This is a genomic window from Mesoaciditoga sp. (assembly GCF_054006115.1).
The window spans coordinates 1-54,870 of the sequence record NZ_JBPNHS010000012.1 but is presented as its reverse complement, the minus strand read 5'-3'; the positions used below and the strand labels follow the sequence as shown (position 1 = coordinate 54,870).

The following is a 54,870-nucleotide window of genomic DNA, read 5'->3' as shown; positions in this document are numbered from 1 at the left end:
GTATCGTACACAAACAAAGTGGTATGAGTTGCTTTGTGTCCAGCAGCATCTTCAACAGTCGCGGCGTATGTATACGTAGCGTTAGAAGATGGGAATGTGTACGTCCACGAAGCTGAGTATGAAGGCTCTGTTTGTTTTCCAACAAATGTTGCGTAGGTGGCACTTGAAGTGTTTCCATTGAATGTCAACGTCGCGCTGACGTCTCCTTCGTTGGCAACAAAGCTAACTGTTTGCGTTGCCTTGTTTGTGAATACCAACGTCGCCGATGGAGTAAATATCACCTTTGGAGCGCCTTCACTATCATTTATCACCGTTTTGGTTATTGACGCTTCATTTCCAACTCCATCTTTTGCGATGAGCTTTATCTGATAACTTCCATCCAACAAAGTCTGAAGGTTGTACCACGTGAACGTCGCTTCCTTAAGATCGTTTCCAGAAGTGCTGTCTATTGTTACCCATGTTGAATTTGGATCTTTGTATTGCAATTCAAAATATGCCACTCCAGATTCTGTATCCGTAGCGTTCACCGTGAATTTAGGAGAACCACTTACCACCAAATTTGTTGTGCTATTAACCGTGATTTTCAAGCTACTTGGTGCGGTGGAATCGATTTTCACCACGTATTTGTTTCCATCCGTTACGGTGGCGTTCACGGTATCTTTAACGACAACGTAGTACGTTCCAGTTCCACTGAAATGAGTTGGACCAAAGTAATACGTCGCGGAACCTGGCGTAGCTGGAATGGTAGCAGCAGTGGCTGAACCCTTGATCAAGTAAATATCACTAATGGCGTAAACCCAATCAGGGTTGATGTTGACCGTGATCGTCGCGGATTTAACGAATCCATTCACGGACGCCGCTGGCGTGGTTTCAAGAGAAGTCGTAAACACTTTTTCGGTTGGCGCGTAAACATGGATTTTAGAAGGAACAACGCTTGCAGTTGCTTCATTAAGCGCCAAGTCGGTGGCGATTATGCTTGCCTTGTAATCTCCTGGCAGAACATTCTTATCTGCCAAATTGATGGTTGCACTCCAAAGTCCCGTGGAAACTCGAGTCAATGGGAACACATAACGAGGTCCATCAAGCACAAACGCAACGCTCTTGATATTCTTATCGCTTACGCTGGCTTCAACGGTTATCGTGCCAGTTTTGCTGATGGAATCCGGAACATTGTTGTACGTTGCCAATCCAGTTACCGTTGCGGCACCCATAGATGGCGGAACTAAGTCTCTGATCACCTTTATTTCCAAAGTTGACTTATGACCTGCGTAGTCCTCAGCCCAGGCTGTGAACGTCGCAGTGTCTCCATCGCTTGGGGCAATTTTATCCACGTAAACAGTTGCCGTTGCGCCATTTGAAAGGGTAACGCCCAATTTTTGAGACGCATTTGTCAACGTCGCTTTTGCTGACTCAAGGTTGGCATCATTTACGTACACGTCAAAGTAATTTGGAGAAATCCCAACGTAGAATTTCTCTCCGTTTGTAGCTGTTTCGCCCTTGTAAGAAACTTTCAAGGTCGGTGGCGTGTTATCAATTATGTAATTAGCTGTGGCTTCGGTGGCGTTTCCATCTACAGATATATCTTTGAACACGAATGCGGCTGGCCCATCCGTCATGGACGCCGTGTTGATGTTAAAGACGTAGCGCTCTTTAACAACCTTTGTGGCCGTCATTGCATTGAGAATATTGGTTGATGAATAATCAACCAACACTGTAGATGTTTTTCCGTTTACAAGGAGAGCTTCGTACTTAGACGTGTAGTCCGTTGCGGTAGCCACAAGGCTAATTTTTCCCGTTAAATACTTTCCGTTTTTCACCAGTGTTGCGCCGCCAATTTCTACTTTTTGCGCACTTGGATAAACTATGTAGAACCACTGTGTTTGGCCTGTGATGTTTGTTCCATTTTTAAGATGGAACACGGCGTAATAAGAGTGTGGACCAACTGTAGTTTCATTTATAGGATAGAGAAAATCAAAGTTATTCTGTGTTGATGTGGCTGCGCCACTTGCTCTCACCGAATTTGTGGTTGGAGAAGAAATTTCCGTTTTGTCAACGTAAAAACTCACACTCTTTACCAAATTGGCTCCCGAGGTGATGTTAACGTTAAACAAAATCGAACCCATTTCTTGGGGACCTCTTGGATACAAGTAAATTCCATTGGTATTGCTTTGAGAGATTGAATATTTAAGAGGTCCGGTTTGCGTGGATGGCCACACCTGCACCGAAACGTAAGAAGTTGCCATATTATTCTTTTTATCCCACGCGTAAATGGTAAGCGTTATCGTTGTTGCCTGTGTGGCGGCTGGGGCAACAAACTTAAAATCTGCCGGGCTTTCCGTCGCTGTGGCAACTTGGTTCATAAACACGGCTTTGATGAGTTTTATGCCAGACGGATCTGTGGCTGTAACTTTAACGTCAAAAGTCTGCCCTGAAGTTGTTGGAATGACAGATACAACACTCACCGTCGGTGGTGTTTTATCGCTCGATTGAGGTAAAAAACACCCCGATAGAAGGACAGCCACTATTGCCACGGCTAAAAGCAGTAAACTCAGTTTCCCTTTTGTCATGGGCATTCCTGGTCCCTAATAGGAGCACCAGGACACACCTCCTTTCTGAAATATCTTTTCTCCCCCCCTGCGGGCGAATACAGAGGTTAAATCAATTTTAGATTATACGCCATAAGCCCTTTTCGTGTCAACCGTTCTGAAAAAACTGTCAAATTTTTATTAAGCTTTGTAAAAGGTCAAAAGCTTTGCATCGTTACATAACAAAGGCGTATTTACAAAAGCATTCACAAAAATCGTTCTCAAATTCAAAAGGAAACATTTAAGACAATAAAATTTAAAAATATTTTTTTAGAGTAACCGAATTATTTTTTTGTATTGACATTTCTTTTTTGATGATCAATAATATAACTAATCTTTTAGTGAAGGAGGAAACAAAATGGGAAGCATTTACGAGTCAGCGCTTGAGAAATTCGGCAAAGCCGCGGATCTGATGAATTTAGATCCCGGAATAAGAAAAATTTTGGAGCATCCAAAAAGACAGCTTATAGTTGAATTTCCAGTAGAAATGGAAGACGGAAGTGTAGAAGTATTCACTGGCTACAGAGTTCAACACAACATAGCGTTGGGCCCAGCGAAGGGCGGTGTAAGATACCACCCAAATGTATCTCTGGATGAAGTGAAAAGTTTGGCATTTTGGATGACTTTCAAGTGCGCTGTTATGGGTCTTCCCTACGGTGGCGCGAAAGGCGGTGTGAAAATCGATCCCAAAAAGTACTCTAAAAAGGAGATCGAAAGGGTTTCAAGAAGGTTCTTCGCAGAGATTTCAATAATTGTGGGTCCCGATAGGGATATCCCGGCTCCCGATGTGAACACAACGTCGGACATTATGGCATGGTTTATGGATACTTATTCAATGACGATGGGATATTCCACAATGGGGGTTGTAACCGGTAAGCCCGTCGGTTTGGGTGGTTCGCAAGGAAGAACCGAAGCAACTGGAAGAGGCGTGTCCGCCGTGGCCGCGTTGGGAGCAAAGGCAAAAGGCATGGACATTTCCAAAGCGACAGTCGCAGTTGAAGGTTTTGGAAATGTTGGACAGTATGCGGCTTTGCTTCTTTCAACAGAAAAAGGCGCGAAGATTGTAGCGGTAAGTGATAGTAAAGGCGCAATATACAATTCGAACGGCTTTGATGTAAAAGAACTCATGGAGTACAAAACGGAACACGGAACCATATCCGATTATCCAAAAGCCGAGACTAAAATGAGCAACGAAGAATTGAAAAAACTCGATGTGGATATTCTCATACCAGCAGCTTTAGAAAATTCAATAACACCCGAACTGGCAAAAGAGGTAAGGGCAAAAATCGTTGTGGAAGGAGCTAATGGACCGCTGGCTGAAGGCGCGGACGATGTTTTAAATGAAAAAGGTGTGCTAATAGTTCCGGATATATTGGCAAACGCCGGTGGAGTTACGGTGTCTTACTTTGAATGGGTGCAGGATCTCCAATCTTTCTTCTGGAAACACCAACAGGTGAACGAGGCTCTCGAAGAAATGATGGCAAACGCGTTTAACGAAGTTTGGAAGACAAAGGAAGAGTATTCAACTGATATGCGAACGGCGGCTTACATCGTCGCGACGAATCGTGTGGCGTTTGCCACCAAAAAGCGCGGAATATATCCATGATTCAAATATAAAAATTCATGTGCAAACAAAAATGGATGGCCTTCGTGTCATCCATTTTTCATTTTATCATTTGACCTACGTGTGAATTTTATAATGTAAAGAGGCTTTTTTTAATCGCTTTCTCAATCATCACACATGACTTCATTCAATTTGAATTGGGCAAATTGAGCGATATTTTTGAACGCTTTGCAACATTAACACACAATAGGACTTAGGTTCTTCAACCTTTAACGCATCACTTTTTGTTAATAGTCACGAGGAAAAGTTAGGGTTAATTTATGGCTTTTTCGTTTTGCAAAAGTGAGAAGAACTCTTCGTTTGACTTCGTTTCTTTGAGTTTAGAAATCATGAGGTTTAGCGCTTCTTCAGCTGACATTGAACTCATGAATCTTCTCAGAACCCACGCGTCTTTAAGCTCTTTTTCACTTAACAACAATTCTTCTTTCCGAGTTCCAGAAAGGTTCAAATCTATTGCAGGGAATATTCTCTTGTTCGCCAATTGTCTGGACAACACGAGCTCCATGTTTCCAGTTCCTTTGAATTCTTCAAAGATGACGTCATCCATTTTTGAACCGGTTTCTATGAGAGCGGTCGCTATTATGGTTAAACTACCACCTTCTTCGGTGTTTCTCGCTGCGCCAAAAAAGTGTTTTGGCTTGTAAAGGGCTGACGCGTCAACACCACCTGAAAGTAGTTTTCCAGAAGGCGGAAGGTAAAGGTTGTACGCTCGCGCAAGACGTGTTATGCTGTCAAGGAGTATAACGACATCGTAATGATACTCCACCAATCTTTTTGCCTTTTCAAGGGTTAGTTCAGCTATCCTTATCTGCTTATCGGCTGGCATGTCAAACGGAGCGGCTATGACTTCCGCATCAACCGATCTTTTCATATCGGTGACTTCTTCAGGGCGTTCATCGATAAGAAGCACTATTCTCTTTGTTTCTGGATGATTTTTCGCTATCCCGTTTGCCACATGTTTCAGTATAGTGGTCTTTCCCGCCTTTGGCGGGGAAACTATCAGTCCCCTTTGTCCTTTTCCTATTGGAGAAAATATGTCTATCAAGCGAGTGTCCAAAATTTCCGGAGTGGTTTCAAGGATAAATCTTTCTTGTGGATAAAGTGGCGTTAAATTTTCAAAGTAAACTCTTTCATTGGATTCTTCTATTGGTTTGTAATTTATCGCTTCGATTCTTAAAAGTGCAAAGTATTTTTCTCCTTCTTTTGGAGGTCTTGTTTGACCCGAAACGACATCTCCATTTAAAAGACCAAATCTCTTTATCTGTGAAGGAGATACGTAAATGTCGTTTGGACCGGAAAGGTAGTTGTCTACCCTTAAAAGACCATATCCCCCCTCTTGAATTTCCAACACGCCTTCTCTAAACTTGTAGCCATTGGATTCGGTTTGAGCTTTCAATATCTCAAAGATGAGATCGTCTTTTCTGTATTGGCTAAAACGTTGGATTCCAAAGCTTTTTGCCATGGAATAAAGCTCTTTAATCTTCATCTCCTGCAATTTCTTTATGTCCAATTCTATTTGATATATTTTATCTTGCGTTTTTTCTCCAGAATTTGAAGAAGAGGCATCCGTTTTTTTACCGTTTTCCACTAAAAATTCTCCTTTCCACGTTAAGAAAGCCTTTTTTCGTATTCCTTCCAATCTTGCAAAAATCTTTCTATTCCCTTGTCCGTTAAAGGATGATTGAACATCATGCTAAGAACCTTAAAGGGTATAGTTGCTATATGAGCGCCCAACAAAGCGGCTTGCCTTACGTGCTCAGGGTGCCTTATACTCGCGGCTATGATTTCACTTTTGATACCGTAATTTCTAAATATCTCTAAAATATCACTTAAAATGGCCATTCCATCGTTGCCTATATCATCGAGTCTCCCGATAAATGGGCTAACAAAAGTTGCTCCCGCTTTTGCGGCTATAAGCGCCTGATTTGCGCTGAAAATGAGGGTAACGTTTGTTTTTATTCCTTTTTTTGAAAGCGTTGAAACCGCTTTTATCCCATCTTTTGTCATTGGAATTTTCACCGTAACGTTTTCGGCAATTTTAGCCAGCTCAACCGCTTCTCTTACCATACCATCGTAATCGGTTGAAACGACTTCAGCGCTTACAGGTCCTTTTACAACTTCACATATCTCCCTTATACGCTCTTTAAAATCAATTTTTCCTTCTTTGGAAACTAACGTTGGATTCGTTGTAACTCCATCAAGTATTCCCCACGATGCGGCTTGCCTTATCTCATCTATATTCGCAGTGTCTAAAAAAAATTTCATAAAATTCACCTCCAATTCGTTCGCGTTTTTAATGTGCAAATATTTGCCTTCTTTAAACAAATGAAGAAGGGAATTGCAAAAATCTCTCAGCTTTAAGAATTTAACTGAAATAAATGGCTAATTTGTAAAGCAGGATGTAAACACCTATGTTCTCTATCAAAGCTATAATCACTACCGTGTTTTTAAATGTTTTGAGTTTGAATAACTTTGAAGCTAGAAGGATGCCTACTGCCCCTCCAAAGAAAGCGTAGAGTATTTTGTTAAAACTACTTATTTTAACGCTTGTTTTTTTCGAATCAATAAATATCATGCTTGTAGAGAGAAAATTTACGACTACAAAGAAAATTATCGTTTGCCACATATCATTAAAAGGCTATCCCTGCAAGGGGATAGCCTACTCTTTATACCTCACTCTTCTTTTATGAGTTGAAAGATGGCCAATTCGGCTCCATCTCCACGTCTTTTACGAAGTTTTAAGATGCGCGTGTATCCGCCCTTTCTTCCCTCATATCTTGGTGCAATTTCATCCACAACTTTGTTGGTTAACCTGTGATCGTTTAAGAAAGCGTTAACGTACCTTCTGGCTGAAAGGTCCTTCTTCATCGCATGGGTTATGATCTTTTCCGCCAACTGTGATGCCGCTTTGGCTTTCTGAGTGGTGGTAACTATGGTCTCGTGGATGAAGAGTTCTCTTACAAGGCTTCTCATAAGCGCTTTTCTTTGATCGCTTGGTCTACCTAACTTTTTCAATTTAACTCTGTGTCTCATAACATCAAACTCCTCTCCATCATTCAGCTTTGAGTTTTAGACCGAATGCTTTCAATTTCTCATTCACTTCTCTAAGAGATTTATTTCCGAAATTGCGAATACGCAGGAGATCCTTTTCGCTTCTCCTTAAAAGGTCCCCCACCGTTTCTATTTTATCACGTTTTAAACAATTCAAAGATCTTACAGACAACTCAAGCTCGTCTATTTTCATTTTATCGTATATCGAATAAACATTCTCTTCTTCGTTTTTTTCGCTTTCTTTATTTTCTTCACTTTCCTGTGGCTCTTCTTCTTTATCGCTTTGTTCCTTTTCGCCCTCATTCTTTCTTTCGGTGAGCTCAACTGTATTAAGTTCTACGGGGAAATTCTTTTCAAGAAAATCGTAGTGTTCTATCATTATTTCAATTGCCTTTTTAAGGGCTTCATCTGGAGTTATGGATTTCTTGGTCCATACTTCAAGTATGAGCTTATCGTAGTCTGTTTTCTTTCCAACTCTAACATCTTCTGTCCTGAAATTAACCTTTACCACAGGACTGAATATACCATCGATTGGTAAAATCTGAATGTCGTTGCCAAGCTCCATTTCAGAAATTGGAAGGTAGCCTTTTCCAACTTCGGCGAACATTTCAATGTAAACGTCCGCGTCTTCATTCAAAGTGGCTATCTTCAACTCAGGATTGGCTATCTTTACTTCCATTGGGCATGTGATATCCTTTGCCGTCAAAATCCCCGGCCCACTCTTTTGAGCGATCAGAACCACGGGCTCTTCTTTTATCGGAGAAACGGCCTTTATCTGAAGCTGCTTTATGTTCAGAAGTATTTGCAACACATCTTCCTTCACGCCAACCAGGGTGTCGTACTCATGATAAACGTCTTTCATCTTAACCTTCGTAACTGCAACAGATGGTATCGAAGATAAAAGTACTCTTCTCAAAGAATTTCCCAACATTATGGAGTATCCACGTTCTAAGGGTTGAACAGCATATCTAGCGTACAGGTACCCTCTGTCTTCCTTTTCTTCTTCAATGATAAACCTTTCAGGTTTAACGTAATTAAGCATTTAACCACCTCGCGCGAAAGACGTACATCATTTTGAGTAAAGTTCAACGATGTCTTGCACGTCTATCGTGAGATCTACTTCTTCTCTTTCCGGTAAGCGCACAAATGTTCCTTCGAATTCATCGTAATTAACTTCAAGCCAGGGCAAAGTGTTTCGCGATGATGCGGCTTCTATTGCTTGCTTAACATCTGTGTTGGAACGCACTTTTTCCTCAAGCTTTATAGTATCACCTGGCTTAAGAAGATAAGAAGGAATATTTACCCTTCTTCCGTTCACCAAAACGTGCCCATGCGTAACGAGTTGTCTCGCATGAGAACGAGAAAGTGCAAAACCCAATCTGTAAACTGTGTTGTCCAATCGAGATTCAACGAGTTGAACAAGCACCGTACCTGTAACGCCTTTGGATCTCATAGCTTTATCAAAGTATTTTCTGAATTGTTTTTCAAAGATGCCATATGTTCTCTTCATTGCCTGTTTAGATCTTAACTGCTTGGCATAATGAGTCATTTTCATTCTATCTCTTCCATGCTGTCCAGGAGCGTAAGGTCTTTTTTCAAAAGGGCATTTACTTGAATAACACTTGTCGCCCTTCAAAAACAACTTCATTCCTTCTCTTCTGCATAGCCTACAAACTGAGCCGGTGTATCTAGCCATATCGTTAGAACCTCCTTACATCCTTCGTCTTTTCTTTGGACGACAACCGTTGTGGGGAACTGGCGTTATATCTTTGATATTTTGAACATCCAATCCTGCGGCTTGAAGCCCTCTCACTGCCGATTCACGCCCCGGCCCTGGTCCTTTAACCATCACGTCTATTTTTTTCATGCCCATGTTCAAAGCATCTTTTGCCACCTTATCAGCGGCCAACTGAGCGGCGTATGGAGTTGATTTTTTTGAGCCAGAAAAGCCTATGTCTCCACCACTCGACCAGGTTAGAACGTTACCATCTTTATCGGAAATAGTTATAATTGTGTTGTTGAAAGTGGAGTAAACATGAGCTACTCCATAATCCACATGAATTTTTTTCTTGCTACTTTTTCTCGTCTTTGCTTTACCTTTACTCTTAGCCATTCAAAACCTCTCCCTTATCTTCCTTTAATACCATGCGAAGGTCCTTTTCTAGTCCTCGCATTTGTTTTCGTCCTTTGTCCCCTGACGGGCAACCCTTGTCTATGTCTAATACCTCTGTAAGAACCTATTTCTATAAGCCTTTTAACGTTTCTTTGTATTTCCTGTTTAAGTTCGCCTTCAACTTTGTAGTGGGAATTTATGTATTGTGTAATACTCCTAATTTCATTGTCATCAAGATCTTTTATCTTTTTATTGAAGGGAATACCGGTTGCTTCGAGTATTTCCTTTGCCCTCGTTCTTCCTATACCGAAAAGGTACGTTAAACCTATGAAGGCATGCTTCTCATTTGGCAAGTCTACACCAAGAACACGAGCCATATTCTCTTAGATCCCTCCTTTAACCTTGTCTCTGGTTGTGCTTGGGATTCTTTGAACATATAACCCTTACCACACCATTTCTTCTAACGATTTTGCATGCGTCGCAGCGTTTCTTGACAGATGCTCTAACTTTCATAGTCAAAACCTCCTTTAATTTCTTTTTCTATATACTATACGCCCTTTTTTTAAATCGTAAGGTGATAACTCAACTACAACTCTGTCTCCGGGTACAATTTTTATGAAATTTTGTCTCATCTTCCCTGAAATATGGGCCAGTATTTCGAGCCCATTGTCCAACCTAACTTTAAACATCGTGCTTGGAAGAGAATCCAGTACCTTCCCCTCTATCCTTATGACATCCTTTTCAGACATTCAATCCCTCCGGCATGGTTAAAATTTCCACTTCTCCGTTATGAAGGACTACGGTATTTTCGTAATGAGCGCTGGGAGAATTGTCAAGCGTTACCACTCCCCATCCATCGTCTAAAACTCTGACCTTCCACGTTCCCATGCTTACCATCGGTTCAATGGCTATCACAAGACCATTTCTCAACGGTATGCCCGTTCCGGCTTTTCCGAAATTCGGAACTTGAGGATCTTCATGAAGATTTCTGCCTATACCATGACCAACGTAATCTCTTATGACGGAAAATCCATGGGCTTCAACCGTGGCTTGAATGGCATGTGAAACATCTCCCAACCTGTTTCCAACTTTTAACATCTTTATTCCTTCAAAAAAAGAATCCTTGGTCACTCTAACCAATTCTTGGCGCTTTTCATCCACTTCGCCAACTATGTAAGTTCGAGCTCCATCACCATACCATCCGTTGTGAATGGTACCGACATCAATGGAAACGAGATCGCCATCTTTTACCACAACTTTTTTTGAAGGAATACCGTGTACTACCATTTCATTCAAGCTTATGCAGGCTGCCGCGGGAAATCCTGCATAGCCTTTAAAAGCGGGAATGACATTTCGCTTCTTAAAGTACTCTTCTATCAATCTATTCAAATCGTATGTTGTAACTCCATCTACGACGTACTCTTTTATGTACGCCAATACCTCGCCCACGATGGCATTTGGATACCTCATTTCTTCTATTTCATGCTCACTTTTAAGCCGTAGCATCAAATGCCACCTACCATATTCAACAACATTTCTTTGACTTTTTCTACGTTAAGGGTACCATCGACTGTAAAAAGTATGTTCCTTTTTCGATAATAATCTATTACGGGCGTTGTTTGTTCCATATACACTTCGTAACGCTTTTTCACGGTTTCTGGTTTATCATCGTCTCTCGTAATAAGCTTAACACCGCACACATCACACGTTTCGTCATGTTTGGGTGGATTGGATATCATGTTGTATATACGGCCACACTTAGGGCAAACTCGCCTAGCGGAAAGCCTTTCAACTACAACATTTTCCGGCACTTCTACATACACTGAATACTCGATGGCTTTTTCCATGGATTTCAGCAATTCATCCAAGGCTTCAGCTTGTGAAAGTGTGCGGGGGAAGCCGTCTAATATAAAGCCTTTCCCAACATCTTTACGAGAAAGCCTTTCTCTTATGATGTCAATCATCAACTTATCTTCCACGAGTTTACCGCTTTTTATGATTTCTTCGACTTTTTTACCAAGTGGAGAACCCGCGGCAATCTCTTCTCTTAACATATCACCAGTTGAAATATGTGGAATAGAAAATTCCTGTGATAAAAATTTCGCTTGTGTGCCCTTTCCAGCGCCCGGAGGTCCCAACATGACGATATTCATCATGGCTATCACATTCGTCCTTTCAATCTTCCCTTTTTGATGAAACCTTCGTAATGTCTCATTATCAAATGGGCTTCCATTTGCTGGACAACATCAAGAGCGACCCCAACGGCGATCATCATTCCAACACCGCCAACAACGTACTGAGCACTCGCAACACCGACAACAGCCGACGTTAAATTCGGCAAAAGCGCGATGGCAACCAGTGCCAAGGCTCCAACGAAGGTAACTCTCGTCAAAACTTTGGAAAGGTAATTCTCCGTTGGTCTTCCAGGCCTTATGCCAGGAATGAATCCACCGTATTCTTTGATGTTATCCGAAACTTCGTGAACATCAAATGTAAGGGCACTGTAAAAATACGTGAAGAAAAAGACCAACAAGGCATACGTAACTATGTACAAAACCGAATTAAATCCAAATATCTCTTGAAGGGTGTAATTTTTCATGAATTGCGCTATCATCGCTGGTATCATAACGATTGCAACTGCGAATATTATAGGAATAACACCACCCTGGTTCACTTTTATCGGAATGTAAGTCGATTGACCACCGTACATTTTTCTTCCTACGACTCTCTTGGCGTATTGAACAGTTATTCTTCTTTCACCCTGCATGACGTATATCAAACCCACAACCGTTGCAACGAATATTATCGCAAAAAGCGTCCACGCCACTATTCCTATGTTAGAAATGACCATTTGTCCTATGTAGTAAGGATAGGTTGCAACGACTCCAGCGAATATCAAAACGGATATGCCATTTCCAATTCCTTTGTCCGTTATTCTTTCACCAAGCCAAAGTAAAAACATGCTTCCGGCTATCATGCTGGTGGTGGAAAGAATAATAAAGGTGATCCTGTTCATTCCAGGCGTAATGAAAGCTGGATTTCCCACAGCTATAAAAATTGACATGATCAACCCTTGCAACACGGCAAGCACAAGCGTGAGCTGTCGGGTATACTTTTCTATCTTTTGCCTTCCATGTTCGCCTTCTTTTGCCAGCTCTTTTAATGATGGCATAACGGCCATTAGAAGCTGAAGTATGATCGACGCATTTATGTAAGGAGTTACACTCATCGTGAAAATGGACATTTTCCTCACAGCGCCACCCGCAAATGCGTTGAAAAGTGTGAAAAGCCCTCCACCGCTTCCGCGTGTTATTCCTTCAAAAAAATTAGACCATTGATGAAGGTTTATTCCAGGAACGGGAATATATATTCCCAATCTGAAGACGGCTAACATGGCAAAAGTGAAAAGGATCCTACTTCTTAATTCTGGAATTTTGAAGGAATTCTTGAGTGCGTTCCACACTTTTAAATCACCTCTATCTTTCCACCCGCCGCCTCTATCTTTTCTTTCGCCATTGCACTAAAGGCATGCGCTTTAACGACAAGTGGCTTTGTAATAGTCCCGTCCCCAAGTATTTTTACCCCATCCTCTAATTTTTTCACAATTCCTTTTTTAATCAAAGCTTCTGGAGAAACTTCTTCATTTTCATTGAAAAGATCGTTCAATCTTCCCACGTTCACGGCAACGTAAATTTTTTGATTGAAGTTCTTGAAACCGCGTTTTGGCAAACGTCTGTATATTGGCATTTGCCCACCTTCAAAGCCCGGTCTCACGTTTCCACTCTTTCTGGAACCCTGACCCTTTGTACCACGCGTGGAGGTTTTTCCGTGTCCGGAGCTTCTACCCCTTCCAAGAACTTTCTTCTTCTTTCTTGAACCTGGCGTTGGTATTATCTCATTTAGATTCATAGGAAATCCTCCTTACTTGCACTCTTCGACTTTGAGCAAATGTGAAATCTTGAATATCATACCGCGAATCTGCGGTGTGTCTTCAACTTCAACTACGCTATGCATTTTTTTCAGTCCCAAAGCTTTGACAGTTCTTCTCTGATCGTATTTAAAACCTATAGGACTCTTCACAAGCTCTATTCTTAATTTCATTCTTTCTCAACTCCTTCTAAAACGTCTCCATGAAAGAGTTGCTTCAAAGTTATACCCCTAAGTTTTGCGTAATATTCCGGTGGCTTAATCTCGTTAAAGGCTTTAAATACAGCTCTTAACATGGTTAAGGAGTTAGCGGAACCGAGCGATTTGCAAAGCACGTTCTTTATACCTGCTAGTTCTAAAGCGGGTCTCACTGTCGTGCTGGAAATTATTCCAGTACCAGGTGCAGCCGGCTTTATAAGCATCTTTGCCGCATCGTATTTTACCAAAATTTCATGAGGTATGGTATCGTTGACAACAGAAACATCCACCAAGTTGCGCCTTGCCAAATTTGAAGCTTTTCTTATGGCAGGCACGACTTCTCTAGCGCTTGCCACACCAAGTCCAACTTTTCCCTTTCTGTTTCCAACAACAACTATGGCTCTAAAGCTTAGATTCTTTCCTCCTTTAACGACTTTTACAACTCTTCTAATTTCAACAACGCTTTCTTCAAATTCATCTTGAACTTGAGGCTGACGTGGCTGCCTTTTAAAGTTTTTTTTCTGATTGTTGAATTTATTCTGTTCTTGTTTGTTAACATCTTTGTTTTCTGGCATTGACTTACCTCCTTAGAATTTCAGACCGCTCTCGCGAGCGCCATCGGCTATTTCTTTTACTCTTCCATGATAGAGAAATCCTCCTCTATCAAAAACAACCTTCGTTATACCAATTTCAAGAGCACGCTTTCCTATTTCTTTACCGATGTGACGAGCTGCCGCTTTGTTCCAGGTTTTACCCTTCAGTGCTTCCTTTATTTCTTTTTCGGTTGTGGAAGCGCTCACGAGCGTTCTGGAATGTTCGTCGTCTATGATCTGAGCGTAAGCATGTTTTCCGCTCACAAACACCGCCAATCTTGGCGCTGTGGCTGTGCCGGATATTCTTCTTCTAATAGCCAAATGTCTTTTCAATCTTTTGGCTTTTCTATCAAAAGGCTTGAGCACGACTCTTACCTCCCTTAAGCTTTCTTAACTTCTTTAGTTATAACGTGTTCGCCAACATACCTGACACCTTTACCCCTTGCAAATGGCATTGGTTCACGCGTTTTCCTTATGTTGGCCGCAACTTGACCAACAAGCTCTTTGCTGGCTCCCTTCACCACAATCGATGAAGGCCTTGGAACTTCTATCGTGATGCCTTTAGGAGGTTCAATCTTTATAGGATGAGAGTACCCCAAGGTTAAAACAAGGGTGTTGCCCTGCATCTGCGCTCTGTATCCGACCCCCTGAATTTCGAGTTCCTTTTTGAAACCTTCTGAAACGCCCACGATCATGTTGTGCAACAAAGACCATCGAGTTCCCAAAAAAGCCTTTGCTTTCTTCATCAACCTAGGTGGAAGATTCACATCTTTGTTCTCTTCTACCCATATCTGATTTCCTTCCATTCTGAACTTCACATAAGTGTAATCCATGGAAAACTCGCCCAACGGCCCTTTAACGGTCACTTTGTTGGGTTCTATCTTAACATCAACACCGTTTGGTACGACAATCGGTTTCTTCACAAGACGAGACATTCACTGCACCTCCACTTACCAAACGTACGCTATGAGCTCTCCGCCAATACCTAGAGCCCTCGCTTCTTTGTCGGTTACAACTGGTTTCTTCGGATTGGACGTCGTCAATATGGCAATTCCCAATCCACTATTCACGGTCGGGATCTTATCTTTTGAAACGTATACGCGTCTCCCAGCATGGGAAACCCTCACAATTGAATTTATAGTTCTAACTTTTTCCCTCTTCTTTCCATGATACTTCATGTAAATTCTCAAAATTCCCTGCTTTCCATCTTCTATGTACCTGTAATCTTTTATAAATCCCTCTTTTTTCAATATATCAAGTATGTCCTTTTTCAGCTTAGAAGCCGGCACGTCTACTTCTTCCTTAAAAGCTAAATTGGCGTTTCTTATCCTGGTTAGCATATCAGCTATGGTATCACTGTACATCTTATTTCACCACCTCACCAACTGGCTTTTTTAACGCCAGGTAGTTTGCCTTGAAGAGCCATTTCTCTCAGGCAAACTCTGCAAATTCCAAATTCATTGTAAACAGAATGCGGTCTTCCGCATATTTTACATCTCGTGTACTTTCTTGTTTTGTATTTTGGTTCCTTTTTACTTTTATTTATAAGCGCTTTACGTGCCATCTCATCACTCCCTTTAAGCATTTCTGCGGAAAGGCATGCCTAATTTTTCCAAAAGTGCCCTCGCTTCTCGATCGGTTTTGGCGCTTGTCACTATGATTATATCCATTCCCTGCGTTCTTGTAACGTCTTCAGGTGAAATCTCTGAAAATATGAGTTGTTCTGTTACACCCAACGCGTAGTTTCCTCTTCCATCAAAAGCGTTGGGATTCGTCCCCCTAAAGTCACGAACTTTCGGAAGAGAAATGTTGAATAACTTGTAAAGAAAATTGTACATTCTTTCCCCACGCAAAGTTACCTTTGCACCAACAGGCATTCCTTTTCTTATTTTAAAATTAGATATGCTCTTCTTTGCACGCGTAACAACCGCTCTTTGACCAGCTATCATGGTGAGCTCCTGGGCGTGTTTTTCTATAATGGCCGCATTTCTTGCCTCGGCTCCAATTCCCATATTTATAACTACTTTCAGGAGTCTGGGAACGGCTAACTTGTTTTTGTAACCGAACTCTTTCATGAGTGCTGGAACGACTTCACGTTCGTAGATTTCTTTAAGAGCTACGGACATTCAAAACCTTCCTCCTTTCGCCGAGATCATTCTTTGTCTATGATCTCGTTGCATTTCTTACAATATCTGACTATTTTGCCGCCCTCGACGACTCTATGGCCAATTCTGGTTGGATTTCCACAATTTGGACATATTACCTGTACTTTCGAAGCGTATATCGGTGCTTCTCTTTCTATTATTCCACCTTCTCTAACCGTCGCAGTTGGCCTTTGGTGTTTTTTCATCATGTGAACGTTCTGGACAACGACTTTGTTCTCGTTTGGAAGCACTCTCAAAACTTTTCCGCGTTTTCCTTTATCTTTACCACTTAAAATTATAACCGTATCGTCTTTTCTCACATTCAAAGCATGTTTTCTTTTATTCACAACTCTCACCTCACAGCACTTCAGGAGCTAAAGAAATGATCTTCATGTAGCCCTTTTCTCTAAGCTCCCTCGCAACCGGTCCAAAAATTCTGGTACCGCGTGGTTCGTTATCTTTTGTTATGAGAACAGCAGCATTGTCATCAAATCTCACATAGGAACCATCTTTTCTTCTTATTTCTTTTTTCGTTCTAACTATAACGGCTCTAACTATTTCGCTTTTTTTAACTTCCGCTCGCGGAATGGCTTCTTTAACTGTACCTATTACAACGTCTCCTACCCTACCAAATTTTCTCTTTGAACCACCCATTACTCTTATAACAAGGATCTTCTTGGCTCCGGAGTTATCAGCTACTGTTAAAACGCTTTCCTGCTGAATCATTCTGGAACACCTTCTCCCTTGCTTACTTCTTCTTCTTCAGATGTTAGAATGTTTTTCTTCAATATTTCAACGAGCTTCCAGCTTTTTTCTTTGCTAATGGGTCTTGTTTCTTCAATCTTTACTATATCTCCTTCATGGCATTCGTTATTTTCATCGTGAACCTTGTATTTTGAGGTCCTTATTATGGTTTTTCCAAATCTTCTATCACGAATAGTGTTTTCCACAGCAACAACAATTGTTTTATCCATCTTATCGCTAACAACTTTTCCAACAAGTCGCTTTTTCATTTTCACCTCTCCTTTCAATCAGAGGTGGCTCTGCTGCCGTTTTTTCTGTTTTCCAGGCCGAGCTCTTTCTCTCTTATTAAAGTTTTTATTCTTGCTATATCTCTTTTAACCTCTTTTATTTGAGATGTGTTATCCAATTGTGACAACTCAAGCTGAAATCTCAATTTGTAAAGTTTTTCCTTTTGTTCTAAAACAAGGTCTTTCAACTCCTCAGCCGTCATGTCACGAAGATCCTTCGCCTTCACAGTGATTCACCTCCGAATGACGGTCGTGAAACTATTCTGGTCTTTATGGGGAGCTTAGCCGCAGCCAATCTCAAAGCTTCTAACGCTAAATCTTTGTTAACTCCTCCAACTTCAAACATGATCTTACCAGGTTTAACAACCGCCACCCATTTTTCAGGGGCTCCTTTACCTTTTCCCATTCTGCTGTCAGCAGGATGCTTTGTTATAGGCTTATCCGGAAAGATCCTTATCCAGATCATGCCGTTCCTTTTAAGTTTTCTCGTTATGGCAACACGGCATGCTTCTATTTGCCTGTTGTTTATCCATGCCGGTTCCAATGCTTTAAGCCCCCATTCACCGAAATTCATTTCGGTGCCGCCTTTCGCAAGGCCACGCATTCTTCCACGTTGTTGTTTTCTATATTTAACCCTCTTAGGGATCAGCATCTTCAAACCTCCTTATCAACGAGTCAAGCGGATTTTGCCTTATCCTTATTTTGTTGCTCACCGGTAAAAATCCAAACTTTAACTCCAAGAACTCCGTACTTGGTCTTTGCAACTGCAAAACCATAATCCACTTTGGCTCTTAACGTTTGTAGCGGAACCCTTCCTTCTCTGTACCATTCAGTTCTCGCTATTTCAGCGCCATTTATTCTTCCACTAACCATTATTTTTATTCCCTTTGCGCCTTTCTTTTGAGCCATCTGAATGCTTCGCTTCATGGTTCTTTTGTAAGACGCCCTTTTCTCGATTCTTGATGCCACGAATTCTGCGGTAAGTTGTGCATCTAATTCGGGCGTTTTGACTTCTTCAATGGTAATATTCACATCTCTATCTTGTGGAACCACAGAACGTATTAAATCCCTTATGTTCTTTATTTCAGCACCTTTTTTACCTATGAGTATTCCAGGCCTTCCAGTTACAATCGTAACGGTTGCTCTCTTACCGGAACGAGAGATTTTTATTTCTGATATTCCGGCATGGTAATAAGCTTTTTTAACAATTTTCCTGATCTTCTCGTCTTCTATAAGATAATCAGCATAATTCTTTTCATTGAACCACGTGGCTTGCCAGTCCGTGGAAATTCCCAATCTAAAACCTCTTGGATGTACCTTTTGACCCACTTCATTGCACCTCGCTCTCGTCAGAAGTCTTTTCTTCTTTTAAAACGTTTTCTTTTGATCTATCGCGAACCACGATGGTTATGTGCGATTGTCTTTTTAAAATGAGCGAAGCGCGCCCTCGAGCCATTGGATTCATCCTTTTGAGCCTTGGACCATCATCCGCCGTGCATTTTGCCACGTAAAGTGAATCCACATCAAGATTAAAGTTATTTTCAGCGTTGGCTATTGCTGAATTCAATACCTTTTCAACCATTTTGGCACCTTTTTTGGTAGAAAATTCCAATATCTGGAGAGCCTCGCTAACGTCCTTACCTCTTATTGCATTTAAAACAGGTCTTACCTTGTAAGGACTCACCTGTAAATATCTTCCAACAGCTTTTGCCTCTATGGGAGGCTGTTTGGAGGCTTTCCTCATTCTGTGAAAAATTGAACGTTTTGGCCTTTTACCATTTTCTGGCATTCAGATCATCCTCCTCATTTCTTCACTTCTCCCTTAGAGGCTTTTTTGTCGGCATGACCACCAAAACGCCTCGTTGGTGAAAATTCACCGAGTCTATGTCCAACCATCGCCTCCGTTATGTAAACGGGAATATGTTTTCGCCCGTTGTGAACTGCTATCGTATGACCTATCATATCGGGAACGATCATCGACGCTCTAGACCATGTCTTGATGACCTTCTTTTGTCCTGTCTCGTTAAGAGCCTGCACTTTTTTTAAGAGTTTCAAATCAACGTAAGGCCCTTTTTTGGTCGAGCGACTCACATTTATTTCCTCCTTTCAATTACTTGCCCGCGTTTCTGCGTCTGACTATGAACTTATCTGATGGTCTCTTTCCCCTGCGCGTCTTGTAACCCTTGGCAGGTACTCCCCATGGGCTTTGAGGAATCTTTCCACTCTTCGTTTTTCCTTCTCCTCCACCCATTGGGTGATCCACAGGATTCATAGTCATTCCTCTGACCGTTGGTCTTATTCCAAGCCATCTCTTTCTTCCAGCTTTACCATATGATTCGTTAGAATGCTGCTCATTTCCAACGACTCCAATGGTAGCCATACAAGTTTCTCTTACCTTTCTTAACTCACCGGATGGCATCTTAAGCAAAGCGTATCCGCCTTCTCTTGCCATAAGCTGAACTGAATTTCCGGCACTTCTGGCTATTTTGCCCCCCAAGCCGGGTTTTAGTTCAACATTGTGAACAAAAGTACCCACGGGTATATGAGTCAAAGGTAGAGCGTTTCCAACCTTTATCTCAGAATTTGGCCCTGCTGTCACAACGTCTCCAACTTTCAAACCCTTTGGGGCTAAAATGTATCTCTTCTCTCCATCAACGTAATGGAGCAAAGCAATACGCGCACTTCTGTTCGGATCGTACTCTATAGAAAAGACTTTCGCAGGAACGTCAAATTTGTCTCTTCTGAAATCAATTATTCTGTACTTTCTTTTATTTCCACCGCCCTGGTGCCTTACGGTAATTCTTCCATACGAATTTCTCCCAGCCTTTGACTTCAAAGCCCTTGTGAGGGACTTTTCAGGTTTTGAGCGAGTGATTTCGGAGAAATCGGATGAAATCATATGTCTTCTACCAGGACTCGTGGGTTTATATTTCTTAAGACCCATATGGAGATTCTCCTTTCAGCAATTCGTTTGTCAAATTAAGCCTTCAAATTCTTGGATTTTGAATCCTTCTCTTAACTTAACAATCGCCTTTTTAAAAGAACGTGTGTAGCCTTCTGAACGTCCATATCTCTTTGGTTTTCCTTTGTAATTCATTATTCTAACATCTTCCACTTCAACATTGTAAAGTTTTTCTATGGCATCTCTGACTTGATACTTGTTAACTCTTGAATCAACTTCAAAGGTGTAAGTGGAATCGGCAAAGTTGAGAGTGGATTTTTCGGTGATGATAGGTCTAATTATAACATCGTATGGTGTGAGATCATTTGCCATTGTTATACACCTCCACTATTTTGTCTACGGTACCTTTTGTTAAAACGAGCCATTCATGCTTCATTATATCGTAGACATTCAGGCCATCAACGTTTTTCTTTTCTTTTCCGGCATTATCAGCAACTATAACTTTAACATGTGGTATGTTATTTGCCGCCCTTTTAACGTTAACCTGTTCATCTACCATTGTATCCAAAACGCATAACGCATTCAGTTCAGGAACTATCTTTTTGGCGATGGATATGAATTCCTTGGTTTTAGGCGCGCTCATTTCCATCTTATCAACAACTAAAAGTTTGTTCTCTCTGAATTTAACAGAAAGAGCTGATTTTATGGCAGCAACTTTCATCTTTTTGTTGAGTTTTTCAGAATAGTCTCTCGGCTTTGGAGGAAATGTAACTCCACCGTGCCTCCAAAGTGGCGATCTATTCGAACCGGCTCTCGCTCGCCCCGTATGCTTTTGAGCCCAAGGCTTTCTACCGCCACCAGAAACTTCCGCTTTCGTTTTGGCAGATGCGCTGCCCTGTCTTCTATCTGCCAGCTGTTTGTGTATGTATCGAAATAACAAATCGTGATTTGGTTCTATGTTAAAAATTGATTCCGGTAGATCGATCTTGCCAACTTTTTGTCCTTCGATGTTAAGAATGTCCACTTCTGCCATAGCCATCACTTTCCTCCTCGCACGGCGCTTCTAACATACACAACAGAATTTTTAGCGCCGGGTAAAGCTCCCTTTAAAACCAACAAAGAGTTATCTTTATCAACTTTTACAACCTCAAGGTTAAGAATCGTTCTATTAACGTTTCCCATATGCCCGGCCATCTTTGTACCTTTTAAAACTTTTCCAGGATAGGTATGCATACCCGTTGAACCATGCCTTGGATACTTAGTGCCATGAGTTTTGTCATGGCCACCAAAATTCCATCTTTTCACGGTACCCTGATAACCTTTTCCTTTTGTCTTACCAGATACGTCTACCATTTCTCCTTCTTCAAAGATAGACACATCTAAAATCTGTCCAATCTCATATTCATCCACATTATCAACTCTAACTTCCTTGAGATACCTTGTCGGCTTCACGCCGGCTTTTTTAAAGTGCCCTTGCATAGGTTTGTTGACGTGCTTTTCTTTCACCTCTTCAAATCCTATTTGGATGGCATTGTAGCCGTCGTTTTCCAGAGTTTTCTTTTGAACAACAACGCACGGCCCCGCTTTTACAACGGTAACAGGCACGGCTACTCCCTCTTTGTATATCATAGTCATTCCTATCTTTTTTCCAATTAAAGCTTTCATTTAAAGCACCTCCAGCCGTTTTGTCAAAGCTTTAATTCCACTTCCACGCCGGCCGGGAGATCCATTTTCATCAACGATTCTACTGTCTGAGGCTGCGTTTCAAGAATATCAATTAATCTCTTATGAACGATCTTCTCAAAATGTTCCCTCGAATCCTTGTTAACATGAGGAGACCTCAAGACACAGTAAACGGTTCTCTCCGTTGGAAGGGGTATAGGTCCTGATACTTTGGCATTCGTCTTCTTTACAGTTTCAACGATCTTTCTCGCCGATTGATCTAACAATTCATGATCGTACGCTTTCAATTTTATTCGAATCTTGGATTTTGCCATTCAAATAAACCTCCTTCAAAAGAGCGAGGGGGGATTTTCCCCCTCACTTGTCACTCAATTATCTTTGAAACAACACCTGCGCCAACCGTTCTTCCGCCTTCACGGATGGCGAATCTCATTCCCTCTTCAAGGGCAACAGGTTTGATGAGTTCCACTTTCATGACGGTGTTGTCGCCAGGCATGACCATTTCGACTCCTTCGGGAAGTCCGGCAATCGTTCCAGTGACGTCAGCCGTCCTAATGAAGAATTGCGGTCTGTAACCAACGACAAATGCTGTGTGCCTTCCACCCTCTTCTTTTTTCAAAACGTAAACGTTAGCTTCGAATTTCGTGTGTGGAGTGATAGAACCTGGTTTTGCCAAAACCTGTCCTCTTTCCACTTCTTCCTTCTTAACTCCTCTGAGCAAACAACCAATGTTGTCACCAGCTATTCCTTCGTCAAGAAGCTTTCTAAACATTTCAACTCCAGTAACAACCGTCTTCCTCGTTTCTCTCAATCCAACGATTTCCACTTCGTCGTTCACGTGGATCTTTCCACGCTCGACTCTACCGGTAACAACCGTTCCACGTCCTGTAATGGTAAAGATGTCTTCTATAGGCATTAAGAATGGTTTGTCAACGTCTCTAACAGGATCTGGAATGTAGTTATCAACGGCATCCATGAGTTCTAAAATCTTCTTTGCCCATTCATTATCAATACTGTCAGCTTCCAAAGCCTTCAAAGCGCTTCCACGGATAATCGGCACTTCATCACCTGGATATTCGTACTTGGAAAGAAGTTCTCTAACTTCCATCTCAACCAGATCGATGAGTTCGGGATCGTCAACCATGTCAACTTTGTTTATGAAAACGACCATTGCCGGAACGTTAACCTGTCTTGCAAGCAGTATGTGTTCCCTTGTCTGTGGCATGGGACCATCTGTCGCCGCAACAACCAGGATAGCACCGTCCATCTGAGCGGCACCGGTGATCATGTTCTTTATGTAGTCAGCGTGTCCTGGGCAGTCGATATGAGCGTAATGTCTCTTATCGGTCTCGTATTCAACGTGTGCGGTGTTTATAGTTATACCTCTCGCTTTTTCTTCTGGAGCTTTATCGATTTCTTCAAAAGGAATGAATTCGGCTTCACCTTTGATTGCCAATATCTTTGTGATAGCCGCTGTCAAAGTGGTCTTACCGTGGTCAATATGTCCTATCGTTCCAATATTGAGATGTGGTTTACTTCTTACGAATTTCTCTTTCGCCATTGAAATTCAACCTCCTTAAATGTTTTAAAGGTTTTTCACCTGTTTAATACCTTTTCCGCGAAATTCTCAGGCACTTCATCATAATGAGAGAACTTCATCATGTAAATAGCCCTTCCCTGGCTTAACGATCTTAAAACCGTCGCAAAGCCGAAGAGCATACCTAATGGGGCATGGGCTTTTATTATACGCGCATTTCCTCTCGTATCAAAGCCCAATATTTGCGCTCTTTTTGAATTCAAATCAGCAACAATGTCTCCCATGTACTCTTCCGGTGTTGTGATTTCCAATTCCATTATGGGTTCCATAAGTTTAGGCTTTCCCTTGCTAAGAGCTTCTTTCACAGCCATCGATGCCGCTATTTTAAAAGCCATTTCCGATGAGTCAACTTCATGGTAAGAACCATCGTACAAGGTGGCTTTGACATCGACAACTGGATAACCGCCAAGCGTTCCAACCATCAATCCTTCTCTTACACCAGCTTCAACAGCAGGAATGTACTCTTTGGGAACCACTCCACCAATGATCTTGTTTTCAAAAATTATACCTTTTCCTCTTTCAAGAGGTTCAAATCTTATTCTAACATGACCATACTGGCCACGCCCACCACTTTGCCTTATGTATTTTCCTTCAGCATCCACCGGAACGCTAATAGTTTCCCTGTAAGCAACTTGAGGGCGCCCCACTCTTGTTTGAACGTTGAATTCTCTCTTTAACCTATCTATTATTATTTCAAGATGAAGCTCTCCCATTCCAGATAATATCGTTTCGCCACTTTCTTTATCGGTAGAAACCCTAAAGGTGGGATCTTCATCCATCAGTTTGGTAAGCGCGGCTTCCAGCTTTGATTCTTCATTTTTGGTTTCAGGCTCTACTGCTATGGAAATAACTGGCTCCGGAAACTCTATAGATTCCAGAATTATGGGCGCATCATCTGATGAAAGCGTATCTCCCGTTCTTGTTGATCTTAATCCAATTCCGGCAACAATGTCACCGGCTGTAACGTAATCAACATCTTGGCGTTTATCCGCAAACATGAACATCAACCTTGCCACTCTTTCTTTAACTCCTCTAGATGTGTTGTACACGTAACTTCCCTTCGTCATTTTTCCAGAGTAAACTCTAAAATAAGTTAATTTTCCAACATACGGATCGGACATTATCTTGAAAGCCAAAGCACAGAACGGCTCGTCTGGCGAAGGATGTCTCTCCGTTTCTTCACCATCTGGCGTTTTACCTTTTACAGGCGGCATGTCCAGAGGAGACGGAAGATAATCAACTATGGCATCCATCAACGGTTGAACACCTTTGTTCTTAAATGCAGACCCGCAGAAAACGGGAACGAATTTTGATTCAATAGTGCCTCTCCTTATTACCTCTTTTATTTTGCTTATCGGTACATCTTCTCCATCAAGGTAAAGTTGGAGTATTTCATCGTCTATATCCGCAAGTTGCGTCAACATCTCATCCCTAAGTTCTTCCGCTTTCTCTCTCAAATTTTCCGGTATATATTCATATTCCATCTCTATGCCAAGATCGTCTTTCCACTTTATGGCCTTCATTTCTATCAAATCTATAACGCCTTCAAATTCGCTCTCAGCTCCTATTGGGTACTGAAGCACCAACGGATTAGCCCCTAATTTATCTATCATAGATTGAACGGACATTTCAAAGTCCGCTCCCATCTTGTCCATTTTGTTCATAAAGGCCAAACGAGGAACATCGTATTTATTTGCCTGTCTCCAAACCGTTTCTGATTGAGGTTCAACTCCCGCCGCCGCATCAAAAACGGCAATTGCTCCATCCAAAACACGCAAAGCCCTTTCTACCTCAACTGTAAAGTCCACGTGTCCGGGCGTATCAATCAAATTCACACGACAACCTTTCCAATCAAAAGATATAGAAGCAGATGTTATGGTTATTCCACGTTCTTTTTCCTGCACCATCCAATCTGTTGTGGTATTGCCTTCATCAACATTACCTATCGCATGCTTTTTACCGGCATAAAAAAGTATGCGCTCGGTAGTCGTGGTTTTCCCGGCATCGATATGGGCCATTATGCCAATATTTCTCAACTTATCAAGCAACAGAGTACGTTCCGCCATCTACCTCACCATCTGTAATGTGCAAAAGCTCTGTTAGCCTCCGCCATCTTTTGAACGTCTTCTCTTTTTTTCACGGCCGCACCGGTATTTTCATAAGCGTTCAACAACTCTTCGGCAAGCTTTTGGCTCATTGGTTTCCCTTTTCTCGCGCGAGCGGCAGCTACTATCCATCTAACGCCTAGAGACGTCCTTCTGGGCTCTTTAACCTCTATTGGAACCTGATAAGTCGCACCACCAACTCTTTTGGGCCTAACCTCCAAAACCGGCGCTACATTTTCAAACGCTTTCTTGAAAACCTCCAAAGCGTCTTTGCCCGTTTTTTTGGCAATTATATCCATCGCTTCGTAGAATATCTTTTGCGCTTTTGACTTTTTTCCATCCCACATTATTTTGTTTATGAATTTCGTAACCAACACATCGTGGTAAACGGGATCTGGCGTCACGCTTCTTACTTCAGCTCTTCTTCTTCTCATTTCACAATACCTCCAAAACTTACGAGCTCTTCTTCGGGCGTTTCATACCGTATTTGCTTCTCGCTTTTTTCCTACCTTCCACGCCCTCAGCATCAAGAGCGCCTCTAATTATTTTGTATCTCACACCAGGAAGGTCTTTAACCCTTCCTCCTCTTACCAAAACAACAGAGTGCTCCTGCAAATTATGACCTATACCAGGAATGTAAGTCGTTACTTCTATCCCATTAGTCAGCCTTACCCTTGCAATTTTTCTTAAAGCCGAGTTAGGCTTCTTAGGTGTTTGAGTGGTAACACGCACACACACGCCCCGCTTTTGGGGATTTCCACCAAGAGCAGGTGATTTCGTCTTAGATTTGCTTCTACTTCTTCCTTTTCTTATTAATTGATTTATCGTCGGCATTTGTCGGTTCCGCTGCCTCCTTTCAATTTTAACAAATCAACGCGTTTGTATTCTACAACATGAATAAAGAATAGTCAACACGATAACATTACGTACTTCAAAAAGTTACCTTTTTTTAAAGTAAAACTTCGTTCATCTTTTTTATGCTGTTGAAAAGTGTTGACGTAGACACAGTATTTTGTTATAATGATGCTAACAACGCACACAATCTGATTTTCCGATGGGTGCCCGCAGGGTTATCGGAAAAGGGGATGGTTGTGGTGGAAAAACCAATGGAGGTGTTTTTGTGAAAGAGATAATAAAAATGAAGCAACTTCTAGAAGCGGGAGTCCATTTTGGACATCAAACTAAGAGATGGGAACCAAAGATGAAACCGTACGTGTATGCTGCAAGAAAAGGCATATACATCATCGATTTACAACAGACGGTGAAACTTTTAAAAGAAGCGTACAATTTTGTGAGTGATCTGGGAAAAAATGGAAAGACGATCCTCTTTGTGTGCACCAAACATCAGGGTGCTCAAACAATTGAAGAGGAAGCCAAAAGATGCGGAGCATTTTATATCAACAAGAGATGGGTTGGTGGGCTTTTAACCAACTTTTCCACGTTATCAAAGAGAATAAACAGACTTCACGAACTTGAAGAAATGGAAGAAAAGGGCGAATTTGATGAGTTACCAATCAAGGAGGCCAACAAACTTCGCAAGGAATTGGAAAGATTACGAAAATACCTTAATGGAGTAAAAGAAATGAAAAAGATACCTGATGCCCTTTTCATAGTGGATCCTAAACGAGAATACAATGCCGTTCGTGAAGCACACAAATTGGGAATTCCAACGGTGGCCATAGTAGATACGAACTGTGACCCAGACGAAATTGATTACGTTATACCTGGTAATGATGACGCTATCAGGGCAATCAAATTGATAACTTCAAAGATAGCGGATGCTTATTTAGAAGGAAAAGAAGGACAAAGCAACGAACAGGAAAAAGTTTCAGAAGAATCCGCTGAAACAGAAATCGCTTCTGAAGAAAAAGTAAACGAAGAAAAAGAAGAAGTTAAAGAAGAAACTTTAAGCGAATGATGAAATAACAGCGTGTGCCTGTGGCTCAATGGATAGAGCGTTGGACTCCGGATCCGAAGGTTGCGGGTTCAAGTCCCGCCAGGCACACCAAGGATTCACAATATCATGTATGAGTGTGGAGGCGTGCCCGAATGGCTAAGGGGCCGGTCTCGAAAATCGGTGGTGCTCACGCACCTTCTGGGTTCGAATCCCAGCGCCTCCGCCATTTCTCAAGGACACTAATCGTGTCCTTGAATTATTTTCAAGATGCGAGGTGGCAATATGAACGCCATAGAAGTAAAAAATTTAACCAAATATTTTAAAAAGGAGCTACTCGTCCTCGATTCTATATCTTTCAACGTAAAAGAAGGCATATGCTTTTCCTTGATCGGTCCAAATGGAGCTGGAAAATCAACTCTCATAAAGATATTGACCACCTTGCTAAAACCAACTTCGGGTGAGGCGTTTATTTTTGGACACCCTTTGAAAGAAAGAAAAAATATAAGAGAAAAAATCGGTCTTGTCTCTGAAAACACGGTTTTTTACGATCAACTTTCCGCCATGGAAAATCTCATGTTTTTTGCAGGGCTTTACCATATTCCAAGAAAAATTGCCAAAATTCAAGCAGAAAAACTTTTAAAGCTCGTAGACATGTGGAAGTGGAAAGACAAAGCCATTAAAGAATTCTCAACTGGAATGCGCCAAAGAATAAACATTGTAAGGGGACTGATACACTCTCCCCAGCTTTTGTTTTTAGACGAACCAACTCTGGCCCTAGATCCTCAAACTTCCCAAATAATAAGAGAGAGCATAAAAACCGCAAAAAAAAGAGGTATAACCGTATTCTTCACAACTCACTATATGAAGAACGTAGAAGAACTTGCAGACGAAGTGGCAATCTTAAACGATAAAAAAATTGTAGCCCAAGGAAGTTTAAGTGAGATAAAACGCAAATTTGACTCAAATGAAAAGAGAGTGGAAATAACCTTTGAAGACGAAACGAGCGCTCAAAGAGCGTACGAAATATTGAAAGAGGTACTAAAAGATAACGTTAAAGCACACGATACTTCTGTCTTTCTGATTTTGAAAAATTCCACCTTCCTTAAAAATGTGCTCTCATTAATAACGAAAAACAAACTCCTTGTAAAAGATGTAAATACAAACATCGTATCATTGGAAGAAATTTTTGTGAAGCTAACGTCGAAGTGAAAAAATGATCTTACTATGGACAGTGTAAGTATAATTGGCTTCTCAAGGATCGCATTCAATGCGCTGCTCATGTGTTCCCGCATTTGAAGATTTCATCTTCAAACTTTCATAATTTAAGAATTAAATCTCTTTACGAAGTACGTGAGTCAATGAATAGAATAATGCTAATTTCTGAACATTTGACAATTCAAAAAAGATGGGATATGATAGGAATGTTATCAATTCCATAACTGAAGCTGAAAACGGTGGAGGTGCAAAATGATAGACATAGAAGAAATATTGCAAAGTACGCAAGCGATAGTACATGGTCATTTTAAGCTTGAATCTGGTTTTCACACGGACACACGAATTCAACTGGTAAAAGCACTTCAATACACATGGTACGCCAAGCAAATAGGAGAAGAAATGGCTCTCAAACTTCACAGATTTGCCCCAGATTGCATTGTTTCTCCCATGACTAATGGAATAATAGTTGGCTACGAAGTTGCCCGAAGATTGGATATTCCCTTTATTTTCGTTGAGAGAGACGACAATTTCTCCATGTCATTTGGTCATGGCTTAAATCCCGCTATATTCAGAAACCTTGTGATCGTCGAAGGGGTTCTGGAAAGTGGCCAATCTGTAAAAGAAGTGATAAAAGCGTTGAGAAGATACGACTCTGAAGCCATGGCAATAGCGACCGTCATCAAAGAAATAGAAAAGGACAAATTGGAGGGTTTGCCAATAATTTCATTAACTAAGATAACACCTAATTTGTACGCTCCGGATGAATGCCCAATGTGTAAGAATGGAGTACCATTACAATCTTAAATTTCAATTCCAATTTTTGTACGGCGTTGTTAGGATTTTTTGCTCAATATCATCGTAAGAAAAAATAGTTGGTCCAACATCAAAGTGAAGGACTATGGTTTCGTTGTTAATCGTAATGCGTGCACCTTCAAAACACCTTTGCTTCACCGTTATTCTTGAGTCTTTTCTTCCGTTTTTCCACCTGTAAGTAGAGTTCAAAAGATCCAAATTTTTTCTCAGGATTTGCATTTCCTCCAGGAGCTTTGTTTTTTCATCTCGAAGTCGATCTAAAATGGTTAGAAGATACCTCTTTCTACTTTCATCTGTTGTCTTTTTAAACAGGCTCATAATTTTATTCATATATGAAGAAGCTTCTTCCATCTTTTTTAACTCTTTCATGAGTTTACTTTCTAGTTCTTCCTCACGACTTGAAAAATCAAAATTTATACCGGCAGAAACGTGCGTTGGAACTTTGGATATGCTTCCTATCACGTTAACGTTCACGTTCAAACCAGCCTTTACACTTCCACCTACTATCCATCCTTTTCCGTTTACGATGACGTTTCCGCGAGATATTATCCTTGAATTCATTATGTATTCATCCACTTCGACGTTTCCATGGGAAATAATGGTAACCTCACTCAAAAACTTCGCTTTGAAATTTCCCTCACACCTGAGTATGCCCTTATTTTTCCCAAAAACTCCACCTTTCACCAAAATATTAGATTTTGCGTTGATTTCGGCTTCACCAACTATTCCATCAATAAGCACATCTTTGCCAGATTTTATTTTAAAAGCTTCCTCCACATTTCCTCTTATCCAAACGCTTCCTGGAAAATCTATATTTCCAACATCATAGCCCAGGTTACCGTTAACAATGAAAATTTCATTTACATTCACTTTTCCATCTTCTGAAAAGAAAGGTTGCCCGTCAAGAGTCGCAAAAACGAACATTCCATCTTCTGAAAGAGCTGTGTTTTTTCCAGCCAATGGTTGAAGGCTTAAATCTTCGGCCTTTTCTCCGCCTAACTCTTCTCCAAAGACATTGTACCCTTTTTTTCCATCAACGCCGACTACCTTCTCGACAAGCTTTTCTCCTTTACGACAAAAAACTATTTCGTACATCGAGGCGTAATTTACTCTTTTCCCATCATTTCTTTTAACTCTTATTCCGCTTGGTAGAAAGAGTAACTTGTACGTGGCATTTTTAGAAGGAATAGGAGGCTTTCCCTCCGCAATTAACACCGGCCTTAGAACGCACTTTTCGCTTACAATTCTTTTAATTTCCCATTCTTTTATTCCAAAAATAACTTTATTCTCTTTTAGAGAGGAAAAGATCTCCTCAACGGTTGGGACCTCTTTTTTCATGCCAGGGTAAATTGTCACGTAAGCTTTCATCTTATCTTTGGAAACGTTCACTTCTATTTGAGGATATTGAGGAATTTTTATTTTTTCCGCATCATTCAGCAAATTTTCTTCACTATCCATATCTGTAAGCACATCATTTTCAACAAGCGGTATTTCATCCACTTCATCGATGTCGTAGATTCGGACTTTCATAAATGCCTTTCCATCTTTTATTTCAGGAACATCATTTAACACATCAACCATTATCTTGTTGTGCCAATTCATCCCGTACTCTCTTTCTAAAAAGTCAAAAAGCTCTTGCATATTTTTAAAAAGCATCTCTTTCATTTTGAATCCCCCCATTCGAATGCATTCTTAATTATAGTATCACGAACGCCAAAAGCAATTTTTTAAAAATCACCGTTCTTATCGTATAATTAAAAAAAGAGGTGGTTTTTCATGCTTGGAGTCGTAACGGACAGCGGATGCGGGATTACACAGGGTTTTATTGATGAAATGGGAGACGCTTACGTAATGGTTGGAATGAAAATATTTTTGGGAGAAGACGAATACGTTGATGGAAAATTCGATAAAGAAAAATTTTACAATTGGATTTCTCAAGGCAAAGATTCCAGAACTTCTCAACCTTCTCCTTTAGATTTTGAAAGGGCCTACAAAGAATTATTAGATAAGGGATACGACGAAATACTTTCGCTTCACATTTCGTCCAAAGTAAGTGGGGCGTTTAACTCAGCAAGAATAGCGGCCAATAAAGTTGCCCCAAACAAGATTCATGTTGTAGATACCCTGCATATTTCAGCGGGTGCTTACTTCATGCTAAGAAGAATTCTAGATTACGTTAAAAGCGGCGTATCCTTAGCGGAAGCTCTGAAAAAAATAGAGGAGATCAGAAGAAATTCAAATGTTTTCTTTACAGTTTCTACACTTGATCATCTTAGAAAGAATGGTAGAATAGGAAAAGCGGCAGGCTTAGTCGGCTCAGTTTTGAAACTTTCACCAATATTAACAGTCAAAGATGGTGAAACGGGAGTTGCGACTATTTCTCGTGGTAAAAAAAGGCTAAACGCAAAAATGGCAAATCTGTGCAAGGAATTCCTTAAAAACAGAAGGCATGTAAGAATTGTTTTTGCCTATTCGTCGGCAAGCACGTTAAAAATGATGGAAGAATTGAGAGAGAATTTCAATGAATTTAAGGCACCTGATCTTCTCTCAGAAGAAACTCTGAAGATGTGGCCTACTATTACAACGCACACGGGACCAACGACAGTTGGAGTGGGATGTTACGGAGAATGAACTTTGAGATTAGGAGAAGAAGAAAAAATGGAAAGCTCACAGAGCAAAGCGGTACAAGCGCTCATCAAATACGTAATAGAGAACGGTTCAACGGTACTGATAGATGCCATAAATTTCCATATAAAAAACAAAACGGACTTTGCAAAAACGTTTTCAAATCGCATGCATTTAAGAGGCTTGGCATCGCGCATTAAAAAACTCAAGAACCTGAACGATGCCGATGCTTATCTTATGGGTTATATGCTTATGGTTTACGCTCAGGAAACCAATAGCAAAAGAGCAACAGACGCCTTCGAGTTCTTCAATGAACAAGTACTAAAGAACATAGACACGATGTTCAGGGAGGAGTGAACTATGGGTATTCTTGATGAGTTATCTAACGAACTGAAAAATGCGATCATGCAAAAGGATGAACTGAGAAAAAGGGTTCTTAGAATGTTGATTTCAGCTGTGAAGAATTTTGAGATTTCATCCGGAAAATCAATTGACGAAGATGACTTTGATAAAATAGTGAAAAAGCAAATCAAGGAAAGAGAAGAAGCCATGCAAGACTACGAACGCGCGGGAAGAAGCGAACTTTACAATGAAGAAAAGGCCGAAAGAGACATTTTAAAAACTTTTGCTAAGCCAGAGCTCAGCGATGAAGAAATCAAAAAAGCGGTTGAAGAAAAAGCAAAAGAACTCAGCATCGCTTCCAAAAAAGAATTTGGAAAGCTTATGGGAGCTGTTATGCGAATTTTAAAAGGAAAAGCCTCAGGAGAGAGGATAAAAAGTGTTGTTGAAATGGTGTTAGAAGATATAGAAAAACACTCTACTTAAAATTTTTAAAGGGAGGAAGCAAGAATGTTAGGAAACAAGTATGGAACCCACAGGGTCATAGAACCAAAAGGAGTTTTGCCGCAGCCAGCGTGGAAAATAAACAATGATGTGAATACTTTATACGACAATGAAATTCTCATAGACGTTCTTACACTCAACATTGACGCTGCTTCTTTCACTCAAATTAAAGAAGAAGTTGGTGAAAATGAAGAGAAAGTTGCAGAAAAAATTTTGGAAATAGTGAATGAAAGAGGGAAAATGCATAATCCCGTTACCGGTTCTGGAGGCATGTTAATAGGAAGAATTGAGAAAATAGGCTCGGCTTTAAAGGGACACCTGCACGTAAAAGAAGGAGACAAGATTGCGACTCTTGTTTCACTGTCTTTAACTCCTTTGAATATTAAAAAGATAAAAAAGGTTCACCTTGATACCGATCAAGTGGAAGTCGAGGCAAAGGCCATCATCTTTGAAAGCGGGATATACGCGAAATTGCCAGAAGATATGGATGAAAGGCTTGCGCTTGCGGTCTTGGACGTGGCTGGGGCACCAGCGCAAACTGCACGTTTAGTTGACCCAGGAGACACAGTGGTTATAATCGGCGCAGCCGGAAAATCTGGAATGTTGTGTTCTTATGTTGCAAAAAAGTACGCTGGTCCAACCGGAAAAGTTATTGGGGTTGTTCGTTCAGAAGAAGAAGCAAAACGATTGAAAAAAATAGGAATAACGGATATCGTCGTTGCTGACGCGACGAACGCCATTGAAGTGGAAGAGGCCATATCCGAGATGACAGATGGAGAAATGGCCGAGATAACGATAAATGTTGTTAACGTTCCCAACACAGAAATGGCTTCCATACTTTCTACATGTGATTATGGCACCGTTTACTTCTTCTCAATGGCCACTTCTTTTACAAAGGCCGCTTTAGGTGCAGAAGGTGTTGGAAAAGATGTCAACATGATAATAGGAAACGGATACATGACTGGACACTCTGAAATAGCTTTAGAAGTTATGAGAGAGAGCAAAGAATTAAGAGAATTATTTGAATCTTTATATGTTAATTAAAAATTAAAATTCGTATGATAATATTGTTTGAAGATCAAGTTTTGGAAGGAGGACTAACAAGTGGAAATAACCGCGAAAATGGTCAAAGAGCTTCGTGATCAAACTGGTGTGGGCATGATGGACTGTAAAAAGGCCCTTACAGAAGCGAACGGAGACATGGAAAAGGCAAAAGAAATACTTAGAAAGAAAGGAATCAGTAAAGCTGACAAGAAATCTGGAAGGGCGACTGAAAATGGGATCATAATTGATTACATTCATTTCAACAATCGAGTAGGTGTGATGATTGAATTGAATTGTGAAACTGATTTCGTTGCAAGAACAGATGAATTCAAAGAATTGGGAAGAAACATATGCAAACACATAGCTATGGAAAATCCGAAATACGTTAGCAGAGAAGAAGTTCCAAATGATGTTGTAGAAAAGGAAAAAGAAATCTACAAAGCCCAGCTTGCAAACTCCGGAAAGCCAGAGAAAGTTTTAGAGAAGATAATAGAAGGAAAGATAGACAAATTTTACAGTGAAAATTGTCTCATGGAGCAAAAGTACTTTCTTGACGATTCCAAAACAATCGAAGAGATGATCAAGGAAGCAATAGCAAAGATAGGTGAAAATATCTCCGTAAGGAGATTCGTAAGATTTGAACTTGGACAATGATTTATGGTGAGCGCAGGCTCACCTTTTTTTTAGATATTTGGAAATGATTGAGATAGAAAAGATTACAAATACCATGGAGAGGTGTCACCAATGTATAAGAGAGTACTGTTAAAGATCAGTGGCGAAGCTTTTTCGGGTGAAGGGAAAAAAGGCTTAGATCCTCAGATGGGAGAGTACATAGTCAATGAGATAAAAGAAGTTGTTGAAAGGGGAATAAAACTTGGCATCGTTGTCGGAGCGGGGAATCTTTTTCGCGGTGAAGAGCTCTCGTATGTTGGCTCGATTTACGCAGATCAAATAGGAATGATGGGAACGATAATAAATTCCCTTTACTTAAGTTCAGCTTTGAAAAAACATGGCATAAGTTCTGTGGTCATGTCACACGTTACCAACCTTCCTTCAGTTGAAAGACTAACTTACGATTTGATAGAAGAAACCTTTTCACGTGGAAAAATTGCCATTTTCGGCGGCGGTACTTCCAATCCGCTCTTTACCACAGATACCGCGGCGGCTTTGAGGGCAGCAGAAATGGGGGCGGAAATCCTCATAAAGGGAACAAAAGTCGATGGAGTTTACTCTAAGGATCCAAAAAGATTTCCCAAGGCAAAGAAATTTTCAAAATTGAGCTTTGAGGAAGCGATAAAACTCGAGTTAAACGTTATGGACACATCTGCCTTCGCGTTGTGTAAAGCCCATTCCATTCCCATAAGGGTTATAAATTTCTTCGAAAAGGGCAACTTCTTAAGAAGCGTCATGAATGAAGACGTGGGAACCCTTTTAGAAAACTGAAAATTCATTTTTGTGTATGTCATGATAAATGATAAAATTCTGCAAATCAAAATAAGTTGAAAAGATACTTGTTTTTAATTTTTTACGTGAAAAAAGTATCAAGAAGTGGTATAATAGATTTGAGTTAAATAATTCACAAGGAGATGAGAAGAATGGGAGAGAAAAAACCGTTAGCCGCTGATATGAATCGTTACTATGACCAATTTATGGATTTATTAAAAGAAGCTGGGAAAGCTGAACCCGGGTACGCAAAAGCGTTAATGGAATTCGTGAAACAAGCTGAAAAACCAGGCGCGCTTTCGACAAAAATAAAAGAGCTTATTTCAATCGCCCTTGGTATAACGGCCCATTGCCCGTATTGTATTGCCTTTCACACTAAAAACGCCATAAAAGAAGGCGCCACAAAACAAGAAATACTTGAATCGGCATTGGTCGCTGGATTGATGGGTGGAGGACCAGCCGTTGCGTACATGAGATACGTCATTGACGCTTGCGATCAATTCGACGCTGAATAAGAAGAAACTGAAGAATATTTCCTAAAAAGCGGGACTACTGCCCCGCTTTTCGTTTGTTTTTAAATTTCATCACTCTTGACATGTATTAAACGCTATTCGTGAAAATTACAAAGGACAATTTTTGAAATACTCTTCGACATTGACGTAAATGGGGAGCTCACTTATCCTTGATATTCAATTTTAAATCTACGGCATCCACTTTTTTAACGGCGTCAAATTTACACACTTCATAGCAACTACCACACTTTATACATTTTTCTTGATCTATTTCGTGTACCTTTCTCACTTCACCACTTATAGCCCCAACAGGACAGGCCTTTGCGCAAGCGGTACATCCAACACACGCATTCGGATCGATTTGATAGGCAATCAACGCCTTACACGATTTGGCAGGACATCTTTTTTCCTTTATATGCGCTTCGTATTCATCTCTAAAATATTTCAACGTGGAAAGAACTGGATTTGGAGCAGTCTGTCCAAGCCCACAAAGCGCCGTATCCTTTATGGTGAGGGCAAGTTCTTCCAACATATCAAGATCTTCCATTTTTCCTTTTCCTTCTACTATTCTGTCAAGTATTTCAAGCATTTTCCTGGTTCCTTCCCTGCAAGGCGTGCATTTTCCACAAGACTCGTCAGCACTGAATTGTAAAAAGTATCTAGCCACATCAACCATACACGTATCTTCATCCATCACGACCATTCCGCCTGAGCCCATGATGGTTCCCAACTTGGTAAGAGATTCGTAATCGACCGGCGTGTCTAAATACTCGGCGGGTATACATCCTCCAGAGGGACCACCGGTTTGAACCGCTTTGAATTTTTTTCCGTTTGGAATTCCCCCACCTATGTCAAATATTATTTTTCTCAAAGTTGTCCCCATCGGAACTTCTACCAAACCAGCGTTATTTATCTTGCCAGAGAGTGCAAAAACTTTGGTTCCCTTTGATTTTTCCGTTCCTATGGAGGCAAACCATTCCGCTCCTTTGTTTATGATAACCGGAATGTTCGCCAGCGTTTCAACATTATTTATGACAGTTGGCTTTCCCCATACACCCTTTTGGGCGGGAAAAGGTGGTTTTTGAACTGGCTGTCCACGCAAACCTTCAACAGATTGAATGAGAGCGGTCTCTTCACCGCACACAAATGCTCCTGCGCCTATTCTCAACTCTATATCAAAAGAAAAATCTGTGTTAAGTATGTTTTCACCAAGAAGTCCGTATCTCTTAGCTTGAGAAATGGCGTTGTTGAGCCTTTCAATGGCTAGGGGATATTCGGCCCTTACGTAAATGTAACCATGATGAGAACCAATTGCATAGCCTGCTATCTCCATCCCTTCTATGACACTATGTGGATCGCCCTCTAAAACTGATCTATCCATAAACGCTCCAGGATCGCCTTCATCTGCATTACAAATGACGTATTTCTCATCTCCAGGGGCTTTCCTTGTGAATTCCCATTTCAAACCAGTTGGGAATCCCGCTCCACCTCTTCCTCTTAATCCACTTTTCTTTATCTCTTCTATTACCCACTCCGGAGAAGATTTTAAGACTTTTTCAATGGCAAAATATCCATCATTTGCAATGTATTCGTTTATGTTAAAGGGATCTATAAGTCCCAAGTTCCTCGTGGCTATCTTAACTTGTTCGGTAAAGAATGGCAGTTCTTCTTTCGCATGTGGTTCCACGTTTCCTGTAGGCCCCCTATGAAGCAAAGAAGAGACTATTTTCCCCTTTAAAAGATGCTCTTCCACTATTTTCTTTGCATCTTGAGGTTTGAGCTTTTGGTAAAAAACTCCTTCTGGATACACTATCATAATAGGTCCAAGGTTGCAAGATCCCATACAACCCGTCTGTACAACTCTTACACTTTCCTCAAGATTGTTTTTTTTCAATTCTTCTTCTAAAACAGATCTAACGGACTCTTCCCCTGAAGAGATGCAAGCCCCACCAGCACATATCAATATTGTATGTTTTACAGACATTTGCCCACCTCCCATTTAAGCCTTTCCACCTTTCACAAGAATGTCGCTCAAAATCTTCCCATCTATGATATGTTCTTTCACAATTCTCCTTGCTTGTTCTTCATCTACATGCCCATACACAACCGATTCATTTTCTCCAATTTGAACTTCAACGGTTGGCTCTGCTTCATGAAATTCCGTGTCAGGCGATTGAGTTACGATTATATCATTCACCGAATTTCTTTCAAGTTCATCCCATATAGCTTTTAATATTTTCTCCAATTTCTCTTTTGCCTCGTTACTTCCAATTCCAACAATTATTTTCCCCCGAATCTTTGGCTTTCTTAAATTCAGATCTTTTGAAAATTTTTCCTTTATTCTTTGAAGGTCTTCAAGACTTATCACTTTCATTTTTTTTTGCCCTCCTTTTTTCTGTATTCATCAATAATTTTTGGTATCATGTCTGGCGTTACTCTTCCGTGAAAGTCTCTCTCTCCTATCAGTACAACTGGTGCCATACTGCAAGCTCCAAGACACCTAACTTCCTGGATGGAAAACAATCCATCCTCTGTTGGTTCATCTCCATGCACACCAAGTTCTTCTCTAAATCTCTCTAAAAGTTTTTGGCCACCTTTCACATAACACGCTGTACCCATGCATACTTTTATCTGGTACTTTCCACGTGGCTTCATGGTGAAAAAAGAATAAAAAGTGACAACACCATACACCGTACTTTCCGGGATCTTCATTTTTTTTGCAACATGGTGCTGAACTTCAACAGGAAGATACCCAAATATCTCTTGCGCCTTATGAAGAACTCCTATAAGCATTCCCTTTTTTTCCTTTACCTGGTCAATGTATTTATCCAGTTCTTCGTATCTTGGATCTGTATCGAGAATTGTAGCCACTGCTAACACCTCCGCTTTTTGAATTTATTCAAACAAGAACCCTTGAATGTTTTTCAAATCAATGTTTGGTGAAATTCATCTCGTTGTAAATATGATATCATGTTTTACAATTTACGCTCCCACATTCGAACTCAACAAAGTGGAATGTTTATAGCTGAATACTTCACCTCCAAATAAATATTTTTTTCACAAATAATTTTATCATAATTTTTAAAAGATGCAAAGTGAAAAATCGAAAATAAGTAATAACTTTAAAAATAAAACTTGTATTTTTTCTCAAATTATTTTATAATAAATTGAGAATTAAATCACAATTAGTTTCTAGCATGAAATTCATGGATCTTTTTGGAGGTGAAAAAATGGAAACTGTAAGCATAAATGTTAACGGAAAGGAATACAATGTGGAAAGCGGACAAACCGTTTTAGAAGCTTGCAAAAAAATAGGTGTTGAAATACCAACGCTTTGCCATCACCCCGCTCTCAGCGATGTTGGTGCATGTAGAGTATGTGCCATTGAAATTGAGGGAGCGAGAACTCTTATGACTGCGTGTACCACTCAAGTTCAAAACGGAATGAAGATAAACACCCATTCTTCAAGAGTTGAAAGGGCTCTTAAACAAAATCTCTCTCTTATCCTTTCAAGGCATCCTGATGATTGCATGACTTGTGAAGCTAACGGAAGGTGTGAGCTTCAAACTCTGATCAACAAATACGACATTAAAAACGCTTTTCCAAAAGAACTCAGGGACTTTCCAATCGATGAAAGCAGTCCAGCGATCGTAAGAGACATGAACAAATGCATCGATTGTGGAAGATGTATAAGGGTATGTGATGAAATACAAGGATTGAGCATCTACACATTTTCTGATAGAGGCGCAGACTCCCTACCTTTTCCAGCATACGGTGTCCCTATGACTTATACAGACTGCATAGCTTGTGGACAGTGTAGCGCAGTTTGCCCGGTAGGAGCGATAATGGAGCAGCCGGACTACAAGCATGTTGAGGTTGAATTGAGAAAACATGAAAAAGTTTTGATAGTTCAAACCGCTCCTGCGGTGAGAGTTGCCATAAGCGAAGAATTCGGTACCGAACCTAGTCACATTTCCACCGGCAAAATGGTGGCTGCCCTCAGAAAATTAGGATTTGACTACGTTTTCGATACCAACTTTGGTGCGGATTTAACCATCATGGAAGAAGGAAGCGAATTGATAGAGCAGCTCTTGGGGCACGGAGAGCATCCTTCGCCCATGTTCACTTCTTGTTGTCCAGGATGGATAAACTTGGTGGAAAAACATTTCCCAGAGTTTATTCCCAACATTTCAACGGCAAAATCGCCTCAAGAAATGTTAGCCGCAACCATCAAAACGTATTTTGCAAGAAAGATAGGCGTGGATCCACACGATATCTACTTAGTGTCGGTAATGCCATGTACCGCAAAGAAGGATGAGATAATGAGGCCACAACATTATCTTGAAGAAATGCAATTGATAGACAAAGTCATAACGACAAGAGAACTCGCAAGGATGATAAAAATTCACAGGATCAACTTCCTTGATTTACCAGAAGAAGAATATGAAGCCCCCTTGGGATTGTCAACGGGAGCGGCAGCAATATTCGGAGTAACTGGCGGCGTCATGGAAGCCGCTTTGAGAACGGGATATGAGCTTGCCACGAAAAAGAATTTGCCAAAGATAGAATTCAGCAACGTCAGAGGCTTTGATGGAGTTAAAGAAGCGGAAATAGATCTAGAAGGAAGAAAAGTTAGCATAGCAGTGGCACATGGAACTTCCAACATAATACGCTTGTTGGAAAAGATAAAAAGTGGAGAGAAACGTTACGATTTTGTTGAAATGATGGCTTGCTTTGGTGGATGTATTGGTGGAGGCGGACAGCCAAAATCCGTTGACGCAGATGTTCTTGAAAAGCGTGCAAATGCTATTTACACCGTTGATGAATCAAAAACGCTGAGAAAATCTCATGAAAATCCTGCCATAAAACAACTATATGAAGAATTTTATGGAAAACCGTTAAGTGAATTGTCCAAAAAGCTTCTCCATACCTACTACACCAGTAGAAAAGCCTCGATTATTGAAAGAAAAGGGGAACTCTCGAGAGCACTTTAATCCATGGAAAAGAGTTGGGAGGTGAAAAAATGAGAAAGGTATTTTTACTCACAACGATACTTCTCATTGGAAGTCTCTCTTTGGCAGTAACGGCGATAACCTTGATAAATCCCCTGGGTCCAACGACAATTCCCATTTCTCCGCTCATGAACGGCAAAGTATCAACTGCTTTTCCCATAAATGTTGAGCTTTGGAAAAGTCCAGACGAAGCACTTGCCCTCTTGAATTCCGATAAAGTCAACTTTGCCGTCCTTCCGATCACAGCAGGAGCTATTTTCTACACTAAAGGAATAAAAATCCAACTCTTGGGTGTTTATGAATGGAAGGTATTTTATCTTGTTGCCTCTAAAAATTCATCTTTTAAAGGTTGGAAGAGCTTGATTGGTAAAAGCGTTTACACACCAAATGGCCGAGGGCAAACGGTTGATGTCTTGATGAGATACCTCATGGCAAAAAACGGTGTAGCTCCTGATAAAGAGGTTAAAATAGAATATGCTCCTCCCCAGGAAATAGTGGCCCTTTTCAGATCTTCTGGGAAAATAGAATACGCGGCATTGCCTGAACCGTTCGTCACTCTGGCAATATCAGGAGGAAATGGTAGAATAGTACTGGATTTCCAAAAAGCATGGGGGAAAAGTATGAATTTGCCAGAGAGGATACCAATTGCCGGTCTTTTTGTGAAAAAAAGTTTCGCCAAAATCAATTCAGAGATAACATCAGAAGTGGAGAATACATTCTCAAGTTCGGTGAAATGGATGAACGAAAATTTGGAGGGTGCCCTGGAACTTTCTAAGAAATACCTTAAGATCCCTCTTGGCATACTCAAAGCCTCGATGACCAGAATGAATTTTACTTATGTTCCTATTTCACAATGTGCCACAGAAGTTTCAACCTTTTTGAAAAAAATCCACCAGATATATCCAAAGGGGATGCCCGTTCTCCCGGGTGAGGGTTTTTACAAACCTTGAAAACGTTAATAGGTATCGCGGCCTTACTCTTAGCGTGGCAAATTATTTCTTTGATGATCGGGGCTACGCTAATTCTTCCCACGCCCTATCAAACATTTGAGGCGTTGATCAAATTATTTGGAGAGGTTGAAACGTTCAGCGCCATACTTTCTACGATATGGAAATCTTTTCTTACTCTCTTGTTGGTGATGGGAATTGGGATTCCAATAGGAGTGGTGATGGGTTCAAACGATTCACTGTATGAGTTCATACGCCCAGGTGTAATGGTAATTCAATCGGTTCCCATCATTTCATGGTTGGCGTTGGTTATATTTTTGTGGGGCATAGGATGGAAAGGTCCAATTCTTATAAGCTTTCTTTCCCTTCTTCCCACGGCAATTTTCACAAGTGCGTCGGGAATGAAAAATGTGGATAAATCTCTTTTGGAAATGGCAAAAGTTTACAACGTTTCAAAGAAGGACGTCCTGAAAGATGTATACATTGGCTCAATAATGCCTTTCATTTTGGCAACATTTGAAGTAAGTGTGGGAAGCGTGTGGAAGGTTATGATAATGGCAGAATATCTTTGTGGGGGAAGTGGAATAGGTGTCCTAATCTCTTGGGCAAGGCAATACGTTGATGTACCTCAAATATATGCTCTAACGCTTATCGCAGTTATAATAGGTTTGAGTACAGAAAGGATTTCGCGTTTTTACGCAAAGAAGGCCTTCAAAAAATGGGAACTTTCACTTTAAAGGTGCAGAATCTTTCAAAAAAATTCGGGAATCTCTCCGTAATCGAAAAATGGAGCTTTGACGTTAAAAGAGGAGAAAAGCTGACCCTCTTTGGTCCTTCCGGTTGCGGCAAAACAACCTTTTTAAGGATCGTGAGTGGTTTGGAAAAGCCGACTTTTGGAGAGATTCAAATTTCTTCTCAAAAGATTGGAATGGTTTTTCAAGAACCAACTCTTATTCCCTGGAAAAATGTCATCGATAATCTTCGTTTTGTCAGAAAGAATGATGAGAAAATCAGAAATATCCTTAAAAAGATGAATTTATCTTCTTTTGAAACGTATTTTCCTTCATCTTTAAGCGGCGGAATGAGGCAAAGAGTTAACCTTGCACGGGCTCTGTTGGTAAATCCAGAACTTCTCATACTAGATGAACCCTTCTTTTCTTTGGATCTCGCAACGAAAATGGAAATAATGAAAGATATCAAAAGAATGCATGAAAAAATCGGTTTTACTCTTCTTATGGTTACTCATGATGTAAAAGAAGCCATTTACATCTCTGATAGAATTATTCTCCTATCTCCTAGGCCTTCACGCATTTTAAAGGAATTCCCCATATCCCTTAAAGACGAAGAAAGAGATTTTTCTCATCCTTCTTTTATCACTTTAGAAGGGGAGTTTATAAAAGAGATACTCTCGCGCACATCAGGAGTTTAGTGCTACTTTCTCTGGATATGCGTGAAAGTAACGATTTTACTCAACCTGTGCGTCAATATTACAAGGTATTCCAAAAAGGGATTAAATCTCACCCTCGAAGTACTTGTCAGAACATGAGTACTATGCACACCATATTCTAGTATAATCAAAAAGGTACCAATCCAAAAAAGAAAGAGGGGATTCAAATGAAAACCATAAAAATTGGTAATACATCACTTATAGTGGATCAATGCGATATAACAAAAGAAAAAGCAGATGCGATAGTGAATGCCGCCAATTCCCATCTTGCCCATGGAGGAGGAGTTGCATTGGCTATAGCACGGGCAGGAGGCGATATCATAAATAAAGAATCCAGGGAGTATGTTCAAAAAAACGGTCCCGTTCCAACGGGAAATGTGGCGGTTACCTCCGCTGGAAAGATGCCGTCAAAATATGTAATTCACACCGTTGGACCAATCTGGGGAGAAGGCGAGGAAGATGAAAAGTTGGAAAGCGCTTTTTACAATTCATTGCTAAAAGCTGATGAAATGAATTTAAAGAGCATAGCCTTTCCGGCTGTAAGTTCAGGAATATATGGTTTCCCAAAAGAAAGATGTGCTAAGATCTTCTTCAAAACGGTTAAGAAATTCCTGAATTCTCAAAGGACTTCGTTGAATTCGATAAAAATGTGCCTCTTTTCTCAAAAAGATTACAACGTATTCGTAGAGGTCATGGAAAAGGAATTTTGAGAAACGATTTGCACAAGAATAAATAAAAATTTCACAATTTCTAAAGACATGGTATAATTCATTTCGCAAGAATCAAACGATTGAAGGATGGTGAAATGAATTGAAAAGATTCCTTACGTTTGCAATCATATCCACACTTTTCCTTTCTTTAGGGTTGGCAAGCACTCTTACAGTATGGTTCAGCTGGGAAGGGCAAAGTACTTTCCTGTCAATTGTCAAAAAATTCGAACAAACGCATCCAAATATAAAAGTGAATGTTGTTTACATTCCAAAGATGATTCAAAAATTGCGCATCACACTTGCTTCTGGCGGAAACTTTCCAGATATCGCCCTTGTGAGAAACGATTACCTTGGGATACTCGTCAGCGCTAATAAGATCCATGCGGTATCTGTTGAAAATGTTCCTTCAAATATAGTTAAAGCTTTTACGGTAAATGGAAAAGAATACGCCTATCCATTTTATGCCGACATCCAGGTAATGTATTTGAACAAATACGTTTTTGATAAGACAGACACACCATATCCAAAAGAAAGATGGACTGTGAAAGACCTTGAATCACTCGCTCAACATATAAAGGATCATGGATATATTGGATTACTTCTCAATGGCGTCGCATCGTACTTCTTTAACTCTTTCAACGCTGCGTACAACGGTGGAGAAATCCCTCAGAAGGACGGGATTCCGGTCGTAACGGGAAAAGGCACTTTAAACGCCGCAAAACTGTACAATTACCTCTTCAACGTGAAAAAAATAGCCGTGGATTACAAAAAGATGGCACTCGTAAACGCTTTTGAAACCAACAAAGCGGGGATGATGTTTATGGGATCGTTCTTGATAAAGAAATTCTTAGACTCCAATGTGGACTTTTCAATTTGGCCATATCCTTACCTCAATTCCAATCAGCCAATACCTCCCGTGCTTGATCCAAAAGGCTTCGTAGTCTTTAAATCAAGTAGGGCAGCAAAAGAATTTCTGAATTATGTAACTTCCGCCAACGTTGAAAAAGAATTTTGCAACGCTACATACAAGTTACCAACTAATTCAAAAGCGGCAGAAGAGCTTGGAAATGAGAACAACTTTTTTAAAGTTATGTACAAAAGCTCAAAAAAATCAATAATTTTGCCAACAAGCGAAGTTTTCAAGAATGGATATGTCAAGGCGGTTGAGACGGCTTTAAATCTTTATTTAAATGGAAGCTTGAAACTCAAAACGGCTTTTGAAAAAGCTCAGGAGTACATAGAGAGCCATAAATGACGTTATTCTTTATCATCTTAACGTTAAGCGCCATTCTTTACATGCTCATGGTCGCAAGGGCAAAGTTCACTTACGTAATAGCCCTTGCGGTTTTGTTATTTTTTGTCAGTTTCTTTCCAATAATATGGGGAGTTGTCCTTTCGTTTTTTGATTTCTTCTCACTTTCTTCAATACACTTTGTAGGTTTTAAAAATCTGTTCTGCGCGTTTAGCGATAAAGGATTATTGCTTTCCGTAAAGATAACATCCTTGTGGGCATTTATCGTTTTGCTTTTAAAGGTTGTCATGTCTTACGCGTTGGCACTTTCTCTTTTGAACATGAAAAGGTTTTCCAGAATTTTTTACACACTCTCTTTAACACCATGGGCCATTCCCCTTTACATAAGTGTAATCGCGTGGACTGTGCTTGTAGAGGGATACGGTGGAAATTCGATACTTTCGCACATTTTTTTCACAAATTTAGATCTCGCTTCCAACGTGCCGCTCGCTTTCTTTTCAACTGCCTTCGTCAGCGCCTGGCTTGGCGTACCGATGATGACACTCGTATTACTCAGCAGCATGCAAAGCATCTCAAAGGGCCTCTTGGATCTTTCAAAGATTGAGGGACTTGACCCCCTAGAAAAAGTTTTAAACCTTTACCTTCCTTACACGTTACCTGTCGCCTTTCCCTACATATTTCTTTCATTTTTAAGCTCTTTTAAAGAATTCACAACTCTTTTTCTCATGACTAATGGAGGACCCAGCCTCGTTTCAGGCTTTGGTCAACAAACCATTGTGGGAGCTACAACATCACTTGGCATACTTATGTACTCAAAATTTTACTCCACTACGAATTACGGAATTATAGGGGCGTATTCAACGGTAATAGGCATCATCATTATGATTTTGCTCATCGTTGGATGGAATTATCAATCGAAATCGAAAAAATCGTTGCTTGTACTCTCAACTATCCTTGTTCACGTTTTATTCGATGCTTGGGGACTTGGAGACGGCTTTTTTAGTTTCATACCGTTGACATTTTACATTTTATCTTACGCTTTTTGTGTAAAAAGAAAGAAGTTTTTCAAGAGGTTATTCGCTATTGGCGCCGGCATGGACATAATTTACATGCTATTCATCATGTGGATGAATGGATTTTCTGGCGTAAGCGTATCTGCAATAATATCGACGGTAGTCGCAACGACACTTTCATTTGAAGGAAGAATACACGTAAATCCATTCAAAGTATCCCAAAATGTCTGGAAGATTTTGAAGAGCCTGTGGCTATCTTCATGGACTCTTAGCGTGCTTTTAGTGGTATGGGCAATTGTATTCATGGCTTTTTCAAAACAAAACATCATCCCCGTGGAAAAATTTTTTCCAAAAAGCGTGACACTTTCAAATTTCTACTTTCTTTTTAGAGATTACTCCTTTCTACATGCCATTGAAAACAGTTTAATCATAAGCGTGTTGGCCGTTTTAACGGTCATTTTAACGGTTTTTCCCGCTGCCTGGGCTAGCGTAGATTCAAAGGGAAGTTTGCGTCTTGGAAAGATCATGGTATTTGCGTCTTTTTTCACAGGCATGCATACGCTTATACCTCTGGCCATAACTTTCAGATTTTTAGGACTACTCAACACGCTGGTGGGCATATCCATATCCATTGCCGCTCACAGTAGCGTTATAGCGTATTTTTTAATTCTTCCTTTTTTGCAATCTATTCCGAATAGTCTGAATGAAGCGGCAAAATTAGACGGTGCGGGCAATTTTTCAAGAATGGTAAAGATATATTTGCCCCTCTCTTTGCCAGTTCTGGTAACGGTTAGCGTGTACGTTTTCATAGAATCATGGAATTCATTCGTATTTCCCCTGGTACTCTTAGATTCTCAAAATTTGTATCCAGTGTCCATGGTGCTGTACAATTTCATAGGTGAGTATGGAGTGGCCTATTCGCAATGGAATCTCTTTGGGGCGGGTTCAATTGTTAACATGGCGATAATTGGAATACTTTTTATTTTTTCAAGAAAACATATAATGAATGGTATATTGACGAAAGGGGGAATTCAAAATTAACAGGTACGATATCTTAAAAGAGGAAGCAAAAAAAAGAGCAAATGGTGCGTCAATTAAAGACTACGCAATGGGAATTGGGTTGTGCGTGGTTGTTTTAAACGATGGAAGGACCGGTGTAGCTTACACCGCCAGAGAGGAAATACCATGGGGTTGTTCCTTGTACGATGAGTTGCCAGAAGTTGGAAGCCCAGCGGAGAAATTTATAGACATGTTTGATTCAAATGATGTGCTTTTGTGTGCGTTGGGAATGGCTACGATAAACGCTTGTATAAATCAAGGTGATTTCGAAAGCGCGGACATAATGAAAGAGATAAAAATTTCAAGGGCGGATGTTGTTGGAATGATAGGAGATTTCACACCAATGGTCGAGGAAATTAAAGCAAAGGCAAAAGAGCTTTACATCTTTGAAAGGGAAAAAATAGAAGGCACTTATCCAACGGAAAAAATACCGTCTCTACTTCCAAAGTGCGATATAGTAATGATTTCGGCCACCACACTTCTAAATAGGACGTTTGATTCCATAATCCAACACGCAAGAACGGACAGAATATACATGCTCGGACCTTCAACCCCAATCTGTCCTAAAGCTTTACCGGAAGTAAAGGTATTCGGCGCCACTTTGGTAAACGAAAGCGCTCTGAAAACCGTTTATCACGGAGGAGGAACACGAAATCTTTACAGAGAAAGAACGGGCAAAAAAGTGAATTTTGTGAGCGAGAATTGAAATGGAAGAGCTCATTTTTGCTTTACACAAAAACGATATCACTTTGAAAAAAGAGTCAATTGAGAAATTAAGTAAATACCTTTCTCTTTTAATAAAGTGGAACGAAGTTCATTCTCTAACTTCTGTCCACGCGAGGGATGTTCCATACGTTTTTGGAGTAGAGCCGTTACTTTTTGCAAAAGAACTTTCGAAGTTTATTTCACCTGAACGTTGCCTGGATATCGGTACGGGCTTTGGAAACCCAGGAGTAGCCATGTCCTTGTTCTTTGGACGTTCAGAATTCTTCTTGGTTGATTCCTCAGTTAAAAAGACCGCTTTGCTCAGGAGCGCTCTGGACATGGCTTGTCTCAAAAATGTTGAAGTCATAACTTCAAGGATTGAAAAAATGAACGAGAAACTCAACGAAACGTTTGATTTAGTCGTTTCACGAGGCGTTGGAACAGTTGAAAAGATAGCATCTTACGCTGCAAGGTTTGTGAAATCAAATGGTTTTGTCGCAACGATAAAGGCAAAAATAGATAAAGAAGAGATTCCTCAAACCATTGAGAGTTTGGATTTAAAAAGCGTGGTTTCTATAAACGTTGCGTATCCCACAAAAAACGTTCGAAGATGTGTTTTAATCTATGAAAAGGTGGAAAAAACGTGAAGTGGTACATAATGGATTACAAGGTATCAAGTGGCGTTGAAAATATGGCGCGCGATCTGGCCATGATGGAAATAGCAAAAGAAGGCAATGTAGCGTTGAGATTGTATGGATGGAATGTGCCAACGCTGTCTTTAGGAAAATTTCAAAAGCTTGAAGAGATCAACGTCAAAGCCGTAGAAGAACAGGGCTTTGAAATGGTAAGAAGGCCAAGTGGAGGTAGGGCTGTTTTACACATGGATGAGCTCACTTACGCTGTAGCCTTGCCAGAAGCATACCTTTCAAAAAGCGTCATAAAGAGTTACATGGAAATTTCTAAAGCTTTGGTCAACGGCCTAAAAGAGATTGGCCTGAACGTGTACATGGCAAGGGAAAGATCGAAAGAGAGGTATACCGACTTTGCCGCGTGCTTTGCCACGACTTCATTACATGAAATAATGATAGACGGGAAAAAGCTTGTGGGAAGCGCACAAACCAGAAAAGATGGAGTCATCTTGCAACACGGATCAATTCCGCTCCACTCTCACGTTGAAGAGTACGTAAAATGCTTTAATCTTGATACTTCAAAGGCGGAACTCTTAAAAAAAAGATTGTTAGACAAGACAACTTGCATTTTCGATCACGATCAAACGGATATTCAAAAAGTAAGAACGGCAATTTTATATGGATTCTCGAAAACGTTCAACGCTCAACTCGTTCCTTTTCCAAACGAATTGAAGTGGAAAAAGTACGTAACGGAAGTGAAAATATGGGATTGAAAATAGTTGGAACTCCAATAGGAAATTTGTCAGATATCAGCGCAAGGGCTTTAGACACTCTTCGCAACTGTGATGCCATTCTTTGCGAAGATACCAGACAAACTCTCAAATTGTTGTCGCATTACTCCATATCAAAGAAGCTCATTTCCTTTAACGATAAAAATTCCACCGAAAGGATACCGAAGATAATTGAAAAACTGAAAAATGGAAGCGATTACGCACTGGTAAGCGATGCTGGCATGCCTGTCATTTCAGATCCCGGCTTTAATTTGGTTGACGCTTGCCACCGAAATGGAGTGGAAGTCGACGTTATCCCAGGTCCTAGCGCGCTCATAAGCGTAATCGCCGCGAGCGGCTTGAACACCTCTCATTTCGTGTTTTTGGGTTTCTTGCCACGCGGTTCAAAGCTAAGAAAAACTTTAAAAACGGTTTCGGAATTGAAGATGGCCACCGTTTTTTACGAATCACCCTATCGCTTAAAAAACACATTGAAGGAAATATGCGCTATTTCCCCTGAAGCCAGGGTTTTTGTGGCAAGGGAGATGACAAAAGTGCATCAAAGCTTTTACAGAGGAAATCCATGCGAACTCATGGAAGAAGTGAACGAAAAGGGAGAAATAAGCGTTGTTGTGGAATGGCCGAAAAAGAAACAGAACGTTAACAACTAATTGACTTTTCTCTGTGAAATTGGTATAATATTGTCGGTGTTTTGAATTTTAATTAAGCATCTACCAAAGGAGGCAGAAAAATGGAAGCACTGAAAGTATCATCTAAATCGAGACCCAATGCAGTTGCAGGCGCATTAGCCGGAGTTTTAAGGGAAAATGGTAGAGCAGAAATTCAAGCAATTGGCGCGGGTGCAGTTAACCAAGCGGTAAAAGCGATCGCGATCGCGCGTGGTTATGTCGCACCTAGCGGAATGGACTTAGTGTGTATTCCTGCTTTTGTCGATGTGGAAATTGATGGGGATACGCGCACAGCACTTAAATTCGTGATAGAACCAAGAAAGTAAGCGAAGTTAAAACTCAGAAACGCCCTTTAAAGGGCGTTTTTTTCTGCTTTCACGGCAAAAATGGCTTTCTTTGAGGAAAAAAAGAGTATTTCTCCATCGAAAAACATCTCAACGTACCTTTCTTTCAAACGTGAAAGGAATTGATTTAATTTTTGTGGATTCACGGCTAAACGAATGTTAAGACCCGTCATCACATCCTTAGAATACTCGTAAACAGAATGTTGGGACATCACACCCACTCTGATTTTGTCCGAAAGGGCGATGTATCCCCTCCCGCCGTTTTTCCTTTGAAATCTTGCGGCTAAAGATGTGCCCGCTTTTATCGTCTCAATTTCCACTTTTAATCCTTTTCTTTCATTGATATTCAAAAGATCCTCAATTTTCGTAATTGAGATCTCTTGCGTGTTGGATTTACAAAAGGTTATTACCACATTTGAAAATTTCAAGCCGATAAGTTCATCCGAATATCCAACTTTCATCGTTTCGTTGCCAACGATGTTCAATCCTTTCACAATATGGCGCGCACTTTCGTAAGGAAAGGTTGAAACGAACTCATCTCCCCCCATTTTCGTAAACGCAATGGCAATATGCGAATGTTCTTCAGACAGAACAAAAAAATTTCCCTTTACAATTCCGATTACAACGTCCTGTCCCTCTTTCAATATGATACTTCCCAAATCTAACGTGTACGCTAAGTCCTTGGATTTTAACTCAAATTTCGCCGCAAGCCTTCCTCTCCTCTGAATACTTCTCGAAAATGGATGGAGAACGGAAATATACTCCGGCCCCATCAAAAATTCAAGTTTAGAACCGAATCTGATTTCCACATCTTCGTTACCGCTTTTAGAAAGAAGCTTTATGTTGTCAAGCGGGGCAACATAAAAATCGTTAAAATTTTCCATTCCACCAAGAGCGATGAAGATGCTAACACATCCATCACTCGCGTGAGCGAACAACACACCATCTCGGGTGTAAAAATAAACTCGACGATTTATTGGCTCCACATTCCCAACGATTTTATCTAACAGGTTAACACTTTTTACGAAGTGATCATGCTTTATCTTTATCGTTTTCATGGTGTTCTTTATCTCTCAAAGCAATGGGCAAAACGATGGCTCCAATTACAATGGAAATTGGCCAGGAATTAAATCTTACCTGGGCGATCACCGCAATTGAAATGCCAACAAGGATCCACGCACTCCATTTTATCAACGTTGTCCAAAAGAAATCGCACAGACTGAAAAGCACCGCCGCCGCGCTTAGAAGATAAATGAGTTCCGAAATTAGAGGAAAAGGATAAGATTTGAGCCAGAGTAAAAAAGAAATGGCGTAAAGAAAGAAAAGGTTAAGCTCAGCAGTTTTAAAGTGCTTTCCCTTGTGTAAAAGGTGAACCACTACCACCGCTGCCGCAAAACAAACGAGTATCGGCCAGCTGAATTTCAAAATCATCAACAAAAAATAGAAAAAAACCGCTCCCAACGCTGCTGAAAGTATCATAGGCATCACACGTTAAAACGTATATTGACTATATCTCCGTCTTCAACGATCGAATCTTTACCCTCGAGTTTCATCAAACCTTTTGCCTTTATCTCTTTCATAGACTTGAGCTCTTTCATATCGGAATATTTTACCACTTCCGCTCTTATAAACCCTCTTTCTATATCGGTGTGAATCTTGCCCGCTGCCTTTTTAAAATTCGTTCCCTTTTTTATAGTCCATGCCCTAACTTCATCTTCGCCAACGGTGAAAAACGATATCAGGCCTAACGTTGAATAGACAACTCTGGCAAGTCTGCTTATACCACTTTCTTTTAAACCTAAATCATTCAGGAATTCTTTTCTTTCGTCTTCTTCCAATTCATTTATCTCCATTTCGAGCTTCCCACACATCTCCATCATGGCTAAGGAGTTATTTCTAACTATTTCTTCAACCTTTTCTTTTCCCTTATACGCTTTACTCTTAAAAGAACCTTCATCTAAATTAATCACTACCACCGACTCCTTCATGGTAAAAAAGCCAAAGGAACTCAACGCTTTCCTCTCATCTTCTGACAGTTCTATAAGCTTTACAAAGATTCCATCATTTAATGCCTTTGAACATTTTTCAAGCGCTTGAAGTTGCTGTTCTTCATCACGTGAAAGCTTTCTTTTCGCACTTTTCAACTTTTCGATGTTAGTTTCCGCTATTTCAAGATCTCTGATCAACAACTCATCGTGCAGGTATTCGATCTCTTTTCCCGCATCCTCAAAGTACCTCGGAACGGATTCATCTTCAAAGGCCCTTACCACCCACAACAAAGCATCAACGTTTTGTATCTTAGAAAGAATTTGATTTTTTTCCTTTCTGGGCAAATCCGGAGACAATCCGGGCAAATCGACAAATTCCATCGTCGCGTACGTTGTCTTTTTTGGCTTGTACATGCTTGAAAGAAAGTCCACTCTTTCATCTGGAACTTTTGCCATCCCAACTTCCTCATTCACATCTCCAACGAGCAATTTAAAGATCGTGGTTTTTCCGGCATACGGTGCACCATATATTCCTATTTTCACAACTCGCTCCCTCCATCTTCCTCTATTTTCTCCAGAATTTCAAAATAATCTCCCTTAACGTTAGCCGTTGGCACTTCAAGTACCCTTATCACAATTGTGCCATGGCGTTGTTTGATCGTTAAAACGTCACCAGCTTTCACGTTGTAAGCCGGCTTCAAAGTTCTCCCGTCTTTTAAAACGCCACCCAATTCGGCAACCTTTTGTGCCACGCTCCTTCTTTTTATTATACCCGATACTTTTAGAAACTTATCAAGCCTCATCTTTTTCAACCTTTCTTTTTCTTCCTTTCAAAAATTCTTCAACCTTTTCAAGATTCGGAAAAGATGGCGCGGCTCCTTTATGTTCGACAGATATCGCGGCCGCCGCCATGGCAAATTCGCACGCTTCATCCACATTCAAACCATCCGAGAGCGCTACGCAAAAAGCCGCGTTGAAGCAATCGCCCGCTCCCGTTGTATCAACCGCTTTCACGGAAAAAGCCTTCAAATTCTTTAGCACACCGTTTTTTAAAAGATAAGCTCCCTTGCTTCCGGCTTTTACCACTACCTTTGGACCGATTTTTTCCAAATTTTCAACCATTTCGATTAGATCTTTTCCTTCAGAAACCATTGAAATTTCCACTTCATTTGGAGTCAGGTAATCAACTTTTTTCAGAAGTTCTACCGGTAGCCTTTCTGCTGGCGCGGGATCGAGTATGACCTTAACGCCTTGTGCTTTCGCCATTTCACACGCTTTAATCACTCCAGACAAAGGAGTTTCCAGTTGAAGGAGAAGGTAATCCAAACCTTCGAAAAAATCTTCTTTACCTTTTAAAAAGCCTTCATTCACGCTAGCGTTCGCACCGGCATTGAGTACTATAGAATTCTCTCCATCTTCATTCACCCATATCGAAGCTATTCCACTTTCACTTTCCACAACTTTTACAAACGAAATGTCCACTCTCGCTTCCTTCAAGCTTTTTAAAAGAAAATCTCCAAAAACATCGTTTCCGACCGCGCCAAGGAATCTCACGCTCTTTCCAAGCTTTGAGACTCCAACGGCCTGATTTGCGCCCTTTCCTCCCTGATAAATGGCAAAATGCTTTCCGTGAACGGTTTCACCAATTTTTGGGAATCTAAAAGTAAAAGCGACAAGATCGGCATTCACGCTTCCCATCACGCCTATCATTAAACACCATCTCTTTTTTATTATTTTTGAAATATCTGTGACGCTTTGATTATATCATCATATTGAAACACCTCCGAAAAATGGTATAATCATTCTCAGCGGTCAAGCGAAGAAAAAGCGGAGATTTACGCCCTGAACGAGTATTGAAAAAAAGTTAAAAGAGATACAAAAAAGGAAGTCGAAAGGGGGTAAGTCTCATGAAAAACAAAATGGTTAAACTTATTCTCGTGTCTGGTGGACTTTTAAGCCTCATTTTGGCCGCCGTTGGTAATTTGAGGTGGGGTTGATGAAGTTATAAAGAGGTGAGAATTTGAAGAGAACGCTGAAATTTTACATAGCATTAGTTGTACTAAGCGCAGGGGCGCTGACGGGCGCCCTCCTCTTTTTTGGCATTCAAAGTGAACCCATATTGCTCATCATCGTATGGGGCTTGAGTAGCTGGATATCCGACATGTTTCCAATAGAAGTGAGGAAGATGAATGGAAATTCAATGCTTTTAGGATTGGGCATGACTTTTAACCTCTCCGCGGCCATTCTCTTTTCTCCATTGACAGCCGCGTTGATTGGAATGATAGGCGGTTTGCCATCCCCTAAAAAGGTGGAATTTTCAAAGGCCATTTTTAACATCGCTCAGATTTCCATATCCACCG

General features: G+C 40.6%; 72 protein-coding genes and 2 tRNA genes. 26 read left to right on the top strand and 48 right to left on the bottom strand.

The genetic code is table 11. From position 1 onward, the window contains the following. The coding region (locus ACXJIN_RS02690; RefSeq protein WP_456399254.1) for a fibronectin type III domain-containing protein at positions 1-2,567 on the bottom strand (2,567 nt) is incomplete at its 3' end. Positions 2,568-2,943: 376 nt separating this feature from the next. Here ACXJIN_RS02690 and ACXJIN_RS02685 point away from each other — a divergent pair. Next, on the top strand, positions 2,944-4,191 hold the full coding sequence (locus ACXJIN_RS02685; RefSeq protein WP_456399253.1) for a Glu/Leu/Phe/Val family dehydrogenase: 1,248 nt from the start codon (positions 2,944-2,946) through the stop codon (positions 4,189-4,191). Between the two features lie 271 nt (positions 4,192-4,462). Here ACXJIN_RS02685 and rho read toward each other — a convergent pair whose 3' ends face one another. The 38 genes from rho to rpsL all read right to left on the bottom strand — a co-directional run bounded on the left by rho (position 4,463) and on the right by rpsL (position 26,387). After that, entirely contained in the window at positions 4,463-5,734 is a 1,272-nt protein-coding gene (rho, locus tag ACXJIN_RS02680) for a transcription termination factor Rho (RefSeq protein WP_456399259.1), read from the bottom strand. Positions 5,735-5,817: 83 nt separating this feature from the next. Continuing rightward, positions 5,818-6,474, bottom strand: a complete 657-nt coding sequence (gene fsa, locus ACXJIN_RS02675) for a fructose-6-phosphate aldolase (protein ID WP_456399252.1) — start codon at positions 6,472-6,474, stop codon at positions 5,818-5,820. 100 nt (positions 6,475-6,574) lie between these two features. After that, positions 6,575-6,835 (bottom strand): hypothetical protein, encoded by a 261-nt coding sequence (locus tag ACXJIN_RS02670; RefSeq protein ID WP_456399251.1) that lies wholly within the window; start codon positions 6,833-6,835, stop codon positions 6,575-6,577. Positions 6,836-6,882: 47 nt separating this feature from the next. After that, positions 6,883-7,242, bottom strand: coding sequence for a 50S ribosomal protein L17 (gene rplQ / locus ACXJIN_RS02665; protein ID WP_456399250.1), 360 nt, complete (start codon positions 7,240-7,242; stop codon positions 6,883-6,885). A 19-nt stretch (positions 7,243-7,261) separates the two neighbouring features. Beyond that, positions 7,262-8,302, bottom strand: coding sequence for a DNA-directed RNA polymerase subunit alpha (locus ACXJIN_RS02660; RefSeq protein WP_456399249.1), 1,041 nt, complete (start codon positions 8,300-8,302; stop codon positions 7,262-7,264). Between the two features lie 27 nt (positions 8,303-8,329). After that, positions 8,330-8,956 carry a 30S ribosomal protein S4 gene (gene rpsD / locus ACXJIN_RS02655; RefSeq protein WP_456399248.1) on the bottom strand — a complete coding sequence of 209 codons (627 nt, stop codon included), beginning with the start codon at positions 8,954-8,956 and terminating at the stop codon, positions 8,330-8,332. Between the two features lie 15 nt (positions 8,957-8,971). Continuing rightward, on the bottom strand, positions 8,972-9,373 hold the full coding sequence (rpsK, locus tag ACXJIN_RS02650) for a 30S ribosomal protein S11 (RefSeq protein WP_456399247.1): 402 nt from the start codon (positions 9,371-9,373) through the stop codon (positions 8,972-8,974). Positions 9,374-9,387: 14 nt separating this feature from the next. Then, positions 9,388-9,750 carry a 30S ribosomal protein S13 gene (rpsM, locus tag ACXJIN_RS02645; protein WP_456399246.1) on the bottom strand — a complete coding sequence of 121 codons (363 nt, stop codon included), beginning with the start codon at positions 9,748-9,750 and terminating at the stop codon, positions 9,388-9,390. A 19-nt stretch (positions 9,751-9,769) separates the two neighbouring features. Continuing rightward, the gene (rpmJ, locus tag ACXJIN_RS02640; RefSeq protein ID WP_036223483.1) at positions 9,770-9,886 is read right to left on the bottom strand and encodes a 50S ribosomal protein L36; all 117 of its coding nucleotides are present in this window, start codon (positions 9,884-9,886) and stop codon (positions 9,770-9,772) included. A 14-nt stretch (positions 9,887-9,900) separates the two neighbouring features. Beyond that, on the bottom strand, positions 9,901-10,122 hold the full coding sequence (gene infA, locus ACXJIN_RS02635) for a translation initiation factor IF-1 (protein ID WP_456399245.1): 222 nt from the start codon (positions 10,120-10,122) through the stop codon (positions 9,901-9,903). After that, positions 10,115-10,879, bottom strand: coding sequence for a type I methionyl aminopeptidase (gene map, locus ACXJIN_RS02630; protein WP_456399244.1), 765 nt, complete (start codon positions 10,877-10,879; stop codon positions 10,115-10,117). The genes infA and map overlap by 8 nt, the downstream gene beginning before the upstream one ends. After that, positions 10,879-11,526 carry an adenylate kinase gene (locus ACXJIN_RS02625; protein WP_456399258.1) on the bottom strand — a complete coding sequence of 216 codons (648 nt, stop codon included), beginning with the start codon at positions 11,524-11,526 and terminating at the stop codon, positions 10,879-10,881. The genes map and ACXJIN_RS02625 overlap by 1 nt, the downstream gene beginning before the upstream one ends. Before the next feature lie 8 nt (positions 11,527-11,534). After that, on the bottom strand, positions 11,535-12,836 hold the full coding sequence (gene secY / locus ACXJIN_RS02620; protein ID WP_456399243.1) for a preprotein translocase subunit SecY: 1,302 nt from the start codon (positions 12,834-12,836) through the stop codon (positions 11,535-11,537). Positions 12,837-12,838: 2 nt separating this feature from the next. Then, positions 12,839-13,282: a 50S ribosomal protein L15 gene (gene rplO / locus ACXJIN_RS02615; RefSeq protein ID WP_456399242.1), complete on the bottom strand. Its 444-nt coding sequence runs from the start codon at positions 13,280-13,282 to the stop codon at positions 12,839-12,841. 12 nt (positions 13,283-13,294) lie between these two features. Continuing rightward, positions 13,295-13,474 (bottom strand): 50S ribosomal protein L30, encoded by a 180-nt coding sequence (gene rpmD / locus ACXJIN_RS02610; protein ID WP_456399241.1) that lies wholly within the window; start codon positions 13,472-13,474, stop codon positions 13,295-13,297. After that, a complete protein-coding gene (gene rpsE / locus ACXJIN_RS02605; protein ID WP_456399240.1) occupies positions 13,471-14,073 on the bottom strand; it encodes a 30S ribosomal protein S5 in 603 nt (200 codons plus the stop codon). Before rpsE ends, rpmD begins: the two co-directional genes overlap by 4 nt. 12 nt (positions 14,074-14,085) lie before the next feature. Next, positions 14,086-14,457, bottom strand: a complete 372-nt coding sequence (rplR, locus tag ACXJIN_RS02600; protein WP_456399239.1) for a 50S ribosomal protein L18 — start codon at positions 14,455-14,457, stop codon at positions 14,086-14,088. A gap of 14 nt (positions 14,458-14,471) precedes the next feature. Next, a complete protein-coding gene (gene rplF, locus ACXJIN_RS02595) occupies positions 14,472-15,026 on the bottom strand; it encodes a 50S ribosomal protein L6 (protein WP_456399238.1) in 555 nt (184 codons plus the stop codon). A gap of 15 nt (positions 15,027-15,041) precedes the next feature. Beyond that, positions 15,042-15,455, bottom strand: a complete 414-nt coding sequence (rpsH, locus tag ACXJIN_RS02590) for a 30S ribosomal protein S8 (protein WP_456399237.1) — start codon at positions 15,453-15,455, stop codon at positions 15,042-15,044. 14 nt (positions 15,456-15,469) lie between these two features. Further along, the gene (locus ACXJIN_RS02585) at positions 15,470-15,655 is read right to left on the bottom strand and encodes a type Z 30S ribosomal protein S14 (protein ID WP_456399236.1); all 186 of its coding nucleotides are present in this window, start codon (positions 15,653-15,655) and stop codon (positions 15,470-15,472) included. 13 nt (positions 15,656-15,668) lie between these two features. Then, positions 15,669-16,217 carry a 50S ribosomal protein L5 gene (gene rplE / locus ACXJIN_RS02580; protein WP_456399235.1) on the bottom strand — a complete coding sequence of 183 codons (549 nt, stop codon included), beginning with the start codon at positions 16,215-16,217 and terminating at the stop codon, positions 15,669-15,671. A gap of 26 nt (positions 16,218-16,243) precedes the next feature. Next, the gene (rplX, locus tag ACXJIN_RS02575; protein ID WP_456399234.1) at positions 16,244-16,582 is read right to left on the bottom strand and encodes a 50S ribosomal protein L24; all 339 of its coding nucleotides are present in this window, start codon (positions 16,580-16,582) and stop codon (positions 16,244-16,246) included. Between the two features lie 10 nt (positions 16,583-16,592). Beyond that, positions 16,593-16,961, bottom strand: a complete 369-nt coding sequence (gene rplN / locus ACXJIN_RS02570; protein ID WP_036223451.1) for a 50S ribosomal protein L14 — start codon at positions 16,959-16,961, stop codon at positions 16,593-16,595. Further along, on the bottom strand, positions 16,958-17,248 hold the full coding sequence (rpsQ, locus tag ACXJIN_RS02565; protein ID WP_456399233.1) for a 30S ribosomal protein S17: 291 nt from the start codon (positions 17,246-17,248) through the stop codon (positions 16,958-16,960). The genes rplN and rpsQ overlap by 4 nt, the downstream gene beginning before the upstream one ends. 14 nt (positions 17,249-17,262) lie before the next feature. Beyond that, positions 17,263-17,493 (bottom strand): 50S ribosomal protein L29, encoded by a 231-nt coding sequence (rpmC, locus tag ACXJIN_RS02560; protein WP_456399232.1) that lies wholly within the window; start codon positions 17,491-17,493, stop codon positions 17,263-17,265. Then, the gene (gene rplP, locus ACXJIN_RS02555; protein ID WP_456399231.1) at positions 17,490-17,918 is read right to left on the bottom strand and encodes a 50S ribosomal protein L16; all 429 of its coding nucleotides are present in this window, start codon (positions 17,916-17,918) and stop codon (positions 17,490-17,492) included. Before rplP ends, rpmC begins: the two co-directional genes overlap by 4 nt. Before the next feature lie 23 nt (positions 17,919-17,941). Beyond that, positions 17,942-18,595: a 30S ribosomal protein S3 gene (rpsC, locus tag ACXJIN_RS02550; RefSeq protein ID WP_456399230.1), complete on the bottom strand. Its 654-nt coding sequence runs from the start codon at positions 18,593-18,595 to the stop codon at positions 17,942-17,944. A gap of 1 nt (position 18,596) precedes the next feature. After that, entirely contained in the window at positions 18,597-19,055 is a 459-nt protein-coding gene (gene rplV / locus ACXJIN_RS02545) for a 50S ribosomal protein L22 (RefSeq protein ID WP_456399229.1), read from the bottom strand. A gap of 14 nt (positions 19,056-19,069) precedes the next feature. Next, positions 19,070-19,357: a 30S ribosomal protein S19 gene (gene rpsS, locus ACXJIN_RS02540; protein WP_456399228.1), complete on the bottom strand. Its 288-nt coding sequence runs from the start codon at positions 19,355-19,357 to the stop codon at positions 19,070-19,072. Between the two features lie 19 nt (positions 19,358-19,376). Then, positions 19,377-20,210: a 50S ribosomal protein L2 gene (gene rplB, locus ACXJIN_RS02535; protein WP_456399227.1), complete on the bottom strand. Its 834-nt coding sequence runs from the start codon at positions 20,208-20,210 to the stop codon at positions 19,377-19,379. Positions 20,211-20,240: 30 nt separating this feature from the next. Beyond that, positions 20,241-20,540 (bottom strand): 50S ribosomal protein L23, encoded by a 300-nt coding sequence (gene rplW / locus ACXJIN_RS02530; RefSeq protein ID WP_456399226.1) that lies wholly within the window; start codon positions 20,538-20,540, stop codon positions 20,241-20,243. Next, on the bottom strand, positions 20,530-21,201 hold the full coding sequence (gene rplD, locus ACXJIN_RS02525) for a 50S ribosomal protein L4 (RefSeq protein ID WP_456399257.1): 672 nt from the start codon (positions 21,199-21,201) through the stop codon (positions 20,530-20,532). Before rplD ends, rplW begins: the two co-directional genes overlap by 11 nt. A gap of 5 nt (positions 21,202-21,206) precedes the next feature. After that, the gene (gene rplC, locus ACXJIN_RS02520; protein WP_456399225.1) at positions 21,207-21,833 is read right to left on the bottom strand and encodes a 50S ribosomal protein L3; all 627 of its coding nucleotides are present in this window, start codon (positions 21,831-21,833) and stop codon (positions 21,207-21,209) included. Between the two features lie 23 nt (positions 21,834-21,856). Continuing rightward, complete coding sequence (gene rpsJ, locus ACXJIN_RS02515; RefSeq protein ID WP_036223430.1) at positions 21,857-22,165, bottom strand: 30S ribosomal protein S10; 309 nt, start codon at positions 22,163-22,165, stop codon at positions 21,857-21,859. 50 nt (positions 22,166-22,215) lie between these two features. Continuing rightward, on the bottom strand, positions 22,216-23,412 hold the full coding sequence (tuf, locus tag ACXJIN_RS02510) for an elongation factor Tu (RefSeq protein ID WP_456399224.1): 1,197 nt from the start codon (positions 23,410-23,412) through the stop codon (positions 22,216-22,218). A gap of 35 nt (positions 23,413-23,447) precedes the next feature. Continuing rightward, a complete protein-coding gene (fusA, locus tag ACXJIN_RS02505; protein ID WP_456399223.1) occupies positions 23,448-25,514 on the bottom strand; it encodes an elongation factor G in 2,067 nt (688 codons plus the stop codon). 5 nt (positions 25,515-25,519) lie between these two features. Further along, a complete protein-coding gene (rpsG, locus tag ACXJIN_RS02500; protein ID WP_456399222.1) occupies positions 25,520-25,987 on the bottom strand; it encodes a 30S ribosomal protein S7 in 468 nt (155 codons plus the stop codon). A gap of 19 nt (positions 25,988-26,006) precedes the next feature. Next, positions 26,007-26,387 (bottom strand): 30S ribosomal protein S12, encoded by a 381-nt coding sequence (gene rpsL / locus ACXJIN_RS02495; protein ID WP_456399221.1) that lies wholly within the window; start codon positions 26,385-26,387, stop codon positions 26,007-26,009. Positions 26,388-26,691: 304 nt separating this feature from the next. Between rpsL and rpsB the strand changes: the two genes are divergently transcribed. The 5 genes from rpsB (at position 26,692) to ACXJIN_RS02470 (ending at position 29,469) form a co-directional block, all read left to right on the top strand. Then, positions 26,692-27,471, top strand: a complete 780-nt coding sequence (rpsB, locus tag ACXJIN_RS02490; RefSeq protein WP_456399256.1) for a 30S ribosomal protein S2 — start codon at positions 26,692-26,694, stop codon at positions 27,469-27,471. Positions 27,472-27,485: 14 nt separating this feature from the next. Further along, positions 27,486-27,561, top strand: a tRNA-Arg gene (locus ACXJIN_RS02485). A gap of 27 nt (positions 27,562-27,588) precedes the next feature. After that, a tRNA-Ser gene (locus tag ACXJIN_RS02480) sits at positions 27,589-27,676 on the top strand. A gap of 56 nt (positions 27,677-27,732) precedes the next feature. After that, the gene (locus ACXJIN_RS02475; RefSeq protein ID WP_456399220.1) at positions 27,733-28,659 is read left to right on the top strand and encodes an ABC transporter ATP-binding protein; all 927 of its coding nucleotides are present in this window, start codon (positions 27,733-27,735) and stop codon (positions 28,657-28,659) included. A 258-nt stretch (positions 28,660-28,917) separates the two neighbouring features. Further along, positions 28,918-29,469 carry a phosphoribosyltransferase family protein gene (locus tag ACXJIN_RS02470; RefSeq protein WP_456399219.1) on the top strand — a complete coding sequence of 184 codons (552 nt, stop codon included), beginning with the start codon at positions 28,918-28,920 and terminating at the stop codon, positions 29,467-29,469. A 3-nt stretch (positions 29,470-29,472) separates the two neighbouring features. Here ACXJIN_RS02470 and ACXJIN_RS02465 read toward each other — a convergent pair whose 3' ends face one another. Next, positions 29,473-31,143 carry a flagellar assembly protein A gene (locus ACXJIN_RS02465; protein ID WP_456399218.1) on the bottom strand — a complete coding sequence of 557 codons (1,671 nt, stop codon included), beginning with the start codon at positions 31,141-31,143 and terminating at the stop codon, positions 29,473-29,475. A 111-nt stretch (positions 31,144-31,254) separates the two neighbouring features. Here ACXJIN_RS02465 and ACXJIN_RS02460 point away from each other — a divergent pair, with 111 nt between their 5' ends. The 7 genes from ACXJIN_RS02460 (at position 31,255) to ACXJIN_RS02430 (ending at position 35,948) form a co-directional block, all read left to right on the top strand. After that, the gene (locus tag ACXJIN_RS02460) at positions 31,255-32,109 is read left to right on the top strand and encodes a DegV family protein (protein ID WP_456399217.1); all 855 of its coding nucleotides are present in this window, start codon (positions 31,255-31,257) and stop codon (positions 32,107-32,109) included. Positions 32,110-32,112: 3 nt separating this feature from the next. Further along, positions 32,113-32,460, top strand: coding sequence for a hypothetical protein (locus tag ACXJIN_RS02455; protein WP_456399216.1), 348 nt, complete (start codon positions 32,113-32,115; stop codon positions 32,458-32,460). Between the two features lie 3 nt (positions 32,461-32,463). Continuing rightward, entirely contained in the window at positions 32,464-32,928 is a 465-nt protein-coding gene (locus tag ACXJIN_RS02450; RefSeq protein WP_456399215.1) for a GatB/YqeY domain-containing protein, read from the top strand. A gap of 24 nt (positions 32,929-32,952) precedes the next feature. Further along, positions 32,953-33,990 carry an L-erythro-3,5-diaminohexanoate dehydrogenase gene (gene kdd, locus ACXJIN_RS02445; RefSeq protein WP_456399214.1) on the top strand — a complete coding sequence of 346 codons (1,038 nt, stop codon included), beginning with the start codon at positions 32,953-32,955 and terminating at the stop codon, positions 33,988-33,990. A gap of 60 nt (positions 33,991-34,050) precedes the next feature. After that, entirely contained in the window at positions 34,051-34,644 is a 594-nt protein-coding gene (gene tsf, locus ACXJIN_RS02440) for a translation elongation factor Ts (protein WP_456399213.1), read from the top strand. A 90-nt stretch (positions 34,645-34,734) separates the two neighbouring features. Next, positions 34,735-35,433, top strand: a complete 699-nt coding sequence (pyrH, locus tag ACXJIN_RS02435) for a UMP kinase (RefSeq protein WP_456399212.1) — start codon at positions 34,735-34,737, stop codon at positions 35,431-35,433. Positions 35,434-35,585: 152 nt separating this feature from the next. Next, the gene (locus tag ACXJIN_RS02430) at positions 35,586-35,948 is read left to right on the top strand and encodes a carboxymuconolactone decarboxylase family protein (RefSeq protein WP_456399211.1); all 363 of its coding nucleotides are present in this window, start codon (positions 35,586-35,588) and stop codon (positions 35,946-35,948) included. Between the two features lie 157 nt (positions 35,949-36,105). On the opposite strand, the gene nuoF is transcribed toward ACXJIN_RS02430, so the two are convergent. From nuoF to ACXJIN_RS02415, 3 genes are read right to left on the bottom strand one after another with little or no spacing between them, the layout of a single operon-like run. After that, the gene (gene nuoF, locus ACXJIN_RS02425; protein WP_456399210.1) at positions 36,106-37,929 is read right to left on the bottom strand and encodes an NADH-quinone oxidoreductase subunit NuoF; all 1,824 of its coding nucleotides are present in this window, start codon (positions 37,927-37,929) and stop codon (positions 36,106-36,108) included. A gap of 15 nt (positions 37,930-37,944) precedes the next feature. After that, complete coding sequence (locus ACXJIN_RS02420; protein ID WP_456399209.1) at positions 37,945-38,319, bottom strand: (2Fe-2S) ferredoxin domain-containing protein; 375 nt, start codon at positions 38,317-38,319, stop codon at positions 37,945-37,947. After that, complete coding sequence (locus tag ACXJIN_RS02415) at positions 38,316-38,816, bottom strand: NADH-quinone oxidoreductase subunit NuoE family protein (RefSeq protein WP_456399208.1); 501 nt, start codon at positions 38,814-38,816, stop codon at positions 38,316-38,318. The genes ACXJIN_RS02420 and ACXJIN_RS02415 overlap by 4 nt, the downstream gene beginning before the upstream one ends. Before the next feature lie 359 nt (positions 38,817-39,175). Here ACXJIN_RS02415 and ACXJIN_RS02410 point away from each other — a divergent pair, with 359 nt between their 5' ends. From ACXJIN_RS02410 to ACXJIN_RS02355, 12 genes are all read left to right on the top strand, one after another. Continuing rightward, positions 39,176-40,939 carry an NADH-dependent [FeFe] hydrogenase, group A6 gene (locus ACXJIN_RS02410; protein WP_456399207.1) on the top strand — a complete coding sequence of 588 codons (1,764 nt, stop codon included), beginning with the start codon at positions 39,176-39,178 and terminating at the stop codon, positions 40,937-40,939. Positions 40,940-40,968: 29 nt separating this feature from the next. Beyond that, complete coding sequence (locus tag ACXJIN_RS02405; protein WP_456399206.1) at positions 40,969-41,907, top strand: ABC transporter substrate-binding protein; 939 nt, start codon at positions 40,969-40,971, stop codon at positions 41,905-41,907. Next, complete coding sequence (locus tag ACXJIN_RS02400) at positions 41,904-42,641, top strand: ABC transporter permease (RefSeq protein WP_456399205.1); 738 nt, start codon at positions 41,904-41,906, stop codon at positions 42,639-42,641. The genes ACXJIN_RS02405 and ACXJIN_RS02400 overlap by 4 nt, the downstream gene beginning before the upstream one ends. Then, entirely contained in the window at positions 42,623-43,333 is a 711-nt protein-coding gene (locus ACXJIN_RS02395) for an ABC transporter ATP-binding protein (protein WP_456399204.1), read from the top strand. Before ACXJIN_RS02400 ends, ACXJIN_RS02395 begins: the two co-directional genes overlap by 19 nt. 185 nt (positions 43,334-43,518) lie before the next feature. Continuing rightward, positions 43,519-44,061: a macro domain-containing protein gene (locus tag ACXJIN_RS02390; protein WP_456399203.1), complete on the top strand. Its 543-nt coding sequence runs from the start codon at positions 43,519-43,521 to the stop codon at positions 44,059-44,061. A gap of 100 nt (positions 44,062-44,161) precedes the next feature. Then, positions 44,162-45,316, top strand: coding sequence for an ABC transporter substrate-binding protein (locus ACXJIN_RS02385; RefSeq protein WP_456399202.1), 1,155 nt, complete (start codon positions 44,162-44,164; stop codon positions 45,314-45,316). After that, entirely contained in the window at positions 45,313-47,367 is a 2,055-nt protein-coding gene (locus ACXJIN_RS02380) for an ABC transporter permease (protein ID WP_456399201.1), read from the top strand. The genes ACXJIN_RS02385 and ACXJIN_RS02380 overlap by 4 nt, the downstream gene beginning before the upstream one ends. Then, entirely contained in the window at positions 47,363-48,091 is a 729-nt protein-coding gene (locus tag ACXJIN_RS02375; protein ID WP_456399255.1) for a Rossmann-like domain-containing protein, read from the top strand. The genes ACXJIN_RS02380 and ACXJIN_RS02375 overlap by 5 nt, the downstream gene beginning before the upstream one ends. A 1-nt stretch (position 48,092) precedes the next feature. Then, positions 48,093-48,737 carry a 16S rRNA (guanine(527)-N(7))-methyltransferase RsmG gene (gene rsmG / locus ACXJIN_RS02370; protein WP_456399200.1) on the top strand — a complete coding sequence of 215 codons (645 nt, stop codon included), beginning with the start codon at positions 48,093-48,095 and terminating at the stop codon, positions 48,735-48,737. Continuing rightward, entirely contained in the window at positions 48,734-49,492 is a 759-nt protein-coding gene (locus ACXJIN_RS02365) for a lipoate--protein ligase family protein (protein ID WP_456399199.1), read from the top strand. The genes rsmG and ACXJIN_RS02365 overlap by 4 nt, the downstream gene beginning before the upstream one ends. Further along, positions 49,483-50,160 carry a 16S rRNA (cytidine(1402)-2'-O)-methyltransferase gene (gene rsmI / locus ACXJIN_RS02360; RefSeq protein WP_456399198.1) on the top strand — a complete coding sequence of 226 codons (678 nt, stop codon included), beginning with the start codon at positions 49,483-49,485 and terminating at the stop codon, positions 50,158-50,160. The genes ACXJIN_RS02365 and rsmI overlap by 10 nt, the downstream gene beginning before the upstream one ends. Positions 50,161-50,240: 80 nt before the next feature. Next, on the top strand, positions 50,241-50,504 hold the full coding sequence (locus tag ACXJIN_RS02355; RefSeq protein WP_456399197.1) for a stage V sporulation protein S: 264 nt from the start codon (positions 50,241-50,243) through the stop codon (positions 50,502-50,504). A 26-nt stretch (positions 50,505-50,530) separates the two neighbouring features. Here ACXJIN_RS02355 and ACXJIN_RS02350 read toward each other — a convergent pair whose 3' ends face one another. From ACXJIN_RS02350 to rbsK, 5 genes are read right to left on the bottom strand one after another with little or no spacing between them, the layout of a single operon-like run. After that, the gene (locus ACXJIN_RS02350; protein WP_456399196.1) at positions 50,531-51,580 is read right to left on the bottom strand and encodes a hypothetical protein; all 1,050 of its coding nucleotides are present in this window, start codon (positions 51,578-51,580) and stop codon (positions 50,531-50,533) included. Then, positions 51,555-52,001: a hypothetical protein gene (locus ACXJIN_RS02345; RefSeq protein WP_456399195.1), complete on the bottom strand. Its 447-nt coding sequence runs from the start codon at positions 51,999-52,001 to the stop codon at positions 51,555-51,557. The genes ACXJIN_RS02350 and ACXJIN_RS02345 overlap by 26 nt, the downstream gene beginning before the upstream one ends. Before the next feature lie 5 nt (positions 52,002-52,006). Continuing rightward, positions 52,007-53,053 carry a redox-regulated ATPase YchF gene (locus tag ACXJIN_RS02340; RefSeq protein ID WP_456399194.1) on the bottom strand — a complete coding sequence of 349 codons (1,047 nt, stop codon included), beginning with the start codon at positions 53,051-53,053 and terminating at the stop codon, positions 52,007-52,009. Continuing rightward, positions 53,050-53,313: a S4 domain-containing protein gene (locus tag ACXJIN_RS02335; protein ID WP_456399193.1), complete on the bottom strand. Its 264-nt coding sequence runs from the start codon at positions 53,311-53,313 to the stop codon at positions 53,050-53,052. The genes ACXJIN_RS02340 and ACXJIN_RS02335 overlap by 4 nt, the downstream gene beginning before the upstream one ends. After that, a complete protein-coding gene (gene rbsK, locus ACXJIN_RS02330) occupies positions 53,303-54,220 on the bottom strand; it encodes a ribokinase (RefSeq protein ID WP_456399192.1) in 918 nt (305 codons plus the stop codon). The genes ACXJIN_RS02335 and rbsK overlap by 11 nt, the downstream gene beginning before the upstream one ends. A gap of 310 nt (positions 54,221-54,530) precedes the next feature. Between rbsK and ACXJIN_RS02325 the strand changes: the two genes are divergently transcribed. Continuing rightward, positions 54,531-54,870 (top strand): hypothetical protein (locus tag ACXJIN_RS02325; RefSeq protein ID WP_456399191.1); only part of this gene is annotated, 340 nt, incomplete at its 3' end.

Coding starts and splice junctions, on each gene's coding strand:
- ACXJIN_RS02685 (WP_456399253.1), top strand. CDS start 2,944: ATGGGAAGCATTTACGAGTCAGCGCTTGAGAAATTCGGCAAAGCCGCG.
- fsa (WP_456399252.1), bottom strand. CDS start 6,474: ATGAAATTTTTTTTAGACACTGCGAATATAGATGAGATAAGGCAAGCC.
- ACXJIN_RS02670 (WP_456399251.1), bottom strand. CDS start 6,835: ATGTGGCAAACGATAATTTTCTTTGTAGTCGTAAATTTTCTCTCTACA.
- rplQ (WP_456399250.1), bottom strand. CDS start 7,242: ATGAGACACAGAGTTAAATTGAAAAAGTTAGGTAGACCAAGCGATCAA.
- ACXJIN_RS02660 (WP_456399249.1), bottom strand. CDS start 8,302: ATGCTTAATTACGTTAAACCTGAAAGGTTTATCATTGAAGAAGAAAAG.
- rpsD (WP_456399248.1), bottom strand. CDS start 8,956: ATGGCTAGATACACCGGCTCAGTTTGTAGGCTATGCAGAAGAGAAGGA.
- rpsK (WP_456399247.1), bottom strand. CDS start 9,373: ATGGCTAAGAGTAAAGGTAAAGCAAAGACGAGAAAAAGTAGCAAGAAA.
- rpsM (WP_456399246.1), bottom strand. CDS start 9,750: ATGGCTCGTGTTCTTGGTGTAGACTTGCCAAATGAGAAGCATGCCTTC.
- rpmJ (WP_036223483.1), bottom strand. CDS start 9,886: ATGAAAGTTAGAGCATCTGTCAAGAAACGCTGCGACGCATGCAAAATC.
- infA (WP_456399245.1), bottom strand. CDS start 10,122: ATGTCTGAAAAGGATGTCATAAGGATAGAGGGGAAGGTACTGGATTCT.
- map (WP_456399244.1), bottom strand. CDS start 10,879: ATGCTACGGCTTAAAAGTGAGCATGAAATAGAAGAAATGAGGTATCCA.
- ACXJIN_RS02625 (WP_456399258.1), bottom strand. CDS start 11,526: ATGAATATCGTCATGTTGGGACCTCCGGGCGCTGGAAAGGGCACACAA.
- rplO (WP_456399242.1), bottom strand. CDS start 13,282: ATGAATCTAAATGAGATAATACCAACGCCAGGTTCAAGAAAGAAGAAG.
- rpmD (WP_456399241.1), bottom strand. CDS start 13,474: ATGAAATTAAGAATAGAGCTTGTGAAGAGTCCTATAGGTTTTAAATAC.
- rpsE (WP_456399240.1), bottom strand. CDS start 14,073: ATGCCAGAAAACAAAGATGTTAACAAACAAGAACAGAATAAATTCAAC.
- rplF (WP_456399238.1), bottom strand. CDS start 15,026: ATGTCTCGTCTTGTGAAGAAACCGATTGTCGTACCAAACGGTGTTGAT.
- rpsH (WP_456399237.1), bottom strand. CDS start 15,455: ATGTACAGTGATACCATAGCTGATATGCTAACCAGGATAAGAAACGCC.
- ACXJIN_RS02585 (WP_456399236.1), bottom strand. CDS start 15,655: ATGGCACGTAAAGCGCTTATAAATAAAAGTAAAAAGGAACCAAAATAC.
- rplE (WP_456399235.1), bottom strand. CDS start 16,217: ATGTCCGTAGCTCTTAAAGAAATCTACGAACGTGAAGTCGTTCCAGCA.
- rplN (WP_036223451.1), bottom strand. CDS start 16,961: ATGATTCAGCAGGAAAGCGTTTTAACAGTAGCTGATAACTCCGGAGCC.
- rpsQ (WP_456399233.1), bottom strand. CDS start 17,248: ATGAAAAAGCGACTTGTTGGAAAAGTTGTTAGCGATAAGATGGATAAA.
- rplP (WP_456399231.1), bottom strand. CDS start 17,918: ATGCTGATCCCTAAGAGGGTTAAATATAGAAAACAACAACGTGGAAGA.
- rplV (WP_456399229.1), bottom strand. CDS start 19,055: ATGCCAGAAAATGGTAAAAGGCCAAAACGTTCAATTTTTCACAGAATG.
- rplB (WP_456399227.1), bottom strand. CDS start 20,210: ATGGGTCTTAAGAAATATAAACCCACGAGTCCTGGTAGAAGACATATG.
- rplW (WP_456399226.1), bottom strand. CDS start 20,540: ATGGCAAATGATCTCACACCATACGATGTTATAATTAGACCTATCATC.
- rplD (WP_456399257.1), bottom strand. CDS start 21,201: ATGGCAGAAGTGGACATTCTTAACATCGAAGGACAAAAAGTTGGCAAG.
- rplC (WP_456399225.1), bottom strand. CDS start 21,833: ATGAAAGCTTTAATTGGAAAAAAGATAGGAATGACTATGATATACAAA.
- rpsJ (WP_036223430.1), bottom strand. CDS start 22,165: ATGGCAAAATCCAAGATTCGAATAAAATTGAAAGCGTACGATCATGAA.
- tuf (WP_456399224.1), bottom strand. CDS start 23,412: ATGGCGAAAGAGAAATTCGTAAGAAGTAAACCACATCTCAATATTGGA.
- fusA (WP_456399223.1), bottom strand. CDS start 25,514: ATGGCGGAACGTACTCTGTTGCTTGATAAGTTGAGAAATATTGGCATA.
- rpsG (WP_456399222.1), bottom strand. CDS start 25,987: ATGAGAAGAAGAAGAGCTGAAGTAAGAAGCGTGACGCCAGATCCCGTT.
- rpsL (WP_456399221.1), bottom strand. CDS start 26,387: ATGCCGACGATAAATCAATTAATAAGAAAAGGAAGAAGTAGAAGCAAA.
- rpsB (WP_456399256.1), top strand. CDS start 26,692: ATGAAGCAACTTCTAGAAGCGGGAGTCCATTTTGGACATCAAACTAAG.
- ACXJIN_RS02475 (WP_456399220.1), top strand. CDS start 27,733: ATGAACGCCATAGAAGTAAAAAATTTAACCAAATATTTTAAAAAGGAG.
- ACXJIN_RS02470 (WP_456399219.1), top strand. CDS start 28,918: ATGATAGACATAGAAGAAATATTGCAAAGTACGCAAGCGATAGTACAT.
- ACXJIN_RS02465 (WP_456399218.1), bottom strand. CDS start 31,143: ATGAAAGAGATGCTTTTTAAAAATATGCAAGAGCTTTTTGACTTTTTA.
- ACXJIN_RS02460 (WP_456399217.1), top strand. CDS start 31,255: ATGCTTGGAGTCGTAACGGACAGCGGATGCGGGATTACACAGGGTTTT.
- ACXJIN_RS02450 (WP_456399215.1), top strand. CDS start 32,464: ATGGGTATTCTTGATGAGTTATCTAACGAACTGAAAAATGCGATCATG.
- kdd (WP_456399214.1), top strand. CDS start 32,953: ATGTTAGGAAACAAGTATGGAACCCACAGGGTCATAGAACCAAAAGGA.
- pyrH (WP_456399212.1), top strand. CDS start 34,735: ATGTATAAGAGAGTACTGTTAAAGATCAGTGGCGAAGCTTTTTCGGGT.
- ACXJIN_RS02430 (WP_456399211.1), top strand. CDS start 35,586: ATGGGAGAGAAAAAACCGTTAGCCGCTGATATGAATCGTTACTATGAC.
- nuoF (WP_456399210.1), bottom strand. CDS start 37,929: ATGTCTGTAAAACATACAATATTGATATGTGCTGGTGGGGCTTGCATC.
- ACXJIN_RS02420 (WP_456399209.1), bottom strand. CDS start 38,319: ATGAAAGTGATAAGTCTTGAAGACCTTCAAAGAATAAAGGAAAAATTT.
- ACXJIN_RS02410 (WP_456399207.1), top strand. CDS start 39,176: ATGGAAACTGTAAGCATAAATGTTAACGGAAAGGAATACAATGTGGAA.
- ACXJIN_RS02405 (WP_456399206.1), top strand. CDS start 40,969: ATGAGAAAGGTATTTTTACTCACAACGATACTTCTCATTGGAAGTCTC.
- ACXJIN_RS02395 (WP_456399204.1), top strand. CDS start 42,623: ATGGGAACTTTCACTTTAAAGGTGCAGAATCTTTCAAAAAAATTCGGG.
- ACXJIN_RS02390 (WP_456399203.1), top strand. CDS start 43,519: ATGAAAACCATAAAAATTGGTAATACATCACTTATAGTGGATCAATGC.
- ACXJIN_RS02380 (WP_456399201.1), top strand. CDS start 45,313: ATGACGTTATTCTTTATCATCTTAACGTTAAGCGCCATTCTTTACATG.
- rsmG (WP_456399200.1), top strand. CDS start 48,093: ATGGAAGAGCTCATTTTTGCTTTACACAAAAACGATATCACTTTGAAA.
- rsmI (WP_456399198.1), top strand. CDS start 49,483: ATGGGATTGAAAATAGTTGGAACTCCAATAGGAAATTTGTCAGATATC.
- ACXJIN_RS02355 (WP_456399197.1), top strand. CDS start 50,241: ATGGAAGCACTGAAAGTATCATCTAAATCGAGACCCAATGCAGTTGCA.
- ACXJIN_RS02350 (WP_456399196.1), bottom strand. CDS start 51,580: ATGAAAACGATAAAGATAAAGCATGATCACTTCGTAAAAAGTGTTAAC.
- ACXJIN_RS02345 (WP_456399195.1), bottom strand. CDS start 52,001: ATGATACTTTCAGCAGCGTTGGGAGCGGTTTTTTTCTATTTTTTGTTG.
- ACXJIN_RS02335 (WP_456399193.1), bottom strand. CDS start 53,313: ATGAGGCTTGATAAGTTTCTAAAAGTATCGGGTATAATAAAAAGAAGG.
- rbsK (WP_456399192.1), bottom strand. CDS start 54,220: ATGATAGGCGTGATGGGAAGCGTGAATGCCGATCTTGTCGCTTTTACT.